This window comes from Caldifermentibacillus hisashii (assembly GCF_039654145.1).
In the GTDB taxonomy this organism is placed as follows: domain Bacteria; phylum Bacillota; class Bacilli; order Bacillales; family Caldibacillaceae; genus Caldifermentibacillus; species Caldifermentibacillus hisashii.
The window spans coordinates 1,090,001-1,147,671 of record NZ_CP155467.1; the positions used below are offsets into that span (position 1 = coordinate 1,090,001).

A 57,671-nucleotide genomic window follows, 5' to 3' on the forward strand; every position below is an offset into this window, starting at 1 on the left:
ATTACGCTGATACCCTTCTTGTAGGGACCAACGATTGCTTCGACCGTGAGTGTTACCAGCACCCACGGTCTTTTTTAATATATGCTATTTATTATCTATATTATAACTGAATTTACTTAAACTGACAAATAGTGATCGAAAAATCGCTCACTAATGAAGAGGCTAAAATTTTTGCCCAAAAAAATTTGCTCATACTGTAAACATATCAGAATCAATATTTCTACCTGTATTTTTGACATTTAACGGTAATGAAATATCAATAGTAAATCGAGTAAAGCATCTTATTGTGAAAGAATTATGCCAAGAGGGGGAATAACTAAACTGAATGGCTGTATTCAGTAAAGAGAGGATGGGGTGTATGAAATTCTTTGGAGTTAATATGTTAATTATCGTTCTAATTTTATCAGGTTGTGCAGAAAATGAAGGGATAGCAGAAGAAAATGATGCTAATGTATATATGAATGTTTCGAGTTCATCAGAAGTTCCTAAATACTTAAGGGCTGATGAAACTCCGACTTATCCTGTTGGCAGTCAAGTTATTATAAATGCTAATCATATGGCAGGAATGGAAGGAGCAACAGCAACGATAGTAGGAGCGTATAAAACAACGGCATACAAAGTCACATATATTCCGAAAACGGTAGGTGATCCTGTGAAACATTATAAATGGGTGATCCATGAAGAAATCGGTAATGCTGGGATCGCCCCATTTGAACCTGGTGATCATGTTTTATTACATGTTGATCATGCGGAAGGAATGGATGGGGCAGGAGCAACAATTGAATCGGCAAAACCAACAACTGTTTATATGGTGAATTTTTTCAATACCAAAACAGGTAGTGAAGTGAAAAATTATCAATGGGTGACGGAAGATGAACTATCACTCATGAAAAAATGAATGGGAAAAGCTAATTCGTTGCACAGAGGTCAAGTGTCTGCCATCAAAAAATTCATATTTATACGTTAGCGCACTGGGGAACAGGCAAATTCATTTGGTTATCCCACAGTTAACGGCATGTCAAGACTCCCACCTCAAAAATTCGAGTTAATTAAGAAGATGGTGGGAGATTAAACTGCTCGTAAAAGGTCCGATTTGTGCACATACAATCAGTGTATATGTTTCATTTTATTAGCTTAAATTTTCTGGATGTTGGTGTTTCTGGTAATACATTTCCAACAAAGATGCAAATCTTATGTAGTGTGAAATTTTACGATTTAAGGCAACTACGGGATTGCTCTTTCCTAAGAGCTCGGTATTCGCCGATTTTCCTTTATCAAAGAGTAGAGTAAAAGACTTGATGTAATGAAAAATAATCCAAGGAAAAGGACAGAATCAATGATATTCGTCGGATCTACCGGATTAACGAGATTCATAATCGCCTGTTTTAGAAACGTATACATTTGCGGGATGATATAGAAAATGAGTAAAGTTATCATGAGCATACCACCAATAATATAGAAGATGCTGTAAACTTTCACGATCCTTGTTTCATTTTCGAATAGTTCCTGTCCTTTATCTCTACTAGTTGAAAATAGCTGCCTTAAATAGGTCTTGCTGTTTTCCAGAAGATTATAACAACCCGAGGAGTTTTCAAAAATATAGTAGATATCGGTTTTCATAAAAAAACAACATTGATAAATCGCTTTATAGAACAAGTCAAGAATAATAAAGTTAAGAATCCCTGATAAAATAGGATCCCGAACAGTAATAAAAAGCTTGATTAAGAGTACAATAAACAGAATAAACTGTTCAAAGTACAATCCAGCTATATATAAAGTATTTCGCTCTTTAGGGGAAAGTCTCCATGCATATGTTAAGTCAGTTTCGAAAACAACCAAAAAGAACCGATGGCCAACACCGAGTTTTGCGGGCAAATTAAACGAACGCGCCGCTAGTACATGACCAAATTCATGGATAACAAGCATGACAAGCGAAATAAAAGAAAATGTAACCATATTAAAGATAAGTGAATCAAACAAAAATAAATCTTCATAATAAGGTATAAGCTCCGTGTTAGTTAGAAAAAGCAGTAGGTTTATCATGATGAGGCAAATAAATATCATATTGGAATGTTTATGAAAAAACAGCCGGCTAAAGCGGGGAGAAATCCATGAAAAACCGGACATTAATAAATTTGATTTTTCTACTTTAAGTTCAATTCCGTCGATTTCTTTGACAAGTCCAAAGTCAATCAATTGTTTGGCAAAATTAATTACATCAACTTCTTCATCCGGATATAACCGTTTCAGCTCAGCTTCAATTTGGCCAAGTGTCCATTTTTGGTTAATAAACTCGATGGCATCCACACAAATTTTAGGCATTTCATAGAAGTCCCCTGAAATAGTATCCTCGATAATATAGTTTTTTTTATCTTTTTTTATTGATACTGGATATAATTTCAATATAGTGTTCAAGGTTAAGTTCATGATTTCACCACCGAGTTTTTTCAATTGGATTTTGTTTAAAAATAGCGATTTTCTATGGGTGCTGGACAAAGATGGCCAACACCCATAGAAAATTAACGTAGGGGCCATGGAATATGAGAACACCACCAACATGTTGTTTTAACTTTTTTAAGTTTGCGGATTTTCATTTATAACACCTCCTTTTATGTTGTTTTTATAATTATAAGAATCATAGACTTTTATCCATGATGGATAAACTTTAATAAAAAGCTCTACCAATTGCGGATCAAATTGAGTGCCTTTTCCTTCTAATACTCGATTATAGGCTACTTGAAGCGGTAAGGCAGAGCGATAAGACCTTGAAGAAGTCATTGCATCAAAAGCGTCTGCAATCGCAGTAATTCTTGCGGCAAGTGAAATGGTGTCTCCTTTTAAACCAATAGGATACCCTTTACCGTCCCAACGCTCGTGATGATGTAATATTACATCCATAAAATCAGCAATCCCCTCCACATCCTCCACAGCTTTAGCACCGACGATGGGATGGGTTTTGATTAATTCGAATTCTTCTTTCGTAAGTTTGCCCGGTTTTGTCAATATTGTATCAGGAATATTAACCTTGCCGATATCATGTAATAAACAGGCATAGTAAAATGATTTTAATTCGTCATCATTGAATTGATTGGATTCTTTAGCGAGAATTTGTGCATATTCCGCAACTCTTTCGCTATGTCCCCGAGTATACGGATCTTTCAGTTCTAAAGTGGTAATAATTCCCTTAACAATGCCATCTAATTGTTGGTTATAGCCAGTTTTTACTGCTTCCACATAACTTAAAAAACGGTGGAGAATAATAAAGGAAATAATCCCCAGAATAAATACTAGAATAGATGGTATAGAAACAATAGAGTCTTTCAAAATTATTCCAGTGATTAATAGTTTAGCAATTGTACCGGTAAAAATTATGTAAAAATATTTTTTATTAATAAATATAGGCGAAAAAATAATAATAACGATTTCAACTATATTTCCTGAAGTATACGGCAAGTTATTCCAATTGTAATATATAATATCTATGATTCCGCCTATAATTGTATAATTGAAAAAGTAGATATACTTTATATAACCAGGTTTATTTCTTTTTAACAAGATAATAGAGATTGGGAGCAGAATAGTTAATATTAAGTACATAAAGTAATTTAATACATTAAATGGTAGATGGGTGAACCATGGTAATTTCGGTAAAAAATAGAAATATACTAAATCATATGAAAAATATAAAACATAGAATATATATAAAAACCAAATCGTTGCTCGTCTTTCTTCATATAACAACGAGACTTTTAGTGTTTTTTTTTGCATAATGTTGCTCCTCTAATTTCTACACTATATTAAAAATTATACAATATTAGGACAATCATGTCGATTATTAAGTACAATTTTTTGTCGGTAATTGTCATTTGTTTATCTGTTATCTGCAATCCTAGAAGTTGGGCGTGTTTCAAATGATATACCCGTTGGCCTAAATCTCGGTCAGTCCTCCTTTGCCGCTTAAAATTTGTTTACCATCTTCATCAAAACGATGCTAATTGTACCAAATAATATTGAAGAAGGAGCAAAAATCATCACGTAGGATCAAATCCTGCTGGTAAAATGGTCTTATTTCTCCAAAATTCAAACAATTTATATGCCACCAAGATTGCTTCAACGAGGAAAATAAATAGGGAAGGGCAGCCTCAAGTCACTGCTTCTACGTTACGAAAATATAAATCTCTTTATAAGGAAGCCATTCAACCAAAATAGTAAAGCTTTAACGTGATTAATTTGATATAAAGTAACATTTTAAATGTATGAAAATTATTTACTGTTTTTATTGTTCATTGTAATATAAACATAAAATTACTGCTAATGTAGTAATATTTTGTAATGAAATTTTTTAAAATGATTATTTATAAGGGGAGTTTTTGGGAGGGATAAAATGAAGATTGAAAAGACGAATGAAAAATTGCTTTGGGTACCCTCACCGGAATTTAAAGACAATTCGAACATGAGGGAATTCATGATATGGTTGGGGAAAACAAGGGGGTTAAAATTTGAAGAGTATCATGAATTGTGGAATTGGTCCGTAACTGATATCGAAGGGTTTTGGTCGGCCATTTGGGACTTTTTCAAAATAAAGTCATCTAAGCCCTATGATGAGGTTATATCAGGTGGGAAAATGCCGGATGTAAAATGGTTTTTGGGGTCATCATTAAATTATGCCGAGCATGTTTTTCGCAATGAAGACCCTGAAAATGTGGCTGTCATCTATGAATCCGAAACACGTCCTTTAGGGGAATTAACTTGGGCAGAACTGAAAAAAACTACTGCTTCCATCGCACAACATTTAAAGTCGATTGGCATTAAGCCCGGGGATCGAGTCGTGGCCTACACACCGAATATTCATGAAACATTATCGGCATTTTTAGCATGTGCCAGCATCGGTGCCGTTTGGTCAAGCTGTGCACCGGAGTTTGGTATGAAAAGTGTGATCGATCGGTTTAAGCAGATTGAGCCAAAGGTATTGATTACGGTCGATGGATATAAATATGGCGGAAAGGAATACGATAGGCTTGAACTGGTCAAACAAATTCAAGCGGAGTTGCCGACACTGAATGAAACGATAATAATTCCTTATCTTAAAAATCAGCCGGATATGTCCGGGTTAAAGAATGCAATCCAATGGGATAAGATTTTAAAAGAAAATGCTCGGGCTCAGTTAACTTTTAAACAGGTTCCTTTTGACCATCCTTTATGGATTTTATATTCATCAGGAACGACCGGAAAGCCAAAAGGGATTGTGCAAAGTCAAGGCGGTATATTAATAGAACACTTGAAATTCCTGATGCTGCAATCGGATTTAAAAAAGGGTGACCGGTTTTTTTGGTATACAACGACTGGCTGGATGATGTGGAATGTGGTTGTTGGAGGGTTGCTTACCGGTGCATCCGTTGTTTTATATGATGGGAATCCCGGCTATCCTAATTATGAAACATTGTGGAAGTTTGCAGAATCAGCCAAAATCACCACATTCGGGACAAGTGCCAGTTTTATTATGGCTTGTGTAAAAGCAGGCGTGAAACCAAAGGAACAATTTGATTTATCCCATTTAAAGAGCATTGGTTCAACCGGTTCTCCACTTCCTGAAAAAGGATTTGAATGGGTGTATGAACATGTTAAAGAAGATGTATGGCTGTTTTCGACAAGTGGCGGTACAGATGTTTGCTCAGCTTTTCTAGGACCATGTCCATTGCTTCCGGTTTATTCAGGAGAATTGCAAGCGCGTGCATTAGGAGCAGATTTGAAAGCGCTTAATGACAATGAAGAAGAAGTCATTGAAGAAATCGGTGAGCTTGTGATTAAGAAACCGATGCCCTCTATGCCAATTTATTTTTGGAATGATGTGGACGGTAAACGTTATAAAGAAAGTTACTTTGATGTTTTTCCGGATGTTTGGCGGCATGGTGATTTTGTGAAATTTACACATAGGGGAAGCTGCATCATCTATGGACGGTCCGATGCAACGATTAACCGTGGTGGCATTCGAATGGGGACAAGTGAAATTTACAGTGCGCTTGAAAGTATTCCCGAAGTAGATGATAGTTTAATCGTGGATATCCCGTTGGATGAGGAGCGTTCTTATATGCCGCTATTTATCGTGTTAAAGCCCGGGATTGAACTTTCAAACGAACTGAAAGCACGAATCAATCAAACGATTCGTCAAAACTGCTCACCTAGGCATGTGCCGGATGAAATTTATTCTGTGAATGAAGTTCCGAAAACGTTGAATGGCAAGAAGCTAGAAGTGCCCATTAAAAAAATTTTGATGGGTGTACCTGTGGAAAAGGCAGTGAACAAAGGATCATTGGCAAATCCGGATTCGTTAAATTACTTTATTCAATTTAAAAAAGAGTCATAGGGACAGGTACCTTGTCTCAGAACCGAACAGTGCTTGAAACTGTTCGGTATGTGAATACTAAAAGAAAGCCCGCGTAAAAATACTCCGTGGGCTTTTTTTAGCTAATAGGAAAGTGGAAATTTTTCAATTTCTACTTTCCTAACGCATAAGTGCAACTACGGCTCTGCCATCGCCTTAAGGCTCGCCAGTCGCCGAGTTTTCTTTATATTTCCAAATATAATTTTATAAAAACGGGACTTTTTCCATATATCAATCGTCTAATGAAAAAATACAGAAAGGATAAGAAGGAGTGGAACGCCGAGTAGAGGACTTTATTTTTCGCGGAACGGATGAAGAAGCCATCGTTTACATTATTGATTACTACGGAGAGGGAATTAAGCGACTGATTTTCACGTATGTAAAAAATTACGCCCAAACTGATGATCTTTTTCAAGACTTTTTGCTAAAAGTTTATCAAAATATTGGACAGTTTCAAGGGAAATCCTCCTTGAAAACATGGCTTTATCGGATTGCCATTAATACATGTAAAGATTATTTACGTTCGCCCATCAACCGTATATTTTCGCCGGGCATAAAATCTGATTTGATAAAAACCTCACAATCCGCAGAAACCCAGGTTCTGAAAAAAGAATATTATCAGCAACTTGCTCAATGTATTTTTTCCCTGCCTATCAAATATCGGGAAATATTCGTTTTGCGGTTTTACCAAGATTTTACCATTAAAGAAATTAGTGAGGCTGTAGGAATACCGGAATCCACGGTCCGGACAAGAATTATGCGTGGGAAGAAAAAAATACAGGAACAGTTAGGGGGCGATGTTTTTGAAGAATTCGAATGAGCAATTAAAAATGGCCATGGATGAAATCATTGGAATAGAACCTTTAGTTCGGGAAGAGGATAAAACGAAATTTTTGACGAAAGTGCACAAGAAACAAAAAATGTACTTAGTCCCAAAACTTTCAGCGGCACTACTTTTCATCGGATTGGCAGGGTGGCTATTATTCCTTGCACTGAATTCCGGCGGACTGCAACAAGCATCTCCGACCGATAAAAATATAAAAACGATTGAAACGGTCTTAAACCAAATGCTCACGGGACCAAGTAAGGAATTCTCAAAGGTAATGGATGCTTTGGAAAATGCAGTACCCAAAACAGGGGAGGGAGTCAATTCCGGAATTATCACATCCACCCCGGATCCATTGAGGCAATATACAGACAAATATTTTAAACCGTATTTTACAGAAGAAGGATTAACAGATTATATAAATACGAGCGGTTTGACATTTCTCATGCAAGCAGATTGGTACGGGTATGTGCTTAAAGTGAACGATTTGAAGATAGAAAAATTAGAAATGGAAGGAAATTATTATGATTTTACGGTCACAGTTAGCTATCAAAAAACTGGCAGTGATCAACAAAATACTGCAGAAGTAACAGGCCAAATCAATGTAAATGACGAAGGAAAAATCCAAGTGTTTAGTATGTTTGGTGATGGCGGTTTATTGGAAAAAATGACAGAGGGGCGGTAATGCCTTCTTGCCAGAGGGACAAGGTATTGCGATCCAGAATCAATGGGAAAGAACTGGGGCAAGGGTTCTGTCCCCATGGATTTCACAGAAAATCAGTGCCTGCCCCCTCAATATGTTCATACGTAAACATTGAGGATCAGGCACTATTATTAGGTTATATTCGGTCAAGGAATCTGTCCTCTATTTCGCAATTTGACCACCGTCAATGACAAATCGGCACCGGTTACAAAGCGTGATTCATCAGAAGCCAGATATACGGCACCATAGGCGATATCTTCCGGTAAAATGGAATAAACAATTGACTAATATAGTGAGAGGTGCTCTTTAAATATAGCAGGTGATAGACCTAGGTTAAGTCTATGGACTATTTATGACACTATCAGACTTTTTTCGCCCCGGATCTTCTTACTTGAAATTATAAAGCGCTTTCAAAACTTTTGTAATCATTTTCTGAAATACTCATTACGGAATATTTTATTAAATGAACGCATAGTGTCATAGTAAGGCTTCAGTAAGCTTAATAGTTTTAATGGTTTTTTATATTTACTAAAAAAGGGGTGATATATTTGAAAGCGTTAACGGGATTTTTTGACCGGCTGGTGCAGCGTTATCTTCCGGATGCCTTTCTTTTTGCTATTATCCTTACCTTTCTTGTTTTTGTAATCGGCATCATTTTTACCGATAGTGGTCCGGTTGACATGATTAATCATTGGGGAACCGGATTTTGGGATTTGCTTGCCTTTACCATGCAGATGGCCTTGGTAGTTGTAACCGGTTATATTTTAGCCAATGCGCCGGCGATCAAGAATTTCCTTGCCGGATTGAGTAAACTAGCAAAAACACCCACTCATGCGATTATGCTTGTGACTTTTGTTTCTGCAATCGCATGTTTAATCAACTATGGATTTGGACTGGTCGTTGGTGCATTGTTTGCAATCCATGTGGCTAAGCAAGTACCTTCTGCAGATTTTCGTATTTTAGTAGCTGGAGCATACAGCGGATTTCTCGTTTGGCATGGAGGATTGTCCGGCTCCATTCCGTTATCGATTGCAACACCGGGTCATTTTTTGGAAAAGGAAATGGGAACGATCCCGGTAAATGAAACATTATTTAGTCCATCAAATCTTTTTATTGTTGCAGCTTTGGTTTTGACATTGCCGATATTTAATCGGTTCCTGATGAAAAATGCTGACTCGCTTAATCAAGATCGTTCAAAATGGACCGTGCCTGATGATGAAGTCGAACCTGTCCAAAAAGCTCCTGGAACACCTGCCGAAAAGCTTGAAAATAGTAGGATTATATCGTTATTAATTGGCGTAATGGGGCTGGCCTATATTTTCTATCACTTTGCAACGAAGGGTTTTGATTTAAATATTAATATTGTCAACTTTATCTTCCTATTTTTAGGAATTTTGCTTCACAACACACCTAGGCAATTCCTAAATACCGTATCAAATGGTGTTAAAAATGCGGGTGGGATTATCATTCAATTTCCGCTATATGCTGGGATCATGGGAATGGTGACGTTATCCGGCCTATCTGAACAAATTGCTTTATGGTTTGTCTCCTTAGCCAATGAACATACGTTGCCTTTCATTTCTTTTGTAAGTGGTGGTATCATTAATGTTTTTGTCCCTTCAGGAGGTGGACAATGGGCCGTACAGGGTCCAATTATGATTGATGCTGCAATGGCGATTAATGCTGATGTTGCCAAAACAGCAATGGGTGTTGCTTGGGGAGATGCTTGGACAAATATGATTCAGCCGTTTTGGGCATTGCCTGCCTTAGCAATTGCGGGGCTTCATATTCGGGATATCATGGGTTTTTGTGTCATGATTTTGCTTTATAGCTTTATCCCGATTTCCATTGGTTTTCTATTTTTCTAATATAATGGGCAAACAGAAAAGAGGCTTGTGGGTTTCCGTTTGCTTTTTTAAAAGATAAGAAAGTATAAAAATACAAGTAAATAACTTGGAATTAGTTTTATTGTCTAGCTCCGAGCGCCAGCGACTGAGAAACTAACTCCCCTTTAATGTGCTCATGCGCCATAGCCTATTCGAGGAAGCGGATGTTCAGCTCGTCGCAAAGCGGGCGCTCTGCGCTTTTCTTACGTTAACGTACAAAAGCTACTTCTTTATGAACCGAACCTACGTAAGAGGAAAAATCTACAAAATTATCTTTATCACTATTACTAAGTCTGTTAAAAGCATAATCTGTATTTGAAGTAAAAATATAATGTCTAAGAGGTGCATCATTTAGTTGCACCTCTTTTCGATTTTCCCATGGACGTCCGCAGCTCACCGGTACGTTTTGATTCACTAAACACTTTTTCCAAACGGTATCTGTCTCTCAATACGTTAATTTATTAGTTTTGAAAGACAGGCACTATTCGGCGGAGATAATTAGTCATTTAAATTTTTCATTGGGAATTGAGGAATTTTAAATTACATTGATGCCTGTCCCCGTGACCCTCCCTATCAAAAAATTTTTAAAAGTCTTATGTTCATTTTGCAAAAGGGAATCTATAACACTAATAAAAGGATAATTACAAGGGGGAGTCGAAAATGAGCAAGCTATTAATCAATGAAAGTCCAATTTTAGTTCTACCGACATTAGCGAAAAAGATTGGACTGAATCAGGCGCTGTTTATCCAACAACTTCACTACTGGCTGGCAGATAGCAAGCATACATATGATGGGTATCAATGGGTATATAACACATACGAGGATTGGCACAGGCAGTTTCCATTTTGGTCCACGAGTACAATCCGGAGAATTATTGGGAAGCTTGAAAGGGAAGGCTTAATCGTTTCCGGAAATTATAATCGTTTTAAGATGGACAAAACCAAATGGTATCGGATTAATTACGAGTATTTGGAGTCGCTGATGGATGAGGATGCGCAACTTTCCGACCTTTGCAGCAAGCGGACTGACACAAGCGACCCAACCGAGCAGCATAACGGCACACACACGGACGCTTCGAACAGTCAAAATCGAATCAATTTAGGCAAGGCATCGACGCAGAACAATCTGACGGATCAAAACGCACCGAGTATCGATAAGCAACCTGACCAAACGAATGCAAATGTAAGCAAACCGACGAACCAATCGGATACCAACTTAAGCAAACGGACAAACCAATCAGATACCAACTTAAGCAAGCCCACGAACCAAAATGGTGCTAACTTAGGCAATCCGACAAATCAAACTGGCACCAATTTAACCAATCACACTGACCAAACGGTGACCAAATTGACTAAACACAACGACCAAAATAATTCCAACTTGACCACATCGGGTGAGCAAGCGGGACAGTACATAGTTCCAAACTTAACTAATCACACGTATCAAAATAAATTCAACTTGACCACATCGGGTGAGCAAGCTGGTCAGTACGTGGGTGCAAGCTTAGCACTAGCACGAACAAACATAACCAAAGCAATACCAGAGACTACTTCAGAGACTACCCCAGAGAAAAAAAGCGTAGTAATAGTTACGCACGCGCGCGCAGAAGAACAAAACCCATTTACATTTTTCGAACAAAACGGGTTTGGAACCATCAGTGGGTATCTTTTTGAAAAAATACAAGCGTGGTGTGAGGATTTGTCCCAAGAACTTGTTTTAGAAGCGATGAAAATAGCTGTCGAAAGCGGGAATAAAAACTGGAGTTACGTAGAAGGAATTCTTCGCCGGTGGTTTGATAAAGGCTATCAAACCATCAATGAGGTTCGTGCCGCACAAAAGGAATATCGGGAACGACTGGACAAGAGCGCAAAACAAAAACCCCGAATGGAACGGGATATTCCAAGAAACTTTATTCTCGACATGGATGCCGGAGAAGATGAATAGATAGACAGGTCCCGCAGCCTACCTTAACAACATTGACTAAAAATGGGATGAGGGACCTGGCACTGTTCGGTTGAGATAATTAGACATTTAAACTTTTCATAGGGAATTGTGGAATTTTAAATTTCATCGATGTCTGTTCCCTGCACCTGCTCCCTGGGTCGAGGGATCGGTCCCTTTACCCCTTTATGCCAAGTTTACGGCAAGTCGAGCTGATTTTTTGGCAATCAATGGTTACAAAGAATGTTGAAATTGATAATAGAACTTAATGAAAGTATGAACGATTCTTTACAAAACAAAAAAAATCAAAAAAACAGTTGTTCTCTGACAGCACGTTGTCACATTAATATGATATGATAAATTTGAAAATTCCACAAACAGATCGGGGGCATAGTTTTGGAACGGCTTATTCGCTTACTCAGGATCATTCAATTAATCCAGTCACATCCGGGGGTTAAGGCAAAGGAATTGGCTGCTGTTTGTGAAACGACGGAAAGGACTATTTATCGGGATCTTGAACTATTAAGTGCAGCAAACATTCCGATTTCTAATGAAGGGAGGGGAAAAGGCTATAAATTTATTGGTAATTTTAAACATTATCCGATGAATTGGGATGAAGATGAATACAACTCGTTTCGCCTACTTCCCGCATTATTAGCTGAACAATATCAGACGAAAGTATTCCGTTCTGCCTATGAAAAAGTAATGGCAACCCATGCTGCTGAAAAGATTGAACGTAAAAAAGTCATTTCGGATTTCTCTAGGGTTATTCAAAATGGAAAATTACATAGTGAATTGAAAGAGCATACAATACTTTCTAAAATAACCGAAGCGGTTCTATCCATGCATACCATTGAAGCGGTTTATCATACACAAAGCAGAAATGCCACTACAAAGCGAAAACTCGATCCATATTTTCTTATCCCTCGAAACAATCGTTTATATGTCATCGGTTATTGCCATAAAAATAAAGGCATTCGAACTTTTCGTTTAAACCGCTTTCTTGATGTGGAAATTTTAGCCGAATCATTTATGAGAGATAATATCAATCTTGAAAAATATTTACAGTACACATGGTCTGTCATTCGAGGTGAGAAAAAAATCAATTTTAAAGTGAAATTCAGCAAAAATATCGCACGCTACATCAAAGAAGAAGAATTCAATGTAAAACCAACCCTAACAGATCTTTCGGATGGCAGTCTGCTCTTTGAAGTGACACTGAATGACGATCTCGAATTTATCCAGTGGATTATGAAGTATGGTCCGGATGCAGAAATACTTGAGCCGGAAGAATATCGAAAGCGGTTAAAAGAAAGATTACGACAATGGGTTGAAATTTATAGAAGCTAACAGAAATTTAATTATGGAGATTGAATTTCAATAAATTACGAAAAGTTTTTAATTAAAGAAAAAATTGCCAATAAATAGTAAAGAAGAAAAGTGGAAAAAAATATGAAACGAAATGCGACAAACTATAGATTTTATCATTATGGAGAAGAGCTAGTGGAAAAGGTAATGCGAACTTTAGGAAATGATTTTCATCCTTAATACAATAAAACAGGTGTTACGTTTTATCGGGGAGCAAACCGAATCTTAAAAATAGTTAATAAAGTGAATAGTCTTAAAGTAGAATTTAATGTGCCGGTGACAAAAGTGGAAGGTCTTACTATCCTAACAAAAGAAGAAGCCAGAAAAAAAGATGGGTATGCCAATATATGAAGGAACAAGCTTGGACACTGTCATCAATCTCATTCAAGAGGCAAAGGATACGTTTATGAAAAAAGTATTAAGGGAAGATTATAGTATTCAAGAATAATAGCCAAACCACTTAAGAATGTTGGAAAAATATGACCAAATCAAATAGAAATGTCGACAAAGGAAATTACAGGAGGGGGTTTAATGAATGTATTTAAAGAAGGAAGTTCATTAAGTATGTTGAATCATGAGCTGGCAATGCGAATTCCAAAACACCAGTTATTAGGGGATTTACCATTATCTTTAAACGATTTTCACTATCTGGCTGCAAAACTAAAAGAATTATTTTTTGGAACTAAATTTCAGATTAATAATAAAAGTGAGTATGAAGAATGTTTTGCGGTATTTGTTGTCTTTTGTGCTGTTTATGAATATGATCAAAGAAAATTTTGGGAGCCAGTTGAAAAATATCTTGGAGAACTGGGACAATACAGCCGGACTGAACTGTATGATATTTTTTCACATGTATTAGAAAAATTCCACTTAAACAAATTTGAGAATGAAAGCGAAGAAGGGTTTAGATATGTAACTCCCATTCTATGTCACGCAGGTATCCCAATTAATGGGCTTGATAGCTATTTTGAGGCGATAAGTAATACGATTAATGATCCTTTTTATGATGATTTTGATGTCGATGATTATCTCGCTTATTTTAAAAATAAGGCTGAGGTTACAGTTAGAAGATATTTAAAATTAGCTGACAAGAGAGACGCATATAATTTTATTCAAAGCACACGAAAATTAATTTTATATGATTCGGATGATGAAGATGGTGAAATTGATACGGGAAACTATATCCGAATGATTGGACAAATTTCAAATTGGAAAGAAAAACCGAAAGTTAAGAAAAGCTTACAAGCAAGAAAAAAAGTTCAGATTACCGCACCTAAAGTAAAAATAGACCTTGAAGGAGTTGGGGTTTATTGTGAACTACCTCGTATCGTTGTCAAAGAATGTTATGATCCATACCTTATTTGGGAAATCTCAATGGATGGATCGACGTATTATATAAAAGCTGATTTTTTAATTAGAAATGGGGTTTTCGTATCTGAAGAAAAGATATATGCACTGAAGCCGGCCAACACATATATGATCACATTGAAAATTGATGATGAGGTTATTTCAAAATGGGATATACAAGGAGTAAATCATTCTTATATCGCCTTTGAACATAATGGGAATTTAATTAAAAAGCAAACACTTCCCAATTATTCCGTTATTTTAATATTAAAGAATAACCGTAAAATACTGGATAAGGGGAATTTACCGATATTTGAATTTCCGCAAATTCCTCTATGGTTTGATTACAATGTATATAGTATTGATTTATCAAATACCCAAGTACTGCGTTGTACACATTTCAATATTCCTGTAAACTCAGAAGATAAGCCTGTTCTTATCGGAGGAAAGACACTTTTTGATCAAGAAAATTCAAGAACCTATACTAAATTACCTAAAGTAAGGGTGCCTGTAATAAGTGATGGAGATTGGCATTTAGTTATAAAATATCAATTTGAAAACACAGTGTTTCAGAAATTAAATGTAATTGTTAAATCCGGACATTCGGAAATCCTACTCAATGAATATATTGAAAAAGATGCTTTTGGCCAATATGAAATAAAAATCTGGAATAGAACCGGTTTTAATGAAAAGTTTTTCATAGAATTTGTTCCCAATAGTAAAATTTTATTTAATCAAAACGACTATTGGCCACATAATGTTTATGGTTATAAAAATAATATACAAACAATACAAACAAGTAAAGAAGTTGAAATAGACGTTTATAATGCAGAAAAAATTAATGAAATCAATAATGGTGACAACATAGTCTATAAATTTAAAACAAGGGAAAAAGATCGTTTCTTAATTGGCGAGTATAAATACTATTGTAATGGAAAAGTTTTTAAAACGCCTTTAAAATTGAGCATACTTCCAATTGCATGGGGAATTATTGAAGATGAAAATGAAGTTATTGAATACGTAAGCAAAATGTATACATTAACAAAGGAGGATTTTACCAATTCCACTGACCCATATTTATTATTTGCATTCGGTTTTCATCAATTCCAAGACATTCAAAAGATAAAATTACAATTAATAGATACGGACTTACAAATAATTTTGGAAAATGAATTTCAAATTGCATATAAGGAAGGTTTAAGAATACCATTAAATCCCTATTTATTTGAAATCCGGAATAATAATGGTGCTTCCCATTTGGACTACAATCTTTGGGTGTCATTAATAAATAGTGCTGAAGATATAGCGGCAAGTTTTATTGTAGCCCGTTTCCAAAATGAAATGGTGATTCGCAATTGCAAACTTACACAAATTGAAAATGAAGTGATTATTGACTGGGAGGAAGAAGGGACAAAGACCGGAAGAGAAATTGTCATGGTAAACTTTGTGAAACCTTGGCATCCCCCCTATCATTTTAAGGTTGATGATAAAAAGACTAGATTAAAAATAAATATTAATCATCTTAAACCGGGAATTTATAAGTTTTTAATCCAAAAAGAATCAGAAAACCTATTCTTTGATGAGATTGAAGCAGACATATGTACTTTGAGTAATTTCCAAAAAGGCATTATAAAAGGAAGAACAGAAGAAGATACCTCTCCTATGGAAAAAGTACTAAGCGAAATATTGAAAACGAGGTTTTTAAAAGCTAAAGTTACCAGTAAACGGTTATTAAAATTACAGAATGATATTAAAAATCTTTCAGTACAGATGCCGGAAGATATGAATATGTTATCTTATGCATATATTTTACACAACCGTTTCCCTCCAAAAAGGGTGGATAAACGAGTTATTTCAAAAATTTTTGATTCGGTGTTTGATTTATTTTTTGATAATAAAAATGAAGCATTTCGTTATGTTTTAGATAGTAAGTTTTCGAATGACTATAAAAAACAATTATTGCAAAAATGTTATTGTATCAATCTTACTTGTAAACCAAAAATCAATGAAATACAGATGCAAACGCTAGCTAAAGTCGATGAGGATGCATATGGATTTATTCAATTAATTCAATCAGAGAATAAAGTGTTTGGGTTAAATTGGGCAGGAATTTCTGATATACGTATTTTAAAAGAAGAAGATTTATTTGGTGAAGAAAACCATTCATTTCTTTCTGAGGAAAATCTAGGGAAAAATCTTTATATTGAGCAATACTTTCAATATCTTTATCAATCAATACAGCTTCCAAGAAACCTTTCAAAGAGTACGGCAGACTTTTTACGAGAATTCCAAAATCAACAAGATGTGCAAGAGACAAAAATTTTTGGCAAGACCAGGCTTCAATTACTTGTTGAATGGAGGGAACAAACAAAAAAAGATTTAAATCACGTGAAAGAACAATTGGTAGAAGTATTAAACATCTGTTCCGATACCCATTTAAAGAAACAATTTATGGATGTGTTTCAAGCATTATCGAAACGAAAAGAAGCTGATGAAATCGGATACTATATTGGTTTAATTGCATTATATGCCTCATTTATTCGCAACGGCCTAATGTCAGAAACGAAGGAGTTTCGAAAACTACTAGGCTATACTATCGAAAAATGTAACAAGTTATACTATCGCGATTCCATTATTATTGAATTATATATGCAAAAGGAGCGGGGATATACATGGGTTTAAATCCAATTACAACGACTAAAAAAATTAAAGAGGACTATGTCGAATACTTAAGTTCAATGTTTTTCTTTCAAGATAAAGATTTAATGAATCAGGCAAAAAAAATGCTTGGGGAAGAAGGAAAATTTGTTAAAGGTCCATTTATAGAAATTACTCAACCTTTTATTAAAGGGAAAAATTTAATGGAATTAATCGCTAATGGCGTCATTTCCGAAGAATTTTTTGCTTTAAAAAATCATTTTCCTCTTGAACGGCCGTTACACATACACCAGGAAACTGCTATTAAAAAGGTTGTTGAAGGAAGAAATATTATTGTGGCAACAGGAACGGGTAGTGGGAAGACCGAATGCTTTTTATTACCAATTCTCAATGAACTAATGCGTGAAAAAGAAGCTGGAACATTAACGGATGGAGTCCGGGCATTATTGCTTTATCCGATGAACGCCCTTGCTAATGACCAGATTGCTAGATTAAGGGATATTTTAAAAGATTATCCATATATCACTTTCGGTAGGTATACGGGTGAGACAGAAGAGGAACAGAAAAAAGCAGAGGAGCTTTTTTATAAGACCAACCCTGATGTTGAATTAATACCAAACGAATTAATTTCAAGACAACAAATGAGAAAAACGCCTCCGCATATTTTGTTAACAAACTATGCCATGTTAGAATACCTACTCTTACGGCCAAAAGACAATGAATTTTTCTCTGGTGAAAATGCCAAGCATTGGAAATTTATCGTTCTCGATGAAGCACATATATATAACGGAGCAAAAGGAACAGAAATTTCTATGTTGATTCAAAAGTTGAAAGAGCGGATATCTCACTATCAACACAATCATTTAACTTGTATTGCGACCAGCGCGACATTAGGTGGTGGAAAAAATGCTCGCAAAGAAGTAGCCAAATTTGCAACCGATTTATTCCATGAACCCTTTTATCCGGATGATATTATTGAATCAAAGCGGGTTGATTTAACGAACCGGAAAATTCATGGAGTAAAAAGAAGCAGTAAAGAATATACAGGGTTAGAGAGAACGAAAGATAACATAGCGTTATATAGTTTTTTAAAAGATGATTTGAATGTAATCCAATTACAAGAGATATTACAAAGCGAGCCGCAATTATTAAGTGATTTAGCTAGAAAGTTTTTTGTAAACGAAAATCTTTCCAATCAAGCAAGATTAGAAGCGATTGTTCAACTCGTAAATCTATGTGCAATGGCAAAAGAAGATCAAGAAAGTATGCCATTGCTTCCTGCTAGATACCACGTGTTTGTTAAAGCATTAGAAGGTGCATATGTATCGCTTTATAAAAAGAGATTATTATTTTTAGATAGAAGAAAATCATATAAATTGCCGGATGGAAATGTGGTTGTAACTTTCGAACTGGCCAATTGCCAAAGATGCGGTCAGGAATATATTGTTGGTCTGACAAAAGATGAAAAACTTGAGCATGCTGATGCTGATGTAGATATTGAAGGAATGAACAGGCGTAAACCGGAATTTTACATGTTGAGTAAACCTGAAGAGGCTATGCATACAATTTCAGTTGATGATGATGAATTAATTGTTGTTGGAAGCGATAAAGCAAAAGAAATTGCTACCGATGAATATATTTTGTGTACTGCTTGCGGTCATATTGAACAGGCTGGAAAAAAACGACAAACAAATTGTTGCAATTTTCCCGAAGAGAAATATATAAAAGTACTAAAATTAAAAATTGCTGAATATACCGTAAATACATGTTTGAAATGTGGAAATCACACACCAAATATAGTTAAACAGTTTCTAACAGCGGATGACCCGGCAACGGAAGTTTTGACAAGAGCATTATATCCTTGCATACCACCAAATAAGCAACTTTTAGAAGAGGATGATTTCTTTCGTAGTAGTGAGTCAATTGATGAGAATTTATTAGGTAGAAAATTATTAGTTTTCTCAGACAGTCGGCAAGAAGCGGCATTTTTTGCATCCTATTTGCAAGCGAAGTATAACAATGTTCTATGGCGGCATTCCATTATCCAAGTGATTAATCAGCTCCAAGAGTATGATGATATTCGAATTGATAGTTTGACGAACGCAATTGTGAAGTATGGAAAACAAAAAAATCTTTTTGAACCTGGTTTAGACGATATTGAAAAACAGAAGCTTATCCAAACTATCTTGATAAAAGAATTTATGAACTCAGAACGTCAGATTGGTCTTGAAGGACTAGGATTGATTTCATTTGTCCCTGAGAAACCGAATAAATGGTCCAATCTCAATATAAACAGCGTTGGAATTCATAATGAATTAAATTTTACAATTGATGAGTTATGGGAAATTTATAAGGTATTATTCAATACGTTAAGAGAATTGAATGCAATAACACTACCCGACTTAGTTGCAATTACAGATCCGGCCTTTTCTCCAAGAAATCGGGAAACTTATTTTAAAATAGAGGCTGAGCATAGCTCACTTGGGAATAAAATTCTTGGCTGGCTACCAAAAGATAAATCAATTAATAGAAGGCTTGATTTTATCCAAAAAATGTATAGGCAAAAAGGCTATTCAAAAGAAGAAGTTGAACAGAAGGCAAGAAGGCTCTTAAAACAATTGGCAACAAGTAATTTGTTTGATAAATTTTGGGTTCGAGATGAGTACATTACTGAAACTGCAATAGCTAAAGAAGGTACTGTTTATAAGCTTAACTATAAGAAATGGCAAGTAAAAAAACCGGAAAAATTATTCATTTGCGACAAATGTGGAAGCATCGTATCAAGTAATATAAGGGGAATATGCCCAACTTTTCGCTGTGAAGGAAGTTTAGTTGAATATGAAGAGGGCATGAACAGATTTTCATATTATAAACAATTATATTCAAAGATGAAACCATTACCCCTCATTGCCCAAGAACATACAGCCCAATTAACAAGTGAATATGCTTCCAGACTACAAAACCGTTTTGAAAAGGGCGAAGTGAATGTACTAAGCTGTTCAACTACATTTGAGATGGGGGTAGATGTTGGACAATTGGAAGCTGTTTTTATGCGAAATGTCCCGCCGGAAACAGCAAATTATATCCAGAGAGCAGGACGTGCCGGAAGACGTACGGAATCAACGGCATTTTCCCTTACCTATGCAAAAAGAAGATCACATGATTTAACATACTATCAATTTCCGGAAAAAATTATTAAAGGAATGATTAAGCCTCCATATATTGAGATAAACAATGAGAAAATTGTACTGCGGCATATATTTTCTGTTGTATTTGCCTGGTTTTTCCGTAAGTATGAAAGTTATTTTGGTACGGTAGATGATTTCCTGAAAATTTCAGGAGAAGGTGGAAAAAGTGCCGTCCAAGTATTGAAAGAAGTGTTACATGAACGGCCAGAAGAAATTTTACAATCATTAAAATTTGTTGTCCCTAAATCTCAAAGTATTCAAGCATTTGTCGATCTTGATAATTGGAAATGGGTGGATTATCTCGTTAAAGATGGTGAAGGTGCACTAGTCATTGCTGAGGCAAATATAAAGGAAATAATTGACGAATTGGAAGAAATAAAAAGGAAATTGGACAGTGAACGAAGACCGAGTGACAGTATTTTAAAAATACAAAATACGTATCTTCAAAAGAATGTGCTAAGCTTTTTGTCCTCAGCTAATGTATTGCCGAAATATGGATTCCCTGTGGATGTTGTTGACTTGGATATTCTTCATAATAGTGAGAATGCAAAATTAGTGAACATTTCTAGGGATTTAAAATTGGCTATTTCAGAATTTGCTCCAGATTCAGAAATTGTAGCCAATAAAAAAGTATGGAAGCCCTATGCATTAAATATGAACAAAACGAAAGGCTGGCCGGTCCAACAGTATGCCATTTGCAAACATTGTGGGCGATTATACGCATATCACGTTGACTTAGGTACACCATTTGAAGATAGGGAGGAAAAATGTTGTAATGAGCCTTTAAACTATTTTTATTATGTCCAGCCCGTTTTTGGATTTTCTACAAGGGCAGATGAGGCTCCTGGAAATCCGGGTGAGCGAAGGAAGGCAAAACCAATGCCTTCAAGGGTAAAATTTGATACGTATGTAGATGAAGACTTAGAACTAACAGAGACATATCAAAAAGAAGTTGAAATCGGACCACATAAAATAGATGTCAAATATTCTTCAAGAGGAAAAATGGTCATTGTCAATAGTGGTGGAGGAAGAGGATACTTAATTTGCAAAAAATGTGGTTATATTATTCCAAAAACATTTGAAAGTAATAGCAAGAAAACAAAACAAAAAAGTGAGCATAAGACAAGACTAGGTAAAAAATGTGAAAATACAAAATATTTATATCATGTTCATTTAGGTCATGAATTTATTACGGATGTTGTTGAAATAAAGTTGCCGCTTATTGATAAAAAATATAACCAAACGAGCTTTTGGCCGTCTCTTTTATACTCAATCATGGAAGGGGCGAGTATGGAACTTGGCATTGCTCGAAATGAAATTGGCGGAACATTATATCGGGCAAGTGGAGAGGATCTCATTAATACGTCCATCATTTTGTATGATGATGTTCCCGGTGGTGCAGGTCATGCCAAGAAAATATCTAAACAATTAATTGGAGTCTTGGAAAATGCAAAAATAAAGGTGGCAGGTACATGTGGGTGTGCAGAAGATACAAGCTGCTACGGTTGCTTAAGAAGTTTTGAAAATCAGTTTTATCATGATATTTTACAAAGAGGAATTGCATATGAATATTTATCTGATTTATTACAATATGTAAGAATAAATGAAAGAATTTTAACACATCATTCTTAAAAATAATTAGCCTGTCTTCTTTTTACGACAATGCCTAAAATTTTGGGGACAGGTAAGTTATTTAATGACAAAAATGGAATTGGACTGGTTTTTTAGGGCATAAATCTATATGGATATCTTATAAATGATTTGGTTAGCGGGCTTGGATTATAGGCTAAAAAGTGCCTGATCCTAGTAAATAGCAGGTACTGAAAAATGTTGTAACATTCATGCTTTTATATATCGCTTCTGATTTCTCTTGCTCATCCAGCGTGAGTATCATTATTTCAGCAATTTTTCCAACTGAATAACCTTTACGGAAGTTAACCTGTATGGAAAATAAAATTTTGCTAGAATAGTTGAAAAATATTCCTGGACTTAAATGGTTGTTTTTGTCAACATGATAAAAATTACTGTATAATATACATGGAATGAAATTTATTTGAGGTGGTTTATATGACTGCTGAAGAAATTTTAAAAGCAATTATAGAAATGGATAACAGCGAACGAATAAAATTATTGAATAAGTTATACGATCGCTACTTTGACAACAGACCTCCAAGAGAACAAATTATAAAAGAGAAAGAAGAAATTTTTTGGGGTACTGACGATGACTAGAACTGGGAGACGTGGCGAAATATGGACCGTTGAGTTAAATGGTAAGAGAAGACCGGTTGTTATTGTGACAATGTAGCTGCAGAACTAGATCATTTAATTGCGACTGTTACTAGCAAGCAGATTCGAAATGAGTTTGATGTTGTTATTGAATATTGGGAGGAAGCTGGCCTAGACAAGCCTTCTGTAGTCAGGTGTTCAAAATTAAATACATTACATTATCAAGAATTATTATTTAAAATTGGAAAATTATATGAAAGTGATTTAGAAAGGGTATTAACTACCATTAGAAATTATTTTTAACTTTTTGTCTCCATAAGTCATCCTAAGTCAAAACAGCTACAATGACACTCAAGGTCACTGTAGCTGTTTTAGTTTTTCTTCTTTTTTCCATCCATTGTTTTAAAAAGTTCCTTCGTTGTTTTTACTACATATTTAACCTCATCTAGTTCTCGTTCCTTCAACATGGAATAATGGCAATCCAACAACAGTGATTTGTCCATGATTTCATTTTCCCTATCTTCTTCAATGATTTTTTTGAAATCAAAAAATTCTACGGGTTTGACTCCTAAAGCCTTGATAATCATTTCTAAAGTTTCTAAAGTAGTGTTTTGCTTCCCGGTTTCGATTTCAGAAATGCGTGATTTGCTAAAACTCATTTGACCTGTATTTTCTGCCACTCTATCCGCAACGTCTTGTTGAGAAAGCCCCTTTGCTTTTCGAATTGCTTTGATTTGTGTGCCAATTAGTCCCTTCAAATTCGTCATTATTTCACATCTACCATAAATGCTAGAGAAAAAGCCAAAAAAAGGAGATACCAATATAGTGGAATATTATTAAAAAGTTCCGTTATAATGGTACAATTGTAATAAAAGTATAAAATTGGGGGTCTGTACCCGTTTATTAAGAGGAGATCGAAATGATTCATTTTCAAGATAAAGTAAGTTTCATCTGGTCGATTGCAGAAATCTTAAGAGGACCATATAAGCCGGAAGATTATGGTAAAGTTGTTCTACCCCTTGCCGTGTTGCGCCGGTTTGATTGTGTTCTAGAAAGCACAAAAGAAGAGGTGCTGACGAGTTCCGAAAAATTTAAACACTTAAATGAAGATGCGCGTGAACCAATATTGAACCGAGTAAATGCGGTCAATTTTTATAAAAAGATGAAGAAAAGTCTCGGTAATAAACGAAATGAAATTACCGATGAGCAAATAGAAGAAATTGTTCGTCTGTACGGAGATTTTAAAGAAGGTGATCGTCACTGCTGTACGTACTGCAAAATATCATTTGTAAATATCTCCACGGGGTCCGAGGTCTAAAACAATAATAATCAATGTATCATTATGTACCCGATAAAGTAAGCGGAGGGATCCAATACGAATTCGATAATCATCATGTTCGGATCCCTCTAATGGTTTTACATTTGGAATAGCATATGGATTTTCCCGAAGTTGATTAATCACATCTTTCACTTTATTCTTTAATTTCGGTGGCAATTTCTCGTAATATTTAGCTGCAGGTTTCCTTAATTTTACCTTGTATTTAGACATGGAGATCATCCCAATCAATGAGATCATCGTTTTTAATATCGTGTTCAGCCTCTTTTAAAATCTTTTTTTCCTCTTCACTTAAAGGTGAATTATCAGCTTCCACGGCAATTTTTTTTTGATTATCTTTTTCAAGCACAACTTTAATCAAATCATACACAAGTTTTGTATCTTTATCATCAATCAGATCTACAAGAAAATGAAGGTCCTCCTTGCGAATACTCATTTTATCACCTCTTAAAAGGTTTCTTTCTTCTTAATTATACACTATTTGTTATGTTAACACTAAAATTAGTGAACAGTGCCGGGCAATATTCAGTTTTTAAACGAGTAAGGACCAAGGAACAGGGTTTTATGTCCCAGTTTGCCCCTGTAAAAGGCGAAAAGGTGCGGCTTTCCACAATTGTTGAAAAACTTAATGAACGGTTTGGAACGGACTTTACCGAAACCGACTTCCTATCCCGTGAACAAGTGAAAAAAGATATGTTAAAAAGTGAAGACATTCAAGAAAAAGCCAAAAACAACACGAAAGAAAACTTCAAATTCGCTTTCGAATAGTCATTTATGGATTTCATCATCGACCGCATGAGCAGCAACGAAAAATTCTTCATGCAGATCTTGGAGAATGAGGAATTTCGGAATTTTATCATGGAGACATGATGAATGAGGTGTATGCGGAAGTGAATGGGTAAACATTAGAACAAAGGCTGTCCGTACAGAATAAAGGGGCAGCCTTATTTTTAAGAACGAGGTCCCTAAAAGATTTATTTACGGTGAAGGAATTGGTTTGCTTTTGATAAAAAATTGTTTTCTCAAATTAATATAGAAACAAACGTTCTTTTTAGGTATAATAAAAAGGAGCTTATCCGCTGGGTTGGGTTTCAACCTCAAGACCAGCGGGGCTCCTGTATTATCAATAATATTATATGTTTGATTCAATTAAAGTATACTATATTTGGTTCAATTCATCAATAAAAAGTAGACTTTTTTTATTATATACGTTTCTTAATAAATTTTCAATAAAAAGTTGGGGGTTAAGATGGAGAAGAGCTTGAACAATAAAGATATATTAAAATATGGTAATTTTAATAAAAACCAAGTGTTCTTTATTCAAAGATGGTCGGAGATGCTAAATATACATACACACAGTAAATATGCTGTACGATATTTAAATTCTCACCAAGCATTAAAAGAACTCCATTATGTTTGTAAGGGAATGATTGAGGGGACAATTAAGAAAAATGATAATCATCTAAAATTGGTATTTAAGGAAGTAAAGAGAGTATTGAGTAGTGATCAAATTTTTAAGGAAAATGCACCATCTCATTTTCAAATTCTAGATAATACTCTTCAAGGAATACCAAAAGCAGATAATATACCAAAACTTTATTCAATTATCTTTCAAATAGAATATGCAATTAATTATATTGAAGACCAATACTTAACATGGATTATTGAGAAACTGCAACAAGTCCTATTATCTGATGATGAAAATTTTGAGATGATAGATAATATTCTTCAAACTTTAGCAAGTGAATTACTAGGCAATGGATGGTCATTACAGGCATTATATTCGGTTGTTCATGAGGGGATATTTAAAAATAATCTTACTGTTCAGGGGAAATTTAATGAAATACTTAATAGGTTTAACAAATCTCCTGAACCTTATATCTTTTTATTTACTTTCAAAGGTGATATATCAAAAGAAATAATCTCGTTATTAGAAAAATTGAATGTTGAATTTATAACTGGGGAGGAAATAATTGAAACATATAAAGATTATAAATTAGATAAGCACATATCAGTAGATAAGATTTATGTTAGAGTTATTTTGGAAAGCTATGATGTATATACAGGTGTAAACAATGCTTGGCAAAAAGTCGTTGGAAGTATAGAAGTACTTAATTTTTATGGCTATAATATACCTGACTTTGATATTGCTCCTATAATTTTATTACCACAAACACCAAAATATATTAGAAATGTTAAGGTGGATCTTTTAGCTAAAAGGAAAAAATTCAGAGCACCAATTACAATGATGAATCGAGTTATAATGCAACTCAAAAATGGTGATGTTGAGGTAAATCGTAAACTAAAAAGCTTGTATGAATTTACTAGGATAAGTGATGAATCTCTTTCTCCCCAATCTACATTTATAAACCTATGGATAGGAATTGAGTCTTTTGCTCAGTCAAAGGAATTTGATGGTGGTATCGAAAGTGTAAAAACAGTTATTGCATATACCTCTACACATAACTATTTATATAGTATTATTAGAAATTTTTTAGAGGATTGTAATCGATGTAAAATAGAAATAAAATATGATGGACAATTAATACGTATAGGAAGATTACAAGCGCAAGAGGCGTTAGATTATTTTTGGGATGAAAAATTTGTTGAAGAAATGAAAAAAACTTGCACAGAATTAAATAGTTTATTATTTTACAGATTTATAGAGTTCATAAGTATCCTAAAAGATGGAAAAAAATGTGCTGATTTATTAGAAAAACATAAAATAAATATCCAACAACATGTGCACAGACTTTATCGAATTAGAAATTCAATTGTACATTCTGGTGAGTTGCTTTATAACACAAATCTATTTATAAAACATCTCTATGAGTACATTGAACAAGTTATGTCTGTCGTTATAAACCGTCTGGAATTAGTGTCCAATATAACATTAGAACAAATCTTTGCTCAAGTTCGTGATAGTGTTGATGCCACGATTGAGACACTAAAGAATAGTAGGTTATTAGAAAAGGACACATACATTAATCTGGTATTAAGAGGAGCATTTTAAATAACTATTAGAATTGTAAATTCTTTTAGTCATCAAAATAACATTATCATTCAGTCATTTATGGATTTCATCATCGAAGCAGTATAGAAGAGACGTTCAAAAAGAAAGGTGTGAAGAATACAATGAAACTTTCATTTGATGGAAGTCTAATTACTGTTCCTATAAAAGTTCCTTATAGAAGGAAATCTATAGAGATAATTACTTTAAAAACGAATTGACTTTATCAGTAATTAAGGTATTATACTTTCAAGGGAAAAATCGGTTCGCCAGGTTTGTAATTGGGATTTAGATTGGTAAGCATGGGGCATGTTAATGGAAGGAGTAGCAGCAAATTGATTACCAAAAAAACTCAACTTAGTGAAGAAGAATTCAAAATTTGAATGGATGATTTATGATAGCGTTTTGGATATTATCTTCTAGGCAACACTATGAAAATATTGGGTAATTTCAACACCACTAACTATCTAAATAATGAAGGAGATATTTTCTATGGCAGAATTAAAATATGAAATCGTTGAACATATTGGTGTGCTTTCGGAGTCATCAAAAGGTTGGACGAAAGAATTAAACGTCATTAGTTGGAACGGAAAAGAGCCGAAATATGATTTGCGTGATTGGGCCCCGAACAAAGAGAAAATGGGAAAAGGAATCACTTTAACCCAAGCAGAGTTAGAGGTGCTTAAAAGATTGCTTCATTCATAATTGATAAAGAAAAAATTAATCGGATCTTTTATTCACCAAATAAGGGAGTTAACTAAAAGTGAACGAACTACTAGTATTCGGTGATTTACATAAATAACTGTGCAAACTTGGCCAAATAGAAGTTGCGATTCCAGGAAGTAGCTTTGCCTTAGGGGATAACCGGCTTGGCTGGAGAGGCAAGAGGAGATTTGCAACTTTACATGGAGATAAAAAGTACCAATGCTTAATCCTTCATGTTGACCCGGAGAACCCTGAATCTACAAAAGGGAAGACCATTCAAAAGGAAATCCAAGAAATATTAAAATTTGATATTAAAGAAATGAGAAGTTTCAGCATGAAAAAACATGAAGTTTATATTCCGCTTGAATGTATTGATTCAAAGAAAAATTTCGAGCTACTAAAATGTTTTATTAAGAAACTATATGGAGTGGCTTATAGAAAAGTTGAAAGATGAGCACTCATTTTAAAAAGTAGTATTTCGTATTTTGTCCAATCTAATAATTAAATGCCCCGTTCTTGAACACCAAATGGTATCGGTGACTATTATAACCAAAAGAAATTGGCTGCCCACCGTAATCGGGAGCAGCCGTTGTTTCGTATTATGCCGCTTCTTCGTCAACGTTTATACTTTCTTGATGGTTAAGGCGACCTTTCCAATAAAAATAACCAATTGTAGCAGCTGTTAAAAAAATCCCGATGATAAATGAAAGGTTTAAATCCAACCTAAATCCAATTTGCGCATTTAGAATGTAGACAAATACCATATACGTAATAAAAACGGCCGGTATAAACGCAATCCAATAATTTCTCTTTTTAACATACAAGTACATAGCACCAATCCAAAGAGCAAGTGCAGCGGTTCCTTGGTTCGCCCAAGAGAAATAGCGCCATAGGATGTTAAAATCAATTTGTGTTAATACAACAGAAATTGCAAATAAAGGCAGTGCAATAAATAAACGTTTTGCCAGTTTGTTTTGTGGTAGTTTAATATAGTCTGCAATAATATTTCGAGCTGCACGGAAAGCAGTATCGCCGGAAGTAATCGGTAATACAACTGCACCCAAAACAGCAATCGTACCTCCTACAGCACCGAGTAAATAAACAGACACTTCATTCACAACAAGTGAAGGAGTACCTTCAGCAATCATTTCCTTTAACGTCATTCCATCAAAAATGGCCATTGTAGCTGCGGCCCAAATCATGGCAATAATACCTTCAGCAATCATCATTCCGTAAAAAATAAAGCGTCCTTCTTTTTCACTCTTTGTTGTTCTTGAAATGATTGGCGATTGCGTAGCATGGAAACCGGATAGGGCCCCACAAGTTATTGTAAAGAATAACATTGGAAAAATTGGTATGTTGTCCGGATGCATATTCGTTAAAGATAATTCCGGAATTTTAGCTGCATCTCCACTTACAAACATACCAACCGCTACGCCAAGGGTTCCTATTAATAAAACGGCACCAAAGAATGGATAGAGGCGACCGATAATTTTGTCAATCGGTAGAACTGTAGATAATAAGTAATAAAAAAAGATTGCACCAATAATTACTCCTAAAGCAACTTTTTTATCAATTAAAATATGAAGCATGGAAGCAGGCGTTGTAACGAAAACGGTACCAACGAGTAATAATAATAACAGTGCAAATGCATTAACTACGTGCTTCGATGCTTTTCCTAAAAATTTTCCTGCAAGTTCCGGGATATGTGCACCTCTGTTTCGGATAGAAATCATTCCTGTTAAATAATCATGAACGGCACCGGCAAAAATGGAGCCTAAAACAATCCACAAAAACGCCACCGGTCCGAATAGCGCACCCATAATTGGACCGAAAATTGGTCCTGTACCGGCAATATTTAATAATTGGATGAGCGAGTTTTTTGTCTTACTCATTGGCACATAATCCACCCCATCTGCATTCGAATAGGCTGGCGTTTTTCGCTCGTAATTTGGCATAAATACTTTTTCTACATATTTACCATAAGTGAAGTACCCTAATAGTAAAAGTGCAATTCCCCCAAAAAATGTTACCATTTCTTCATCCCCTTTGCTGTTAACTATTTGAAATACAATCCCCTAAGAATTTGAAACGTGACATTCCAATTAGTCTTTTCCGGAAAAGCAACCCACCCTCTCTAAATTTGTAATTAAGTTATAAATAGTAATAAGATTAATTACTATAACTTAGAATCCCCGAATTCTTAAAGCAGAATCGAATTCACCAACTATTGTAAACGGTTACTAATGTATTTGACAAGAAAAACACACCGAGACAGTTCGTCGTCCCAAGTGCAATTAATAAACCGGTCTCCATGTTAGTCCCTGTTTTACTATGTCGATAGGATAAAATTTGAGATAGTTTATACAGACTCCTAGAAAATTTATAGGTATTATAGAAATCGACAACAGTTAACGAATAATGTTAACTGAATAACATATAACATTCCATACGGTGGATAGAGAATTAGATCTTCCCGGTACGGAATGTGTCAATTATAAATAAATTTGGTAACCGGTATAACCAATCAATAGAATAAGTAACAGGAAAAAACTATGTTCAAACAGACCGCCAGTTTTAACACCAAATGGAATGCTTACCCGAGTTTTTAGCGGCCAAAGGAGTTTCACACCATCTACCGTCAGCATATCAAGAACAATATGACTTATAATGCCAAGCATGATTCCGAATTCCAATGATTCCGGTAATGAAAAAATATGAAACAGCCAATATCCTAATATTAAAAATAGCAGACTATGTGTAAACGTCCGGTGTCCAAAAACAGAACTGATCATATCATCAATAATAGGAACGGCTCTGCCAATCTTTGAACCGGTATGATCAATATCGGGTACCATTGCTCCAAAAATTAATCCGCAAAAAAGAGAACATCCTCATCAACTGAACCAACATAATGAAGATAAAGTGTTCCGGCTGCAATCCCTCCAAGTATGTGTGTTTTACCTTGGTTAATAGGAAAGTATAAATTTTTCAATTTCTACTTTCCTAACGCATAAGTGTAACTACGGCTCTGCCATCGCCTGAAGGCTCGGCAGTCGCCAAGTTTTCTTTACATAATCAAACCTCCGATGTTATTTAAAACCTTAGTATGTATTTGACACTGAATAAGACTACCACGCAATTGTACCTTGAATCAAGGGTATGATCCAAGAATCATCAGTTCAAATCGGTTGACAAAATTACCCCACCCGGTATATGATTGTCTTGTGATTATAGATATAAGTAGTTATTACCCGAAAAAAATACCCGCGGGGGTAATTTTCCTGCACCCCGTCAAAAAAATCAACCTATCACAAATTATTTGGAGGTATATCAATGAAAAATATTACTGCAAAACAGTTGGAAGAGAAATTAGAAAGGGGAGAAAAGGTAAATATCATTGATGTTCGCGAAGATGATGAAGTCACTCAAGGCATGATTCCCGGAGCAAAGCATATCCGCTTGGGAGATTTGCCAAATTCCTTAAGTAACCTTAATAAAAATGAACATTATTACATTGTTTGTCATGCCGGGGGAAGAAGTGCGATGGCATGTGAATTTTTAGTCGAACAAGGCTTTGACGTAACCAATATGCTTGGCGGAATGATGGCTTGGCAAGGAGATATCGTGGAACCCTAACAAAATACGTACGAGAGCTATAGCTTGATTTTCTACATTAACTAAATTTGAAAAGAGGTATACAATATGAGAGGAAAAATTTTAGTAGTCGGGGGCGTAGCTGGTGGAGCTTCGGTTGCCGCCAGAGTTCGCAGACTTGATGAATATGCGGAAGTGATTATGTTCGAAAAAGGACCGCATGTGTCTTTTTCAAACTGTTCGCTCCCATATCATTTAAGTGGGATTGTAGAAGATAGTTCCAAATTAGTTCTCATGTCACCGGAAGTGTTCAAAAAAAGATACAATATTGAGGCAAGAGTCCATCATGAAGTCGTAAAAATTAATCGAGACAGAAAAACGATTACAGTAAAAGATTTACTATCCGAAAAAACATATGAAGAAAGTTATGATAAATTAGTGCTTTCACCCGGCGCTTCACCAATTCGACCAAATATTGAAGGAGTAAACCAGCCGCATGTTTTTACAGTAAGAAATGTAGTAGATATTGACCATTTAAATACGCATATTAAACAAAACGGGATAAAAAATATTGCTGTAATCGGTGGCGGATTTATTGGAGTTGAAGTGGCGGAAAATTTGATACTTGCCGGTTACCATGTATCATTAATTGAATTTGCCAATCAAATGATGACACCATTTGATTACGATATGGTACAAATTCTCCATAAAGAGATGGTTGACAACGGCATCAATCTAATTGTCAATGACGGTTTAGCAAAAATAGAGGAAAACTATATAGTAACGAACTCCGGTAAGAAAATCGATGCCGAAACAGTTGTATTGGCTATTGGAGTTAAACCGGAAATAACGTTAGCGAAAGATGCCGGTCTTGAAATAGGTGAAACGGGAGCTATAAAAGTTGATGCGAACTATGTAACAAGTGACAGGGATATTTATGCTGTTGGAGATGCGATTGAAGTTTATCATAAAATTTTGCACAAACCAACAAGATTAGCGCTTGCAGGACCAGCCCAAAAACAAGCAAGAGCTGCTGCCGACCATATATATGGAAATATGAACAGACAAAAAGGTGTTATTGGTTCATTCTCTATTCACCTATTTGATTTAAATGCGGCTGCAACTGGTTTAAATGTGCGAACTGCTGAACAAGCGGGGATTCAATGTGATTCAGTTTACGTAATGCCGGGGGATAAGGTTGGGCTAATGCCAAACAGCAATCCTATGCACTTTAAATTAGTCTATGAAGTTCCCACTGGAAGAATTCTAGGCGCACAAGCAATTGGTAAAGGGAATGTTGATAAACGGATTGATGTGATTGCAACGATGATTACCATGAATGGGACGTTAGAGGACTTGAAAGATTTGGAATTAACATACTCACCGATGCTCGGAACTGCAAGAGATGTAGTGAACCATGCGGCAATGGTTGCATTGAATCTATTGCATGGCGTCTATCGTGAAGTGAAAGTTTCAGAGGTTCGAAAGTTAGTGGAAGGTAACGCATTCATCATTGATGCACGCGAAAAAAGTGAATATAATGCAGGTCATTTAAAAAATGCAATTAATATTCCATTAAGTGAGTTTAGAGAGCGAGTGGATGAAATTCCGAAAGATCGTCCGGTTTATATTCATTGTCGCTCCGGTCAGCGTAGTTATAATATGGTAATGGCACTTCAGCATTTAGGGTATACAAATGTGTATAATATTTCCGGTTCTTATCTTGGTATCAGTTTATATGAGTACTGTAATGATTTAGTGACCGGAAGAGAAAAAATCGTAACCGAATATAATTTTAAATAATAGGATTTAACCTTAAGGGCAGTCCAAAAATTCCTTTATCGAAATGTAAAGAGCAGAGTGAGTGCAGCCCGTGGGATAATTTCCCGTCATACTTCTTGATTGCAAAACAATCGAAACTTTAAGGGAACAGTGTGTTTTTTGGATAGTACTCGTAGTATTATTGCTTTATCAGGTGTATTTTCATGAAATCAATGAAAAAGTCAAAAACAACACGTTTGCTGCTATTACGGATTCGCGAAGCTTTTAAATGGCATCGCAAATAAGAACGGCTCTTAGAAAGGAGGGAGAATAATTGCAGTATAATAAATCTGTCGTAAACCGGCTAAAAAGAATTGAAGGTCAAATTAAAGGTGTTTTAAACATGATTGAGCAAAATAAAGACTGTAAAGATGTGGTCACCCAATTATCAGCTTCTCGCAGTGCCATCGATCGGACTATCGGTTTAATTGTCAGCTTGAATCTAGAACAATGTGTTCGTGAAAATATTGAAAAAGGAGAAAGCACGGAAAAACTTGTAAAAGAAGCGGTCGAATTACTGGTAAAAAGTAGATAAAGTTCATCAATTTTTCAGCTAATAGGAAAGTAAAAATTTTTCAATTTCTACTTTCCTAACGCATAAGTGTACAAGGAAAGCTTCGCGGGAATACATCGCAGCCGAAAAAATTTTATATTAATTTGGTGACTAGAGAGGATTCGGTAGCATTACCTCGCAAGCGAAAATGTTTTTTCGCTGACTACGTCTCTTTGGTTGCCTAAAGGACCAGACGCCCGAGTTTTCTTTACAACTTTTAATACCTATGCGGGTATATAGGGGTGACAAAAAATTTACACGATCGCATTTCAACAATTATGGACAAGGATTAAACATAATTTTTCGTATAAAATATGCAAATATGGAGAGATACAATGGAAATTTTACAATGGGTGTTAATCACTTTGCTTGCTTTAATTATTATTCGTCGATTTTTACCGGTGAAAGGTATCACAAATATTTCAGTCGAACAAGTGAAAGAAAAATTTAGTGATAAAGGGGTTCAATTTATCGACGTCCGTACACCTGGAGAATATAAAGCAAATCACCGGCCGCAATTCATTAATATACCCCTTTCAGAATTGCCAAGGAAATTGAACAAACTTGATAAAAATAAAGAAGTTGTTGTTATTTGCCAAAGCGGTATGAGGAGTACAAAAGCAGCGAAAATCTTAAAGAAACAAGGTTTTCAAAAAATTTATAACGTAAAAGGCGGCATGAGTGCTTGGCATTAGAGAGGTAAGTGAATATAGCAAAATATCAATTTCACGGGTACACGGTAATTTACTGCTGTCTTATCTTTAGCAGTTTCAATACCCCTATATGTATAAAATTATTCAAGGAGGAATTTTTATGGAAAATAAAATAACGGTTTATACAACAACACATTGTCCTTATTGTACAATGTTAAAAAACTTCTTAACTCAACAAAATATCCCTTTTAAAGAAGTGAATGTAGAGAAAGATCCAATCATGATGCAGAGACTTGTCAACCAAACCGGTCAATTCGGTGTACCTCAAACGGAAATTAACGGTAAATGGATAATCGGATATGATCCCCAACGTATCATGGCAGCCTTAAACTAAAACCCGGTACAAGGGGTCAGGTTCCTTAAAGAATTAACAATACTAGAGTTTTATCTTTAATTATGACAATAACAGATGATATCAGGAACCTGTCCCTCCCTTGAGTTTACTTTTTGAAAAAGATTTGACCTAAAGGTAGTCAACAAGAACAACAGATGTTCTGTCATATGGAATGCCTTAAAAAAGCAATACCAAGCAAATTTCCTCTATATGTTGCTGGGCTTAGGGACCATGAATCTGTCCCAATATACCACGAATAGGAGATGCTCACCAAAATGAAAATCAATAAGAATACCTTAACCGTAGATGAGAAGTTGGCTATTTTAAGAGCAGCTGATGAAATTATTGGACAAGGTGGCCGAACAATTCTTGCCAAAATATTAAAAGGTTCCCGTGATAAAAAGGTTTTGGTACTAGGGTTAGATCGATGCCCGGTATATGGTTATTTTAAATCAGAAAAAATAGCAGATATTACAGAAAAAATAGATTGGATGATTGATCATGACTTTTTGGATATCGAATATTTTGGAAAGCTTCCAATGATTGTTTTTACAGATCGCGGCTGGAAAATTGAAGCAGATCAAAGAGCGGATGAATTATTATCTGAATGGGATTTATGGATAGAAGCGGGGAAACCGATACCAAATATGGAGTATTTAAAAGATCGTAACCGACATATGATCTTTTTGTTTTTAGATAAAATTAAAGAATCAGGCGATGATAAATACATACCTTATTTGGAAGCTTGGGAAAAAGTCGATTACAAAAAAGTAAGGGGGAAAATCCGCAAAACGATAAGTGCAATCGAATCGAATGCACCGATTGATAATATCGCAGTACAAAAAAGAAAGGAAGAGATAGAACAATTATTAAATGGTGCTGCACCACAAGACCTTATCCTAAAATGCTGGGAATGTGGAAATCGGTTTGTCTTTACGGTTGGTGAACAAATATTTTTCAAACAAAAAGCTTTTCAATTTCCCAAAAGATGTCCTAAATGTATAGATAAAAAACGTATAGAGTTTTTAGATTTTTAGAGGGATTTGAATATTAATGATTGACACCCAAAAAGATTTTTTAAAACGAAATATGGTATCCATATAGGAAAAAATATTGTGTCTTACAGAAATATTGGTTTTTTTGGGAGCTTGCCATATTGATACTTTCATGATTAAAGATTTTGAAATTCATGTAGGGATGTTGTCTTACAGCCGAAAAAGGCAGAAAACACTTAGGGACAATACACCTGTCCCCTAGTTAATCGTCACATCTGCACCAAGAACACCGATAATTTGATTTTCCTTATATATGGGAAAAGATACACTTATACATGGTTTCTTTGTTAATGCTGAAAAATAAACTTCGGAAACGTAGGGATTTCCCGATAAAGCATGTGTGAACCAAGGGCGTGCTTTTGCATTGATCAATGCTGCTTTTGGGTTTGAATAGATGAATGTTCCATCAACATTGTTTGTCCAAATTGCTTCTAAGTCCGGATTGTTTTTAAGTATGTCATCAAGTAGTCTTTTATGGGTAGAAAAACTCATGTCTTGTAATTCTGTCATTTGTAACAGGTCAGTCAGGTTGCTCTTAATTTTTTCAATGAGCGCCGTATCCACCGGCTGGAATTCACTTCTATCATGATGAACAAGCTTTTGCAATTCATTTGATGTTGTTGTAAGGGAATCACTAATCGATAGGATTTGTCTGACACTTTCATGTTGTTTGTCCATATCTTCATGAACGACGATAACATGTTCTTTATTTTCAATGGATAATAATGAGATTTGGTCTAGTAGATTCGTAATTTCCTGAACGCTTTCTGTTTGTTGATCAACGGCAGTGGTCGAGTCAAAAACCATATTTGTAATTTGACTTAATTTCTCTTTAAAAGATTCTAAATGATGAAGAACGTTTCCAAATTCTATTGTGCCGGCTTCCACTTCCTTTGCTTCTCTTTTAACCATTTCTGCGGAACGTTTAATTTCTTCTTGTATGTAATAAATATTTTTTCGAGAATCTTCAACTGCTACAGAGGTTTGGTTAGCCAGTTCTCCCACTTCATTGGCAACAACAGAAAATCCCTTTCCGGCATCGCCAGCTCTTGCTGCTTCAATGGCGGCATTTAAGGCTAAGATTTTTGTTTTTTGTGAGATGGCACCGATTGTATGAACAATTTCATGGATATGATCGGATAGCTTCACTAATTGATTCATTTGCTTCAATAAAGTTTGATGACTCATTCTTAGCTCTTCGAATTTTCCTTGAAGTGCTTGAAGAGAATCCCATGAGTGTTCGATCGTCTTCTCGGATGTTTTACAAGTTGATAATATTTCCTGTGAGGAAGCAGAGATATGCACGGCCGACTCCTCAATAGAATGCATTTTGTCGGCCACCCGGTGCGTATAAGTGACTGTTTTTTCACTATGTGCTAATAATTTATTCGTGCTGTTTTTACTGGAGGAAGAGGTCATTTCTAATTGCATAGTGGCAATTTTTACTTGCTCTACCACACCTTTTAGTTGATCAACCGCCACTTGTATTTGACCTTCAAAATTCTCGGTTTCTTCTATTTTTTCTTCAATTTTATTAATCTCCCGTTTGAAAAATAGCAATTGAACACCCTCCATATTCATGTTAATTTTATTTACATTATTATAGTATAAAATTTAACATTTGGAAAGTGCGGGGAATAAGTACTACCTCCAATGAATAGAAATAATGACTCTTGTTGGATGTCGGAATAAGTAAAACGATGCTTTTTGCAAAAATTGACTGTACCCGATAGTATATAGGCATAGTCAGGTTAATGCACCTATCCTCATCCCCTCTATGTAAAAGGTAATCTTTGTTAATGTGATATAATAAATAGGCCGTCTTCCGCGACTCTCAGAAAAGATAGGGGGGAAGATGGGCAACTTTTTCCTGATAAAATTTGAGTAATGGTACAGGGTCCGTGTACCGGATAGATTATTGTTTATGAACAATACACCTGTCCCCAGAATCGAAAAAGGAGAATAGAAAAAGTGAAAAAGAAGAAACAATTATCTTATGATGATTATTTTGAAGAAATATTGGCATCGGAATTGATATTGCGAGCGGCTGTAAAAAATGACGCAAAACCGGCAGCGGAACTCATTCGTGTGGCTAACGGAGATATAGCGGAATTACTAACAGGAAAAACAAAACCGCAAAATGTTCGTGACACCCTTGCTTTATATTTCCGGGAAGATATCAATCGGTTTAGCTACAAAAATATTTGGATTGCTAGTGTCATGGATAAAGTGGCAGGTCTCGTGATTACCTATCCGGGTGAGGATGCAGCCCGCTTGGATGAAACGATATTAAACAGGCTAAGAAAAAAACAAGGAAACCCCTTAAAATCCTTTGATCAGGAAGCTGATGAAAAAGATTACTATATCGATACCTTAAGTGTACACCCAAAATTTCAAGGGCACGGGATTGGTACAGCGCTCATTAAAAAAGCAGAAACAGTTGCAAAAGAAAAAGGCTATAAACGAATTTCTCTAAATGTGGCACACGGAAATGTTTCTGCCAAACACTTATACAAAAAATTGGGCTACACTGAAGAAAAGGTGATTCAAATTAACAAGCACAATTATGATTATATGGTGAAAATATTAGGTGATTAAGATGAACTCTAATTACCTGATCTTCAAAATTTATTAGGAAAAGAGATAACCTATTGTATTTTGCAATAGAAAAGTGCAGAGAAATGCAATTAAAAATGCAGAGGTTTGCCACCCATTTAATTCCTTTTCGACAATGCGTGGGACAGTCTATAGCTCTCGCCATGAAAAGAGATGATATGGGCGTGATGAATTAGCCTGTCCACTAACGCTGCTGTTAATCGAGAATCTGTAAAGATCCGGTTCCATTGACTAAATTCTAAGTTAGATGTAATAATTACGCTTTTCTGTTCATAAAACTCCGATATAATTTGGAATAATAATTCAGCTCCTTCTTTACTAAATGGTAAGTATCCCATTTCATCTAAAATGACCAAATCAACCTTCTCCATCCGTTTTCTAAATGCTGATAAACGGTTGTTACGTAAAGCTTGCTCTAATTCCTCAACTAGGTGGGCAACACGGTAAAAACGAACCTCAAAACCTAGTTCACAAGCTTTTCTCCCTAGTCCTGTGGCTAAATGAGTCTTCCCTGTCCCGGGTGAACCAACTAAAACTACATTTTCTCGATTCTCAATAAATTGTAGGCTACACAAATCCTCTTTGGTTAAGTGAGGAGGGAACCGAAGTTGTTCGGTCCACTCGTAATCATGTAAACTCTTTTTATCTAAGAACTTCGCCTTTTTTATCAAGCGGATCGCTCTCGCTTTTTCTCTTAATCTTATTTCCTCCTTAAGTAGCCTATACAAGAATTGTTCCGGAGTTTCAAACGGTATTTGCTCGTATACATCCGCAACATAAGCTAACCTCAATGACTTACACAATTCTTTAATGTCCTGTTTCAATTGACAGCCTCCTCTCTAGGAGTTAATGAATCGTATTTACTCCAGTCCACTTCATAAGGATTATTATCACTAGGTAGCTTATCCTGTGCAATTAATTCATAGAACTCTTCATTAATCTTCTTCATGTCATGAGAAACTAATAAACTAGCTAGAGCTTCTAATCGTTTTCGTCGAATAATTAAATTATCTACCAACAAAAATTCTTTAATTCTTCCCGGTAAATACTTATTATAGCGCGAATATTCTACAACCCTTGGTTTATGAATCCATGTTTTAATTATTGAAAGCCATGGTAAAGCTTTTCGCTTTTTCATATATGGCCGATAGTCATCCAATAATATCTCCCCATTAGGTGAAACAATCTTTAATTGATCCCATGTTAATATCATTTGTAATTGACTATAGTTGCCACCCTTAGGGACATGAACCAACGTCTGATCCACTTTCACTTCATTATATTTGTTTACTTTAACAAGATGCTCTTTAAATACAGGATAGGGCTTTTCCGGTAATGCTAGAAGATAATCCCGTTCTTCCTGCCATAAGTCCTCAATACGTACGTTTTTGGCATAATGAATTCTATTTCTGTCCGCCTCTAATTTATGAAATAATTGATCAGTTAAACCCTCATAGCTGTCCATTATTGGAGCTGAAGTAAAAAAGTTATAGCGTATATATCCAACTTTATTCTCAACATTTCCTTTTTCATGGCCACTTCTTGGATTGCATACCTGCACATCAAAGCCATAATAATTCTGAAATTGAACAAATTCATCAGTTAATTGTGCTTCTTCATTTTTTGTCCTTTTTTTCTTCACAGCGGGGGTCAAATTATCGATTCTTATCCTTTTAGGTACTCCCCCAACCTGTTTAAAAAGAATATTGAGACCATGTAAGAAGCATTCTTGATTTTCAGCTGGTAACGGTACTGCAAATCCAGCATTACTATGAGGAAACGTCATAACTAAAGCATGAATATCCACAATTTCTCCATCTTGTACAGCTTCCATTACTCCAAAGTCTACTTGAGCTTCACCCGGAGGATGTTCTAATCTTTCATACCCTTTATCCTTTTCTTCTTGGTGAGTATTCATCCATTCAGAGATAAAGTAACAAACAGTACGATAAGAACCTTGGAAACCCATTTTCTTTAGTTCTTCAAATATTTGTTTCTTTGTTCTTCTTAATTTTTTCCTTAACTTTAAATCCTCAAAAAGCCAATCTGAAACAATTACTCCCCACTTTTCCTCATACATCATCCCTTTCTTTTTAAATGATTTCTGTTTAGGGAGTTGATCTTCATCCGCATACTTCTTAGCTGTTCGCCAATTAATTCCCATTGTTCTTTGTATTTCTGAAATAGATAAACCTTTGTTATTTCTTAAATGTTTGATACAATTAATATCAGACATTGCTAGCATCCTTTCTTACCTCCACTACCAATTGCTTGACACAATTACTGTAGTGGGACTTGGGGTGACTGGCAAGTCTTTTTTTGTTTATGCACAAAAATTTAGTGCAGGACTCTGCATTTTTCCTTTGCAAAGCTCTGCACTTTTATTTTGCCATACACACTATATTCTGCACGTAAAAGCTGCGACTTTTTTCTTAACATACAAGAATAGGCACACGCATTTCGATTTTTAGAAATGCGGTCTGTTCTTGCTTCCAAATACTGCTTAATGAACAAACATAGATTCAAAAGCGCACGGACAGTATGTGGAAAAACTACAGAGATACACAACACAAATAAGTTAAGATCTGATTTGCAGCAAAACTTCGGTCATCCGATTGATGTTTTCCCGGATTTTAACCGCACTTAAGTAATCGATTTTGTCATGGTACGTTTCTGTTTGTTCCATTTGGTTTTCAAGAGACAGCTGTTCATATTGTTCGATGCGATGTTCCGTTGTTGATTGATAATCATCCAGTAAAATGCTTTCTAATTTTTGCACAATTTCGTTTAATTTGTTCAAGTTTTCATCTATAAAATTAGCTGCTATTTGTTGTTCCTCTCTTGAAGTGTTTCTCATTTCTTTAACGCTTTGTCTCTGCATAAGCAGCCCGTTTTTTACAGAAGTGAGCATATCTTCATATTCTCGATCGACGACCATATGATCAACAATTTGTAATGTATCATCCAGCAACATTTCCAATTGTTCCAAACCATTTTCCATTAATAACTTCCACCTTTACCTGTTTGATATGGACCTCAAATGTTGTCCGTTCCCTATAAATTTATCTCTGATCCCCTTTTTTATCCCAAAAATGACTTATGTTTTCTTGTGTATATCAGACATTCCATTCCAAATTATTTAGCAATTTAATGTAAATTATACATGAGCACTGACGAAAGATTTCTAATATGAACCGATTGGAATCGGAGCAAGGGTAAATGTCCTAATTTTTTATACGTTAAGAAAGTATAAATTTCTAGCAAAGAAGCAATTTCGACGTAGTTGGAAATTTTAAGAATTAAGTATAAGTGCATAAGGAAAGCTTCACTGGAATACATCGCAGCCGAAAAAATTTTATATTTTTTCGGTGAACTAGAGAAGCTTCGGTAGCATTACCTCGCAAGCGAAAATGTATTTTCGCTGACTACGGATCTGCAGTCGCCGAGTTTTCTTCATTCCTTATTTTAATAGAGCAGTCAAAACTGTAAGAAACCTGTTTGAGAACACTAAAAACATGGAGAAATATCAATGCGATTACTTTACGACACTATACTTTGATGGTTTCGTAGTTTATTCTACTATATATATGCAAGTCAATCTTACTCGGATCGTTTTTTTGTGTGCGCTCTTAACCTATTTCCAATGGAACCGCACAAAATTATTAAGCAATTATAAAGATTTCTTAATTCATTTTTACAGCGATTTATAATTAAAAGTGAAAGAGGGATGTTTGATGGGGAATAAAGAAAAAATTTTGATTGTTGAAGACGATGCTTCCATCGCTCGTATTGTGTGTGATCATTTACGAAAGGAGGGCTACTTTGTTACTTGGGCATCTACCGGTAAAGAGGGGTGGGAAGATTTTAAAACAGACACGTATGATCTGGCACTTGTCGATATTATGTTACCGGAAATGGATGGCTTTACCCTTTGCAAAACTATCCGACTGGAAAGTGATATTCCCATTTTAATTGTCAGTGCCAAAACCGAAAGCGACAGTAAAATTAGCGGGTTGGACTTAGGTGCCGATGACTATATTACAAAGCCATTCCGATTAGATGAATTAACTGCGAGAATTAGTTCACACTTACGTCGGTATCGTCGCTATATGCAAACAGATGAGGCAAAAATTCATGAATACAATAACGGGCTGAAAATCGATTTCGACAACGAACTTGTTTATGTGAATGGCGAAACCGTCCAGCTAACCGCAAAGGAGCTTGAATTGTTATTTCTTTTAGCCAAAAATCCGTACCAAATATTTTCCAAATCAGAATTATATGAACATGTTTGGCAGCAGGAAGATCTCAATGGAAATAACACGGTTACCGTTCATGTTAAGGGCTTAAGGACAAAACTCAAGGACGACGCAAAAACGGCAAAGTATATTCAAACGGTCTGGGGAGTAGGCTACCGCTTTATTGGAGAAATGAAACAATGAGACTGAAACCATGGTTAATGACCAGTTACTTAATTGTAATGATTTTGCCCATCATCGCTCTATATTTTTTCTATATTAGTCTATCGCAGTTTGATGAGAAGCGTGATTTTGTCGAATATATGGAAATGAAGGAAAAAATTGACCAATTGGAACCGTTGCTGATGAATCCATCCCTCTACAAAGCACAACCGATTGAAAATTATAAACAATTGCAAGAACGTACAGATTCGTCCATGAATATTAAGTTGTACCGCAAGGATGGATTAAAGCTATATTCTACGCTGGATCAGACTGGCGTCGAGATGTACACATTGAAACAACGGGATTCACTTTATCAAGATTTAAATACACTAAAAAAGGAACACCGCACGTACACTTATAAACAGACCGTTTTTTCGGGTGATGATCTCATCGGGATTTACGAGGTGACGATTGCCCGAAATGATTGGCTTGAAGGTGTCAATCACCGGACACTTATCTTAGCAAGTTTCCTATTTCTGTCTTTTGTTGTTATTTACTTCGGGGTAATTAATTTGTTAAATCGAAAATTAACTCGTCCACTTCTGTTATTAAGGGAGGAAATGAACGCTTTTGCCATTGGGAAAAAAGGACACAAAGAACTTCCTCACTCCAATGACGAGATGGGTGACTTAATTTCGCATTTTGAGAAAATGAGAGAGCAAATCGAAACAACAAATAAGGAAGTAGAGAGACAACAACAGGAAAAGGAATATATTGTTGCCGCTCTTTCACACGATTTAAAGACACCGTTGACCGCAATTCATGCATATTTTGAAGCGTTAAATGGACGACAAGACTTGACAGAACAAGAAAAAGAAGAGTATCGGGCGGTTATTTTTGAAAAATTAAATTATATGAAAGAAATGATCAATGACTTAACTTTATTTACAACATTAAAGTCTGCGAAGAATAAGCTTGAATTTGTTGAAGTGGATGGCGCAGAGTTTTTTGAAATGCTTTTAGGAGGTTATGAAGGCCCTTGCCGTAAGCGGGAAATAAATCTTATCAGCGAACAAGCGGTTACAGGTAATTTTTTGCTCAATGTAAAGCAAATGGTTCGGGTTGTTGATAATTTAATGATGAATGCAATTCGCTACACGGAGAAAGGGAAAAATATTTGGCTTGCCGCAGTTTCCCAAACAAGTCCGCTTCCTGAATGGGTGTTTGCTCCCTTTGTTGAAGAATTAGAAGCTTGGCGAGAAAACGGGACAATTCTATTGATTCAAAATGAAGGAAAAGCTATTCCGGAAGATGATTTGGAGAAAGTATTTGAACCTTTCGTCCAAGTCGAAGCGGCAAGGGGACAAGGCGGTACATCAGGGCTCGGCTTAAGCATTGCAAAAATGGCAATTGAACAACACTGTGGAAAAATAAAAATATGGTCACAAACAGGTTATGGAACGCTGGTTGCATGCTGGCTGCAGGGGATAGATTCCTCGTCTCAGGAATGACAAGGGACGAGTTTCCCGGAAATGACCGGGGTTCATCCTGGGATAGCAGGATAAAGACCTAATAATAAAGGGCCTGTTGAAAAAAAGTTGGGGCAATTCAAGAAAAAATAAATCTTGTTGTCCAACTATGAAACGATCAACTTGTCACCTGTTGTTGTGAAAGAAGTCGAAAATTTATTATATACAGGGACAATAGACGAGTCTTTTAAGAAAGGGTGAAAGATTTTGAAAATAAAAGTAGTTTTTACAAGTTCTTTAATCGCAATCGGAATCTTATCAGGATGTTCAGGGGTGACGGGTGTGTCAACGGATGAAATCATTACGAAGGTGTTAGCAGCCGATCAAGATGAAAAAGCTTACTATGCGAAAGGTGAATTAAAGATTTATGAAGATGACAAGCTTGAGGAAAGTTATACAACGGAAGAATATCACAGTGAAGATGGAAAAGCAAAAATAACAATGAAGGATACAAAGACCGGTGAAGAAGGTGTAACTGTTAATGACGGGAAATCAATTATTTCTTTTGATAAAAAACAAAATAAGGCAATGGTAATGGACGATGTGAGCTCACTTGACTTACCTAATCAAAGCCAAAAGGAGCAAGTGATTTCATTTTTGGAAACATTGAAAGATAGTCATAAGTATAAACTAATTGGTAAGGAAAAGGTCAATGGCTTTGAAACACATCACATCAAACTGGAACCAAAGGAGAAAGACTCGATATTTGGCGAAATCGAAATTTGGATTGACCAAAAAACATGGTTCCCGGTCAAAAGCATAAACATCGTGGGAAGCAGCCGTACAGAGTTCGCATATACAGAAGTCGACACATCAACAAAAATTTCAGATGATACGTTTACCTTATCTTTACCGGATAATGTTGAAATCGTTCATCTTAAAGACGAAATGAATCAAAGTAATGGAACAATTGAAGAAGCAGTAGAAAAGTTGGGTAGACCGTTTTTAGTACTAAATGAAGAAAACTTGACAATGGATAATGTTACAATTGATGAACTGAAGGGTGAAATCAACCGAACAGAAATCACCATCACCTATAACAATGGCGATGGAATTCCACTGATTTACTTGTCCGTTTTTCCAACCCCTGAGGAGAAAGAGTTGGCTATTTCGGACACGGGGTTGAAAATTCGCGGGCAAAACGCCGAATTCATGAAAGAAATCAATTCTTATACTTGGGATGAAAATGGTCTCCGATACACATTAATTGTCGAAGGACCTGATTCATTATCTCAGGAAGATATAATGAAAATGACGGAAAGAATGGTAAGTAGTTCAAACTAAGGAGTTGCGAGTTTGAAGTAGGTGTTAAGTGAATGAAATTGCTGACGGAAAGGCCGTTATTAGCAGCTTTTATCATATTCAGTACCTCAACAGTCTTATTCAATAAAAAGTTCTGGAAAGGAAGTAAATTTTAAATGAGCATTCTTGCTTTAGCAACCATTCTTTTGTGGATTGCAGTATATTATGAACTAAATAAACCTTCAGAAAAGCAAAAAGAAAGAAAAATTATAGTTTTATTAATTTTAGGTTCTTTATCAACTTTAGTAATAACGATTTATCATATTCAAAGGCTTTTTGTTTAAAAATTTTCCTTGTAACAGGGGTTGCTAGTTCAACAAGAATAGAAGAAGCGAACAACAATGATTTATACGGTTCACGGGAGTTTAGTTCAACAAGAATAAAGGAAGCCCGACTAATAGGGTTTCCTTTAAACCTTGTATTTTTTAACATTTAAATTAAACTGAGCCAAAAAAATAGGTTTTTGCTAGAGGGTTCAAAAATTTTATAGTACTAGATGGTTTAAACCTATCCCTATGTAACTGTTTATTCACCCAATAACAATAGTGAGATGGCCATGATGAGCATACCGAAAACAAAACCGTATATCGATATGTCACCTTCCTCATATTTTTTCGCTGTTGGTAAAAGTTCAGATATAGAAATAAATACCATCATCCCGGCAACAACGGCTAAAACAACACCGAGTACGGTTGTATTTAAAAAACGCATAAGAACCAGATAAGTTAATAAGGCACCCACAGGTTCAACTAAACCTGAAAACAAGGCCCATAAAAATGATCGGAATTTATTATCGGTGGCATAATAAATCGGAATCGCAACAGCAATCCCCTCAGGTATATTATGAATAAATACCGCGACAGCAATCGCAAACCCGATTGACGGTTCTTGGAGTGTGGACATGAATGTAGCGACTCCATCCGGGAAATTATGAATTGCCAGTGCAATGGCAGTGAATATACCGATGCGCATTAACTCCGGATCTTTTGTATCCTTCGTTTTTACAGTCAACTTTTGTTCGGTTATTTTATCAAGTAGCCCAATAAAAATGATCCCGGAAAAATAGCCGATAATGACTGCCATATAACCAAATTTATCCCCGAAAACACCGGTTAAAGATTCCCTAGCCTCCGGGAAAATATCAGCCAAGGATACGAAAATCATCACTCCCGCTGAAAGACCTAGGGAAAATGAAAGAAATTTTTTGTTTGTTATTTTTGTAAATAGAACAAGTAAACCGCCAATTCCTGCTGCGAGCCCCGCGAATAAAGTTAAGATTAACGCTAGAACAACATCATTTGTCATATTACCGCTTCCCTATATTTCTTAGCTTTTAAGGAACAAGCCTCTTACATTATTTCCCATTTCTTAACAAAAATTCATTATAGCATAAAAAGGAAGAAGCAACGAGTAACAAGACCTAGTCTTTAATTCCCATTGACGAACGATAGTATTCCAACTTACAAAACTACAAATAATTAAAAAAGTTTTGCGGAAAAGGTCATGGCTTGGAATGGAAAATGCTTAACAAGCCCTAGTTTTTGAAAAACAGACTGTAAAAGATGAAGAAGCCTGTCCTATGAAGTGCAGGAGAACAGGCACTAAAATCAAGGTAACTGAAAGAGCCGTTTTGCGTTTTCGGTTGAGTATTCAGCTACTTCTTCGGCTGAAACACCCATGTATTTGGCTATATCACCGGTAATATGCGGTAAGAAGGACGGTTCATTTCGCCGGTTTTTCGGTTTGTTTTTCAAGTTTCTCGGAAGTAGATAGGGCGCATCGGTTTCGATCAATAAACGATCAAGCGGGATATACTTGACAGCCTCCTGTAATTCCTGCCCCCGTCTTTCATCACAAATCCAACCCGTTATTCCAATGTAGAACCCCATCGAAATATATTTTTTCACTTCAGCAACACTGCCTGTAAAGCAATGAACCACTGCTTTTTCAGCTAAGTGTGCATGATGAGCAAAAATTTCACAAAAACGGTTATGGGCATCTCTCTCGTGTAAAAAAAGTGGCAGTTCGAGCTCGTCAGCCAAATCTAATTGCGCCTCAAAACATTGTTCCTGAATCGGTTGCGGCGAGAACATCCGGTTAAAATCAAGACCGCATTCACCAATCGCCACCACTTCTTTCCGCTCAGCTAAACGTCTTAACTCTCGAATCGAATCATGATGAAAGCTTTTGGCGTCATGAGGATGGATGCCTGCCGTAGCAAAAAGAATATTTGAGCATTCCTTAGCCAAATTTGCGGCTGCCTTACTGCTTTTCACATTGGAACCGGTTAGGATCATTTGACTGACTCCATTTTTCAACGCTCGTTCAACCACTTCTTCTCGGTCTTTTGCAAATTGTTTATCAGTAAGGTTTAGTCCGATATCTATCAATTGTTGCATGATAAATCCTCCAAATCCGTTTAATCATTAACTATTTTATCATATTTTGACAATGGCCCACTGTGTTCATACTTTAAAGCATTATCAAAGAGGTTTCATTTTAAATTAATTTAGTTCAAACATAGCATGAGCAGTTGTATAACTTGATTTTCCCACCCTAAAAACCAATAAACAATTGGTTGCGCTGTTGTTTGCAGGAATCCCCACTTCAGGTTGATAATTCTTAAGTGGTGGGTACTTCAAATCCCTGCAATACAGAAGGTGCCCCTTTTTCACCAGCAAGGTCTCCCATACCGTACGCCATCAATTTACCTTCGTAAACCAATTGAAATGCTGCGGTATAAGGCAATTCATGTGGTTTGATTAAGGATACATCTTTTGTAAAATCAATCACGTTACAATGCTTTAGAACCGATGCGACAAACTGTGAACAGAAGAATGCGTTTTTTCTTTCTATCGGTTTATTGAACATCACGCCAAAAACCCCTAATAAATTATAGCGATACAACTCCTTTTGTATTTCCAACTCTCGAATATAGCTTCTCATTTGATTTATCTGTGCATCTGTTACCGTTAACGAATAAATCGCACAATTTGCCCGTCTGAACCAATCAGATAACATATCCTCCCGTACAAATCCACACAAAAATGGGTTTCTTGGCTTTTTCCTGCCAAAACTATACACTGTTGCTAATTCTCCGTCAAAGGCAATCGAAGCATGATTATAGGGCTTTTTCGTATAGCATTTTATTAATCTTGAAAACAAGGTTCCGGTATCGGTTAGTAACAGATAAATCTTTTTTTCTTCCATCTCTACTCCCCCTCGTATCGTATGTAAAGAATCCTTTTAAGAAGACTATAAAGTATAAAACTTAAGATAAGGTGAATGAAAATCTTAAGAAAACCTTAATTCTAAATGGATATGACCGAATATATGCTATTTTTTTGTATAAAACAATAAGAAAATCTTAAGAAATCAATCCAATATTTGTTAAGATTTAATTGGTAAGATACATTTAGCGCGAAAGAGAAAACAGTAGGAGTGAACGTTCATGAACATATTGGTTTGTGATGATGATAAAGAAATAGTCGATGCAATCGGGATTTATTTAGAAAATGAAGGCTACAAAATGTTCAAAGCTTTTAATGGAATCGAAGCAATTGAGATCATTGAGCAAAATGAAATCCATCTGATCATCATGGATATAATGATGCCGAAAATGGACGGGATTCAAGCAACGATGAAAATTCGCGAACAAAATAATATTCCATTAATTATGCTGTCTGCGAAATCGGAGGATACAGATAAAATATTAGGATTAAATCTGGGCGCCGACGACTATATAACGAAGCCGTTTAATCCGCTTGAACTCATCGCACGGGTTAAGGCAAACTTAAGAAGATATACGAAATTAGGGAGTCTTGAGACGAAAAACAATGTATATCAAAGCGGAGGCCTCGTGATTGATGATGAAACGAAAACCATTACTGTTGATGGCGAAGAAGTCCATTTGACCCCGGTCCAGTATAAAATTTTGAAACTATTGACCGCAAATGCCGGGAGAGTTTTTTCGATAGAAGATATTTATGAAAAAGTCTGGAATGAACCGGCCTTTAATCCGGAAAATACCGTTGCCGTACATATTCGAAAAATCCGTGAGAAAATCGAAATTAATCCAAGAGAGCCAAAATATTTAAAAGTCGTATGGGGAGTTGGATATAAAGTTGAAAAAATATAGTCATTCAAAACTGACAAAATTCATTGTTTTTATCATAATGATTGCCTTCTTTTCCGGAACGATAACAACGCTGGTGAAGATAGTGACGATCCCTTTTAATAGTGTACTGCAAAAAAGTTATTTTGAAAGCGCCGCATACATTCAGGAGAGTCAGGGACTTATCAGCGACTTAACAAAATTAATGGGTGAATTTAAGAATGAAGAAAATATTTTAAATGGTGGAACGATCAGTGAGGATGAGTTAAAGGATAAAGAAGAGGAGTTATACTTCCAATTTCAAAACTCTAAGAAATATAATCCTAAATTAAGTGAAGAGGAAAATTATGAACAATTTAAAAAGGAATATGCCGACGAGATTGCTCACGAGAGGGATAAATTTATTCAAAGAGATTTAAGGGAATACCACCTTTTATTACAAAATATGGATGATTATGAAACACCGTTGTTTTATGCCAGTGATGGTACAAATGTATACACAAATACGACGATGAAAGAAAGACAGGAGTTCGAAACTTATCCTGCATTTTTTATATTTGATCATTATGACCAAGAAATTTATCCAAAGGAAACGAGGGAAAATGATTATTTATATTGGATTACTGATCAAGTAAACGAGCTGGATCCGGAAAATACGGTTATTTATTTGGCGTTTCCGGATAAGTTTTTAAATACAAATATAAAGGAATGGAAGGAAAATAGTGCCCTTTCTGCAAAAAATTTATATAAATTGACATACTTAGTGCCGGGATTTATCTTATCTTTTATCTATCTTGCTCTGGTGACCGGCAGAAAATCGTTTCGAGATCAAGAGGTTCACTTAAATGTAATTGATAAATTATATAATGATATAAACGTTCTGTTATGTGTCTCCTTGATTGCACTTTATACCGTATTATTAGATCTATTGTTTGAAATGAATAACAAAATGATTCTTCCCATAACGGTTTTGATTGCTGCGATTGGTTTCGTGCTTATTTTTTCACTTATTAAGCATGGGAAAAACAAAACACTCATTAAGCATACATTGTTATATAATCTCATTAGTCAATTTGCTCATTTTATCGGAGACGTTTATCGAAACGGAAGCCTTGCCGTGAAAACCGTTTTGCTTGCTGTGGGCTACCCGCTTTTGGTTGCTTTAACATTTTTCATATTCCCGGTAACGCTAGGAGTTGCCGCATGGTTTGCATTGAAAAAAATTAAGTCCTTCAATGCAATTCAGGCAGGTGTTGAGGAAATTAAGGCCGGAAATCTTCAATATCACATTGATATAAAAGGACGAGGGGAATTTGCCAAGCTTGCAGAAAATATTAACAGCATTACCGATGGGTTGAGAAATGCAGTAGACAATGAGTTGAAGAGTGAACGGCTAAAAACAGAACTGATTACCAATGTTTCCCATGATATAAGGACGCCTTTAACTTCCATTATCACCTATGTGGATCTTTTGAAAAATGAAAAGGATCCAACAAAAATAGAAGAGTATGTTGGAGTATTGGATCAAAAATCAAAGAGATTGAAAGTATTAACAGATAATTTATTTGAAGCAGCAAAGGCTTCCAGCGGCGATATTCCGGTCCATCTTGAAAAAATTGATATCATTTCATTAATTAACCAAGGTTTGGGGGAAGTGGGCGATAAAATTTTAGCAAGAAATTTGGAATTTAAGTTGAATTTTCCTGCAGATAAACTTTTTGTGACAGCAGATGGTCGGTTGTTGTGGAGATCAATCGAGAATGTATTATCGAATATCTTTAAATATGCCCTTGAAGGTTCCCGAGTCTATGTTGATATTGAGGATTTAGGTAATGATGTACGGTTCGTTTTTAAAAATATTTCCGCATCAGAATTGAATATCTCAGCGGATGAACTAATGGAGCGGTTTAAACGAGGGGATGAATCCCGATCAAGCGAAGGAAGCGGATTAGGATTATCTATTGCCAAAAGCTTAATTGAAATCCAAAGAGGGAAATTTTCTATTCAAATTGATGGCGATTTATTTAAAGCGATCATTGTTTTACCTAAATATAGTCAGGAATGATTATGGTGTTTTTATATCACTTTTACCGGTCATTCAGGACTCTAAAATAAAACACTGATTGGAGTTTTACAAAAGGGAAGGCAGTTGCAAAGAGGCAACACCTTCCCTCATTGTGATTTTATAGGCTTTGTGGGAAACTTTTACCTACCCCAGCGGCTAATCGCCTGAGGTGAGGTACTTATTTTAATAACCAAAGCCTACATAGTTTGTACCGACAATAATTAACAAAATGAACAGCACGACAATCAGTGCAAATCCTGCACCGTATCCGGATCCTCCACCACTCATCAAACATTCACCTCCCATATCATTTCACTAATAAAGTATGTCATCATTGGAAAAATGGAATGGACAAAATCCTAAAAAATGTAAATGTGCATTTGAGGGAATACTGATGACTCACTGTATGTAGTTTTATCTAATAAATGTTTTCTCAAATCATTTGGCAATTGTATTTTTGTTGAAGGGGCGAAATTGGACAAAGTTCGGAAAGTACAACAGAAAGGGGAAAAAATCAACAGTGCACGTTTAGTATTCAATAGTAAAAGTGCAGAATTCAACAGTGCCCCCAGTTAATTCAACAGTAGAACCCCGTAATTCAACAGTCCCCGACCTCCCATTTAACAGTAAAATATGAGCGAGAAAGAAACATTTTGTATTTTGTTGTGAAACGTAACGTGGTATATTGAAAAGGACGAGAAGTAACGGTCATAAATAAAAAATGAAAGCAATGAACCTGTGATTCGAAAAAGCAAAAGGATGAAGGAGCGATTATTCCATGAAATTTTTCCATACCGCAGACTGGCACTTAGGAAAACTTGTCCAAGGTGTGTACATGACCGAGGATCAACGGTATGTTTTGCAACAATTTATTGAAGCGATAGAAGAAGAGAAACCGGATGCAGTCGTTATTGCCGGTGATCTATATGACCGTGGAGTACCGCCAACGGAAGCTGTGAACTTACTGGATGAGGTACTGGAAACTATCGTTATCAAGCTAAAAACTCCGGTCTTGGCTGTTGCCGGGAACCACGATAGCCCGACACGCCTTCATTTCGGTAGTAACATTATGAAAGCGAATGGTTACCATATTGTCGGTCAACTATCTCAAACGATAGAACCTGTTATCCTGAGAGATGAATATGGCGAGGTTCACTTTCATCTTGTACCTTATACGGATCCGAGTGTGGTTCGACATGTATTTTCAGATGATGAGATTCGCTCTCATAATGATGCGATGCGAAAAATTACTGAAGCCATTGAAAAAAATATGAATCCGGATGCGCGCCATGTCTTTGTCGGACATGCCTTTGTAACTCCGCACGGGGAAGAACAAGAAAACACAAGTGATTCGGAACGCCCGCTTGCCATTGGTGGCTCGGAATATGTTGATGCCAACCATTTTAAAAACTTCCACTACACAGCGCTTGGCCACCTCCATCAAGCACATTTTGTCCTAGACGAAAAGATTCGTTATTCAGGTTCGCCGCTTAAATATTCGATTTCAGAGGAAAATCATAAAAAAGGGTTTTACATTGTGGAAATGGACGGACATGGTCAAGTAACAATAGAGAAAAAACTGTTGAAACCAATCCGTGACATGAGAACGGTCGAAGCCACGATGGATGACCTATTAAAACATCCAATTAATGAAGACTATGTGTTCGTCCGTCTACTCGATGAGACACCGGTTTTATCACCGATGGAAAAGGTTCGTTCCGTTTATCCAAATGCGATGCATGTTGAACGGAAAATTATTTTGCCAACGGATCGCCAAAGTGTAAAAACAGAAAGAGTCGCGCGTCATCAAATGGATGACTTGTCTTTATTCCGAGCGTTTTATCAAGAAGTGAAAGGGACAGAAGTAACAGAGGAAACGGAATTGCTTTTCAAGGAAGTTCTCAACGAAATATTACAAGAAAATCAAGAAGAATTAAAACGAACAGCGCAAGAAGTTGCGGCGTCAAAATCAATAGACTAAGAGGTGGACAGGAAGATGAGACCAATTAAACTGACCATGACCGCATTCGGACCATATAAAGATCGGGAAGTCATTGATTTTACCGAGCTGGATGAAAATCGAATATTTGTCATATCCGGTAATACGGGTGCCGGGAAAACAACGATCTTTGATGCCATTTGTTTTGTTCTATACGGAGCGGCCAGTGGGGAAGATCGCAGTGATGTAAAAGGACTGCGTAGTGACTTTGCCGATGATGATGTACATACTTCTGTTGAATTAGAATTTGAATTGCGTGGTCATTTATATCGAATCAAAAGGCAGCTCTCCCATGTGAAAAAAGGAAACAAAACAGCAACTGGCGAGGCTTACGAATTTTACGAAAAGATAGGAGAACAAGAGATTCCGTGTGTGGATCGGCAAATTGTTTCCGAGATTAATAAAAAGGTAGAAGAATTGGTCGGTTTAACGCGTGACCAATTTATTCAAATCGTCATGCTTCCACAAGGCGAGTTCCGGAAACTCCTGACATCGCAAACGGAAAATAAAGAGGAAATACTCCGAAAAATTTTTAAAACCGAACGCTATACACTTATTAGCCAACGATTAAAAGAAAAGAAACAACAGGCAGAGGATGATTTTACTCGGGAAAAACAAACGCGTGACCGCTATTTTTCCGATATTCAAACTTTATTGCCGGCACGGGATGAATCAACTTTATTTGCAACTCTTGCACAAGAAAATTTTAATACCTACCAAGTTTTAGACGGCTTAGATGAAGAATCTGTTTATTATGAGAAGTCCATTGAAGCAAATAAACAAAACGAAAAATTAGCTGAAGCAGCCTATCATAAAAAACTTGAAGAGTACCATAAGGCAGAAGGGATTAATGAGGAATTTAAAAATCTGGAAGAAAAAGAAAATCATCTTAAAGAAGAAAGAGCGAAAGAGCCAATTTTTAAAGAGAAGAAAGTTCAGTTGGAAAATGCAGAGCGGGCAGGAAAAATTGAAAGCTATGAAAACCAAGTGAATGAATGGCGCAAAGATGAAAAGGAAAAGTCTGCTCGCTTTCAATTGATAGAAAAATCTTATCATCGTACCGTTCAAACTTTGCAAACCGCGGAAGCTTCATATAAGGAACAGGAAAGTAAAAAGGCTGAGCGAGAAGAGATAAGGAAAAAGCTAGACGGTTATAAAGAGTTTTTACCTTTAGTCCAAGAGATCGACATGAAAAAACAAGAACTTATTGAACAACAAAAAAATGTTCAAAACCTGGCTAAAAATCGGGATTCTATTGTCAGCACAATTCAAGAGCAAAAAGAAAAGAAACAGAAATTAAACGATCAAATTAAGGGGTTGGAGATTCGAGTAGATACATTACCGGATAAACAACAGAAGTTAATTGAACTACGGAATCAGGCAACCGTGTTACAAGGTTATTTAAAACTACAACGAAAACAAGCAGAAATGGATAAAGATGTAAAGACGAAAGAGAATCAATATAGCACAGCGAAACAAAAATACGAAACAATGGAAGCCGCTTGGATCAATGGTCAAGCAATTATTCTCGCTTCCCATTTACATGATGGTGAAGCTTGTCCGGTTTGCGGAAGCACAGAACATCCGAATAAAGCAGGTGGTCATGTTGATGTACCAACAAAAGATGCGTTGGATGCTGCAAAAATTGAATTCAACCAAATTGATGGAGCCTATAGGGACAGTAAAGCAAAATATAATACTTTGAAGGCAGAGCTTGAAGAAAAGGCAATTGAAGTTCGTCAGTTGGGCTTCGATGTTCAAAATGTTGAGGCAACTTATATAAAAATGGTTGAAGATGGGAAAAAATTAAGTGCAGAAGTTGATTTATTGCAATCGGAAAAAGAAAAGTTGGCTCGTTTAAAGACACAACTTGAAAAATTGGAAGCAAACTTAAGTCGGATGGAAAAACAACAAGAATCTGCGACGGAAGACTACCAATTACACAACACTGCCTATCAAGCCAATAAAGCTGTCTATCAAGAACAATTAAACCGGATTCCGGAAGATTTACGACAACTATCCGTCCTGAAGGCAAAAATCGCTGATACAGAAACGATTCAAAAGACAATGGAACAAGCTTGGGAACAGGCACAAAAACAAATACAATCAGCGAAAGAAGAAGTCGCCAAAGCAAAGGTAAACTTAGAAAATGCAAAACTCGCTTTGGATGAAAGCCGTAAGAAAAAAGAAAAAGCGGAACAACAATTTATTGAAATGTTGCATAAAGCCGGGTTTTCGAATGAAGAAACATATCGTCAGGCAAAAATGGCAGAAACAAGCCAAAAACAGTTAAAAGCGGAAATTGAATCTTATTATAACAATATTGCTTCGTTACAGCTTCTGGTGAAAGATTTGCATGAAACATTAAAAGATAAACATAAAGTTGATTTAAACGAGTTAAAAACCGAACTGGATCAATTAAAACAAGCCTTCGATCAGGCACAAGAACAGTTAAGACAATCAGAACAGTATTTACAGCATGTGAGAAAGTTGCAGAAAAACATTTTTGAAGCAAATGAGCGTGTGACAGAATTTGAAAGACGGAAAAACATTGTCGCAGATCTCTATGATGTGATTCGTGGACAAAATGATAAAAAGATTTCTTTTGAGCGCTATTTACAAATTGAATTTCTGGAGCAAATTCTGATTGCTGCCAATGAACGGCTAAAGCGTTTATCAAATGGTCAATATGTGTTACTTCGCAGTGAGCGGCAAGAAGCAAGAGGGAAACAAAGCGGCCTTGGACTCGATATATATGATTCCTACACGGGACAAACACGTGATGTAAAAACATTATCCGGCGGTGAAAAGTTCAATGCGTCCTTGTCACTTGCTCTCGGTATGGCAGACGTGATTCAAAGTTATCAAGGCGGCGTGTCGATCGATACGATGTTTATTGATGAGGGATTTGGTTCACTGGATGAGGAATCCTTAACAAAGGCCATTGATACATTAATCGACTTACAACAAACCGGTCGAATGATTGGGATTATTTCCCATGTTCAAGAGCTGAAAAATGCAATCCCTGCGATCTTGGAAGTCAATAAAACGAAGGAAGGATACAGTAAAACACAGTTCGTTATTAAGTAGGATTCAAAAAATGACCAAAATATATTCGGAAAATTACCCATGCACAAACAAGTTTTACCTTTCAAATGAAGATTTGCATTATTTTAAAGTTTTTTCCAAATCTGGTTTTTATTTATAACCAAAACTAGTGTACAGTCCTGTTACCTAAAAACAACATTCTGCCTGTTTTTAAAAAGCAAAATGACCAACAAATAGCCCCGCCCTCTTCTGGACATAATAAAGGAGAGGAGGGGGATATATGCCACGAAGAAATAAAATATTAGTAAAGGAAGCAAGGAAAGGTCTGGATCAATTAAAAGCAAAAGTAGCTGGGACCAATAATCCAGAACAAGCAAAATTTGAGGCTGCAGCGGAAGTAGGGGTGCCATTACAACAAGGCTATAATGGAAAATTAACTGCCGAGCAAGCAGGGAAAGTAGGCGGCAGATTAGGCGGTAGCATGGTGAAAGAACTTGTCAAAATGGCACAGGAAAATTTAGATAAAAGATCATAAAAAATCGTATTATGGCAAACAGTGGAAAGCCCGGGAGAAAACTGTTATACCTTATACAGTTTCCTTGGGCTTTAATCCTGGCTTTGCCCAAATTAAGTAAAGAATTCCGCCCCAATGTCGTTCCATTAGTTCAACCTCTAGCTTAGAGTTTTCGACTATCTTTTGGATATTGCGATTGCAATGGCAGCCAGCGATTCTTGAGTAGATAGGATCAATCGCTTTGAGTGTTAAAGACCAGAAGGGGTTGTGACTAAGGCCATGTTCCAAGAGTAAAATTTTGCCATCATTTTTACACCAACTGTTAAATTTATTTAAGGTGTTAACGGGATCCGGATAGCTGCATAATGTTAGTGTAGATACAATACAATCAAAGGATTCTGGTGAAAAGTCCAAATCATCCAAATCTGCATG

47 protein-coding genes and 1 pseudogene (1 of these 48 cut by a window edge) are annotated in these 57,671 nt (G+C 35.9%); 31 read left to right on the forward strand and 17 right to left on the reverse strand.

Annotated elements, in window-relative coordinates; all coding sequences use genetic code 11:
• The first annotated feature begins 358 nt into the window (after positions 1 to 358).
• Positions 359 to 898 carry a YdhK family protein gene (locus NSQ14_RS05135; RefSeq protein WP_346216959.1) on the forward strand — a complete coding sequence of 180 codons (540 nt, stop codon included), beginning with the start codon at positions 359 to 361 and terminating at the stop codon, positions 896 to 898.
• A gap of 344 nt (positions 899 to 1,242) precedes the next feature.
• Here the strand turns inward: NSQ14_RS05135 and NSQ14_RS05140 are convergent, their stop codons facing one another.
• Positions 1,243 to 2,322 (reverse strand): peptidase, encoded by a 1,080-nt coding sequence (locus tag NSQ14_RS05140; protein WP_270578623.1) that lies wholly within the window; start codon positions 2,320 to 2,322, stop codon positions 1,243 to 1,245.
• A gap of 252 nt (positions 2,323 to 2,574) precedes the next feature.
• Entirely contained in the window at positions 2,575 to 3,768 is a 1,194-nt protein-coding gene (locus NSQ14_RS05145) for an HD-GYP domain-containing protein (RefSeq protein WP_227092333.1), read from the reverse strand.
• Between the two features lie 616 nt (positions 3,769 to 4,384).
• Between NSQ14_RS05145 and NSQ14_RS05150 the strand changes: the two genes are divergently transcribed.
• The 10 genes from NSQ14_RS05150 (at position 4,385) to NSQ14_RS05195 (ending at position 22,828) form a co-directional block, all read left to right on the forward strand.
• Positions 4,385 to 6,364 (forward strand): acetoacetate--CoA ligase, encoded by a 1,980-nt coding sequence (locus NSQ14_RS05150; RefSeq protein ID WP_227092334.1) that lies wholly within the window; start codon positions 4,385 to 4,387, stop codon positions 6,362 to 6,364.
• A gap of 289 nt (positions 6,365 to 6,653) precedes the next feature.
• Positions 6,654 to 7,202 carry an RNA polymerase sigma factor gene (locus NSQ14_RS05155; protein WP_227092335.1) on the forward strand — a complete coding sequence of 183 codons (549 nt, stop codon included), beginning with the start codon at positions 6,654 to 6,656 and terminating at the stop codon, positions 7,200 to 7,202.
• Positions 7,186 to 7,893, forward strand: a complete 708-nt coding sequence (locus NSQ14_RS05160) for a hypothetical protein (protein ID WP_227092336.1) — start codon at positions 7,186 to 7,188, stop codon at positions 7,891 to 7,893. The genes NSQ14_RS05155 and NSQ14_RS05160 overlap by 17 nt, the downstream gene beginning before the upstream one ends.
• A gap of 566 nt (positions 7,894 to 8,459) precedes the next feature.
• Entirely contained in the window at positions 8,460 to 9,779 is a 1,320-nt protein-coding gene (locus NSQ14_RS05165; RefSeq protein ID WP_346208316.1) for a short-chain fatty acid transporter, read from the forward strand.
• Between the two features lie 678 nt (positions 9,780 to 10,457).
• Complete coding sequence (locus NSQ14_RS05170; protein WP_346208317.1) at positions 10,458 to 11,741, forward strand: DnaD domain protein; 1,284 nt, start codon at positions 10,458 to 10,460, stop codon at positions 11,739 to 11,741.
• 393 nt (positions 11,742 to 12,134) lie between these two features.
• Positions 12,135 to 13,088, forward strand: coding sequence for a helix-turn-helix transcriptional regulator (locus NSQ14_RS05175; RefSeq protein ID WP_251246747.1), 954 nt, complete (start codon positions 12,135 to 12,137; stop codon positions 13,086 to 13,088).
• A gap of 549 nt (positions 13,089 to 13,637) precedes the next feature.
• Entirely contained in the window at positions 13,638 to 17,135 is a 3,498-nt protein-coding gene (locus NSQ14_RS05180) for a hypothetical protein (protein ID WP_095142607.1), read from the forward strand.
• Positions 17,126 to 21,931 (forward strand): DEAD/DEAH box helicase, encoded by a 4,806-nt coding sequence (locus NSQ14_RS05185; RefSeq protein WP_346216960.1) that lies wholly within the window; start codon positions 17,126 to 17,128, stop codon positions 21,929 to 21,931. The genes NSQ14_RS05180 and NSQ14_RS05185 overlap by 10 nt, the downstream gene beginning before the upstream one ends.
• 435 nt (positions 21,932 to 22,366) lie before the next feature.
• Positions 22,367 to 22,528, forward strand: coding sequence for a hypothetical protein (locus NSQ14_RS05190; protein ID WP_197057076.1), 162 nt, complete (start codon positions 22,367 to 22,369; stop codon positions 22,526 to 22,528).
• A gap of 144 nt (positions 22,529 to 22,672) precedes the next feature.
• Complete coding sequence (locus NSQ14_RS05195; protein WP_346208519.1) at positions 22,673 to 22,828, forward strand: hypothetical protein; 156 nt, start codon at positions 22,673 to 22,675, stop codon at positions 22,826 to 22,828.
• Positions 22,829 to 22,896: 68 nt separating this feature from the next.
• On the opposite strand, the gene NSQ14_RS05200 is transcribed toward NSQ14_RS05195, so the two are convergent.
• On the reverse strand, positions 22,897 to 23,292 hold the full coding sequence (locus NSQ14_RS05200; protein WP_034768763.1) for a helix-turn-helix domain-containing protein: 396 nt from the start codon (positions 23,290 to 23,292) through the stop codon (positions 22,897 to 22,899).
• 152 nt (positions 23,293 to 23,444) lie between these two features.
• On the opposite strand from NSQ14_RS05200, the gene NSQ14_RS05205 reads away from it, so the two are divergent.
• Positions 23,445 to 23,843: a type I restriction-modification system subunit M N-terminal domain-containing protein gene (locus NSQ14_RS05205; RefSeq protein WP_255601893.1), complete on the forward strand. Its 399-nt coding sequence runs from the start codon at positions 23,445 to 23,447 to the stop codon at positions 23,841 to 23,843.
• Here the strand turns inward: NSQ14_RS05205 and NSQ14_RS05210 are convergent.
• Complete coding sequence (locus NSQ14_RS05210; protein WP_176458886.1) at positions 23,808 to 24,074, reverse strand: type II toxin-antitoxin system RelE family toxin; 267 nt, start codon at positions 24,072 to 24,074, stop codon at positions 23,808 to 23,810. The genes NSQ14_RS05205 and NSQ14_RS05210 overlap by 36 nt on opposite strands.
• Positions 24,067 to 24,297, reverse strand: coding sequence for a hypothetical protein (locus NSQ14_RS05215; RefSeq protein ID WP_041846975.1), 231 nt, complete (start codon positions 24,295 to 24,297; stop codon positions 24,067 to 24,069). The genes NSQ14_RS05210 and NSQ14_RS05215 overlap by 8 nt, the downstream gene beginning before the upstream one ends.
• Positions 24,298 to 24,452: 155 nt before the next feature.
• Between NSQ14_RS05215 and NSQ14_RS05220 the strand changes: the two are divergent.
• The 3 genes and pseudogenes from NSQ14_RS05220 to NSQ14_RS05230 all read left to right on the forward strand — a co-directional run.
• Positions 24,453 to 24,763: pseudogene (locus NSQ14_RS05220) on the forward strand (type I restriction endonuclease subunit R); the annotation flags it as partial.
• A 347-nt stretch (positions 24,764 to 25,110) separates the two neighbouring features.
• Entirely contained in the window at positions 25,111 to 26,874 is a 1,764-nt protein-coding gene (locus NSQ14_RS05225; protein ID WP_227138745.1) for a hypothetical protein, read from the forward strand.
• 489 nt (positions 26,875 to 27,363) lie between these two features.
• On the forward strand, positions 27,364 to 27,576 hold the full coding sequence (locus tag NSQ14_RS05230; protein ID WP_341287455.1) for a YdbC family protein: 213 nt from the start codon (positions 27,364 to 27,366) through the stop codon (positions 27,574 to 27,576).
• Between the two features lie 599 nt (positions 27,577 to 28,175).
• Here the strand turns inward: NSQ14_RS05230 and NSQ14_RS05235 are convergent.
• From NSQ14_RS05235 to NSQ14_RS05245, 3 genes are all read right to left on the reverse strand, one after another.
• A complete protein-coding gene (locus tag NSQ14_RS05235) occupies positions 28,176 to 29,612 on the reverse strand; it encodes a carbon starvation CstA family protein (RefSeq protein WP_346208319.1) in 1,437 nt (478 codons plus the stop codon).
• A gap of 459 nt (positions 29,613 to 30,071) precedes the next feature.
• On the reverse strand, positions 30,072 to 30,434 hold the full coding sequence (locus NSQ14_RS05240) for a metal-dependent hydrolase (RefSeq protein WP_244996829.1): 363 nt from the start codon (positions 30,432 to 30,434) through the stop codon (positions 30,072 to 30,074).
• 11 nt (positions 30,435 to 30,445) lie between these two features.
• A complete protein-coding gene (locus NSQ14_RS05245) occupies positions 30,446 to 30,571 on the reverse strand; it encodes a hypothetical protein (RefSeq protein ID WP_341287457.1) in 126 nt (41 codons plus the stop codon).
• Positions 30,572 to 30,912: 341 nt separating this feature from the next.
• On the opposite strand from NSQ14_RS05245, the gene NSQ14_RS05250 reads away from it, so the two are divergent.
• The 6 genes from NSQ14_RS05250 (at position 30,913) to NSQ14_RS05275 (ending at position 35,631) form a co-directional block, all read left to right on the forward strand.
• Positions 30,913 to 31,215 (forward strand): rhodanese-like domain-containing protein, encoded by a 303-nt coding sequence (locus NSQ14_RS05250; protein ID WP_095141370.1) that lies wholly within the window; start codon positions 30,913 to 30,915, stop codon positions 31,213 to 31,215.
• A 66-nt stretch (positions 31,216 to 31,281) separates the two neighbouring features.
• Positions 31,282 to 32,976, forward strand: a complete 1,695-nt coding sequence (locus tag NSQ14_RS05255) for an FAD-dependent oxidoreductase (protein WP_346208320.1) — start codon at positions 31,282 to 31,284, stop codon at positions 32,974 to 32,976.
• Positions 32,977 to 33,268: 292 nt separating this feature from the next.
• Positions 33,269 to 33,529, forward strand: a complete 261-nt coding sequence (locus NSQ14_RS05260; protein WP_041846969.1) for a metal-sensitive transcriptional regulator — start codon at positions 33,269 to 33,271, stop codon at positions 33,527 to 33,529.
• A gap of 353 nt (positions 33,530 to 33,882) precedes the next feature.
• Positions 33,883 to 34,242 carry a rhodanese-like domain-containing protein gene (locus NSQ14_RS05265; RefSeq protein ID WP_041845519.1) on the forward strand — a complete coding sequence of 120 codons (360 nt, stop codon included), beginning with the start codon at positions 33,883 to 33,885 and terminating at the stop codon, positions 34,240 to 34,242.
• Between the two features lie 118 nt (positions 34,243 to 34,360).
• Positions 34,361 to 34,594, forward strand: a complete 234-nt coding sequence (locus NSQ14_RS05270; protein WP_041845520.1) for a glutaredoxin family protein — start codon at positions 34,361 to 34,363, stop codon at positions 34,592 to 34,594.
• Between the two features lie 275 nt (positions 34,595 to 34,869).
• Complete coding sequence (locus NSQ14_RS05275; RefSeq protein ID WP_346208321.1) at positions 34,870 to 35,631, forward strand: RQC-minor-1 family DNA-binding protein; 762 nt, start codon at positions 34,870 to 34,872, stop codon at positions 35,629 to 35,631.
• A gap of 216 nt (positions 35,632 to 35,847) precedes the next feature.
• On the opposite strand, the gene NSQ14_RS05280 is transcribed toward NSQ14_RS05275, so the two are convergent.
• Positions 35,848 to 37,209, reverse strand: a complete 1,362-nt coding sequence (locus NSQ14_RS05280) for a methyl-accepting chemotaxis protein (protein ID WP_216408569.1) — start codon at positions 37,207 to 37,209, stop codon at positions 35,848 to 35,850.
• A gap of 411 nt (positions 37,210 to 37,620) precedes the next feature.
• Between NSQ14_RS05280 and NSQ14_RS05285 the strand changes: the two genes are divergently transcribed.
• The gene (locus tag NSQ14_RS05285) at positions 37,621 to 38,247 is read left to right on the forward strand and encodes a GNAT family N-acetyltransferase (protein ID WP_251241207.1); all 627 of its coding nucleotides are present in this window, start codon (positions 37,621 to 37,623) and stop codon (positions 38,245 to 38,247) included.
• Between the two features lie 116 nt (positions 38,248 to 38,363).
• Here NSQ14_RS05285 and istB read toward each other — a convergent pair whose 3' ends face one another.
• From istB to NSQ14_RS05300, 3 genes are all read right to left on the reverse strand, one after another.
• Positions 38,364 to 39,089, reverse strand: coding sequence for an IS21-like element helper ATPase IstB (istB, locus tag NSQ14_RS05290; protein ID WP_108897602.1), 726 nt, complete (start codon positions 39,087 to 39,089; stop codon positions 38,364 to 38,366).
• On the reverse strand, positions 39,086 to 40,501 hold the full coding sequence (gene istA / locus NSQ14_RS05295; RefSeq protein ID WP_322107725.1) for an IS21 family transposase: 1,416 nt from the start codon (positions 40,499 to 40,501) through the stop codon (positions 39,086 to 39,088). Before istA ends, istB begins: the two co-directional genes overlap by 4 nt.
• A gap of 342 nt (positions 40,502 to 40,843) precedes the next feature.
• Complete coding sequence (locus tag NSQ14_RS05300; protein WP_041902453.1) at positions 40,844 to 41,266, reverse strand: hypothetical protein; 423 nt, start codon at positions 41,264 to 41,266, stop codon at positions 40,844 to 40,846.
• 733 nt (positions 41,267 to 41,999) lie between these two features.
• Between NSQ14_RS05300 and NSQ14_RS05305 the strand changes: the two genes are divergently transcribed.
• From NSQ14_RS05305 to NSQ14_RS05320, 4 genes are all read left to right on the forward strand, one after another.
• Positions 42,000 to 42,707 (forward strand): response regulator transcription factor, encoded by a 708-nt coding sequence (locus NSQ14_RS05305; protein WP_346208322.1) that lies wholly within the window; start codon positions 42,000 to 42,002, stop codon positions 42,705 to 42,707.
• A complete protein-coding gene (locus tag NSQ14_RS05310) occupies positions 42,704 to 44,179 on the forward strand; it encodes a HAMP domain-containing sensor histidine kinase (protein ID WP_270578465.1) in 1,476 nt (491 codons plus the stop codon). Before NSQ14_RS05305 ends, NSQ14_RS05310 begins: the two co-directional genes overlap by 4 nt.
• 225 nt (positions 44,180 to 44,404) lie before the next feature.
• Positions 44,405 to 45,481, forward strand: a complete 1,077-nt coding sequence (locus NSQ14_RS05315; RefSeq protein WP_346208323.1) for a LolA family protein — start codon at positions 44,405 to 44,407, stop codon at positions 45,479 to 45,481.
• A gap of 134 nt (positions 45,482 to 45,615) precedes the next feature.
• On the forward strand, positions 45,616 to 45,783 hold the full coding sequence (locus NSQ14_RS05320) for a hypothetical protein (RefSeq protein WP_162835727.1): 168 nt from the start codon (positions 45,616 to 45,618) through the stop codon (positions 45,781 to 45,783).
• Between the two features lie 241 nt (positions 45,784 to 46,024).
• Here NSQ14_RS05320 and zupT read toward each other — a convergent pair whose 3' ends face one another.
• The 3 genes from zupT to NSQ14_RS05335 form a co-directional block, all read right to left on the reverse strand.
• Positions 46,025 to 46,804, reverse strand: a complete 780-nt coding sequence (gene zupT / locus NSQ14_RS05325) for a zinc transporter ZupT (protein ID WP_346208324.1) — start codon at positions 46,802 to 46,804, stop codon at positions 46,025 to 46,027.
• Between the two features lie 302 nt (positions 46,805 to 47,106).
• Positions 47,107 to 47,898 carry a TatD family hydrolase gene (locus NSQ14_RS05330; protein WP_216408447.1) on the reverse strand — a complete coding sequence of 264 codons (792 nt, stop codon included), beginning with the start codon at positions 47,896 to 47,898 and terminating at the stop codon, positions 47,107 to 47,109.
• A 223-nt stretch (positions 47,899 to 48,121) separates the two neighbouring features.
• Positions 48,122 to 48,709 (reverse strand): hypothetical protein, encoded by a 588-nt coding sequence (locus tag NSQ14_RS05335; RefSeq protein WP_072012645.1) that lies wholly within the window; start codon positions 48,707 to 48,709, stop codon positions 48,122 to 48,124.
• A gap of 241 nt (positions 48,710 to 48,950) precedes the next feature.
• On the opposite strand from NSQ14_RS05335, the gene NSQ14_RS05340 reads away from it, so the two are divergent.
• Both NSQ14_RS05340 and NSQ14_RS05345 read left to right on the forward strand, forming a co-directional pair.
• Positions 48,951 to 49,637: a response regulator transcription factor gene (locus NSQ14_RS05340; RefSeq protein WP_041845673.1), complete on the forward strand. Its 687-nt coding sequence runs from the start codon at positions 48,951 to 48,953 to the stop codon at positions 49,635 to 49,637.
• The gene (locus tag NSQ14_RS05345; protein ID WP_346208325.1) at positions 49,624 to 51,678 is read left to right on the forward strand and encodes a HAMP domain-containing sensor histidine kinase; all 2,055 of its coding nucleotides are present in this window, start codon (positions 49,624 to 49,626) and stop codon (positions 51,676 to 51,678) included. Before NSQ14_RS05340 ends, NSQ14_RS05345 begins: the two co-directional genes overlap by 14 nt.
• A gap of 183 nt (positions 51,679 to 51,861) precedes the next feature.
• Here NSQ14_RS05345 and NSQ14_RS05350 read toward each other — a convergent pair whose 3' ends face one another.
• Entirely contained in the window at positions 51,862 to 51,966 is a 105-nt protein-coding gene (locus NSQ14_RS05350) for a YjcZ family sporulation protein (RefSeq protein ID WP_072012646.1), read from the reverse strand.
• 490 nt (positions 51,967 to 52,456) lie between these two features.
• Here NSQ14_RS05350 and NSQ14_RS05355 point away from each other — a divergent pair, with 490 nt between their 5' ends.
• The 3 genes from NSQ14_RS05355 (at position 52,457) to NSQ14_RS05365 (ending at position 57,260) form a co-directional block, all read left to right on the forward strand.
• Positions 52,457 to 53,659 (forward strand): exonuclease SbcCD subunit D, encoded by a 1,203-nt coding sequence (locus NSQ14_RS05355; RefSeq protein WP_346207114.1) that lies wholly within the window; start codon positions 52,457 to 52,459, stop codon positions 53,657 to 53,659.
• Positions 53,660 to 53,674: 15 nt separating this feature from the next.
• Positions 53,675 to 56,767: an SMC family ATPase gene (locus NSQ14_RS05360; RefSeq protein WP_346216961.1), complete on the forward strand. Its 3,093-nt coding sequence runs from the start codon at positions 53,675 to 53,677 to the stop codon at positions 56,765 to 56,767.
• A gap of 238 nt (positions 56,768 to 57,005) precedes the next feature.
• Complete coding sequence (locus tag NSQ14_RS05365) at positions 57,006 to 57,260, forward strand: alpha/beta-type small acid-soluble spore protein (RefSeq protein WP_041902443.1); 255 nt, start codon at positions 57,006 to 57,008, stop codon at positions 57,258 to 57,260.
• Between the two features lie 51 nt (positions 57,261 to 57,311).
• Here the strand turns inward: NSQ14_RS05365 and NSQ14_RS05370 are convergent, their stop codons facing one another.
• On the reverse strand, positions 57,312 to 57,671 hold the 3' portion of the coding sequence (locus NSQ14_RS05370; RefSeq protein WP_251245512.1) for a class I SAM-dependent methyltransferase. The gene runs 267 nt beyond the window's last position; the window shows 360 of its 627 coding nt (coding positions 268–627); its start codon lies beyond the right edge, outside the window; it ends in the stop codon at positions 57,312 to 57,314.

Bases quoted from the DNA above. Each gene is read 5' to 3' on its own strand.
- NSQ14_RS05185 (WP_346216960.1), top strand. From the start codon at position 17,126: ATGGGTTTAAATCCAATTACAACGACTAAAAAAATTAAAGAGGACTAT.
- NSQ14_RS05235 (WP_346208319.1), bottom strand. From the start codon at position 29,612: ATGGTAACATTTTTTGGGGGAATTGCACTTTTACTATTAGGGTACTTC.
- NSQ14_RS05265 (WP_041845519.1), top strand. From the start codon at position 33,883: ATGGAAATTTTACAATGGGTGTTAATCACTTTGCTTGCTTTAATTATT.
- NSQ14_RS05210 (WP_176458886.1), bottom strand. From the start codon at position 24,074: ATGTCTAAATACAAGGTAAAATTAAGGAAACCTGCAGCTAAATATTAC.
- NSQ14_RS05275 (WP_346208321.1), top strand. From the start codon at position 34,870: ATGAAAATCAATAAGAATACCTTAACCGTAGATGAGAAGTTGGCTATT.
- NSQ14_RS05180 (WP_095142607.1), top strand. From the start codon at position 13,638: ATGAATGTATTTAAAGAAGGAAGTTCATTAAGTATGTTGAATCATGAG.
- istA (WP_322107725.1), bottom strand. From the start codon at position 40,501: ATGTCTGATATTAATTGTATCAAACATTTAAGAAATAACAAAGGTTTA.
- NSQ14_RS05200 (WP_034768763.1), bottom strand. From the start codon at position 23,292: ATGACGAATTTGAAGGGACTAATTGGCACACAAATCAAAGCAATTCGA.
- NSQ14_RS05140 (WP_270578623.1), bottom strand. From the start codon at position 2,322: ATGCCTAAAATTTGTGTGGATGCCATCGAGTTTATTAACCAAAAATGG.
- NSQ14_RS05225 (WP_227138745.1), top strand. From the start codon at position 25,111: ATGGAGAAGAGCTTGAACAATAAAGATATATTAAAATATGGTAATTTT.
- NSQ14_RS05300 (WP_041902453.1), bottom strand. From the start codon at position 41,266: ATGGAAAATGGTTTGGAACAATTGGAAATGTTGCTGGATGATACATTA.
- NSQ14_RS05250 (WP_095141370.1), top strand. From the start codon at position 30,913: ATGAAAAATATTACTGCAAAACAGTTGGAAGAGAAATTAGAAAGGGGA.
- NSQ14_RS05330 (WP_216408447.1), bottom strand. From the start codon at position 47,898: ATGCAACAATTGATAGATATCGGACTAAACCTTACTGATAAACAATTT.
- NSQ14_RS05350 (WP_072012646.1), bottom strand. From the start codon at position 51,966: ATGAGTGGTGGAGGATCCGGATACGGTGCAGGATTTGCACTGATTGTC.
- NSQ14_RS05230 (WP_341287455.1), top strand. From the start codon at position 27,364: ATGGCAGAATTAAAATATGAAATCGTTGAACATATTGGTGTGCTTTCG.
- NSQ14_RS05255 (WP_346208320.1), top strand. From the start codon at position 31,282: ATGAGAGGAAAAATTTTAGTAGTCGGGGGCGTAGCTGGTGGAGCTTCG.
- NSQ14_RS05135 (WP_346216959.1), top strand. From the start codon at position 359: ATGAAATTCTTTGGAGTTAATATGTTAATTATCGTTCTAATTTTATCA.
- NSQ14_RS05310 (WP_270578465.1), top strand. From the start codon at position 42,704: ATGAGACTGAAACCATGGTTAATGACCAGTTACTTAATTGTAATGATT.
- NSQ14_RS05340 (WP_041845673.1), top strand. From the start codon at position 48,951: ATGAACATATTGGTTTGTGATGATGATAAAGAAATAGTCGATGCAATC.
- NSQ14_RS05320 (WP_162835727.1), top strand. From the start codon at position 45,616: ATGAGCATTCTTGCTTTAGCAACCATTCTTTTGTGGATTGCAGTATAT.
- NSQ14_RS05150 (WP_227092334.1), top strand. From the start codon at position 4,385: ATGAAGATTGAAAAGACGAATGAAAAATTGCTTTGGGTACCCTCACCG.
- zupT (WP_346208324.1), bottom strand. From the start codon at position 46,804: ATGACAAATGATGTTGTTCTAGCGTTAATCTTAACTTTATTCGCGGGG.
- NSQ14_RS05305 (WP_346208322.1), top strand. From the start codon at position 42,000: ATGGGGAATAAAGAAAAAATTTTGATTGTTGAAGACGATGCTTCCATC.
- NSQ14_RS05355 (WP_346207114.1), top strand. From the start codon at position 52,457: ATGAAATTTTTCCATACCGCAGACTGGCACTTAGGAAAACTTGTCCAA.
- NSQ14_RS05240 (WP_244996829.1), bottom strand. From the start codon at position 30,434: ATGGTACCCGATATTGATCATACCGGTTCAAAGATTGGCAGAGCCGTT.
- NSQ14_RS05170 (WP_346208317.1), top strand. From the start codon at position 10,458: ATGAGCAAGCTATTAATCAATGAAAGTCCAATTTTAGTTCTACCGACA.
- NSQ14_RS05335 (WP_072012645.1), bottom strand. From the start codon at position 48,709: ATGGAAGAAAAAAAGATTTATCTGTTACTAACCGATACCGGAACCTTG.
- NSQ14_RS05360 (WP_346216961.1), top strand. From the start codon at position 53,675: ATGAGACCAATTAAACTGACCATGACCGCATTCGGACCATATAAAGAT.
- NSQ14_RS05215 (WP_041846975.1), bottom strand. From the start codon at position 24,297: ATGAGTATTCGCAAGGAGGACCTTCATTTTCTTGTAGATCTGATTGAT.
- NSQ14_RS05190 (WP_197057076.1), top strand. From the start codon at position 22,367: ATGACTGCTGAAGAAATTTTAAAAGCAATTATAGAAATGGATAACAGC.
- NSQ14_RS05365 (WP_041902443.1), top strand. From the start codon at position 57,006: ATGCCACGAAGAAATAAAATATTAGTAAAGGAAGCAAGGAAAGGTCTG.
- NSQ14_RS05270 (WP_041845520.1), top strand. From the start codon at position 34,361: ATGGAAAATAAAATAACGGTTTATACAACAACACATTGTCCTTATTGT.
- NSQ14_RS05205 (WP_255601893.1), top strand. From the start codon at position 23,445: ATGATTCATTTTCAAGATAAAGTAAGTTTCATCTGGTCGATTGCAGAA.
- NSQ14_RS05145 (WP_227092333.1), bottom strand. From the start codon at position 3,768: ATGCAAAAAAAAACACTAAAAGTCTCGTTGTTATATGAAGAAAGACGA.